Consider the following 57241-nt stretch of genomic DNA (forward strand, 5'->3'; position numbering starts at 1 on the left):
TGCAATGGCATAAGCTGGCTTGACTGCGAGCGTGACGGCGCGAGCAGGTGCGAAAGCAGGTCATAGTGATCCGGTGGTTCTGAATGGAAGGGCCATCGCTCAACGGATAAAAGGTACTCCGGGGATAACAGGCTGATACCGCCCAAGAGTTCATATCGACGGCGGTGTTTGGCACCTCGATGTCGGCTCATCACATCCTGGGGCTGAAGTAGGTCCCAAGGGTATGGCTGTTCGCCATTTAAAGTGGTACGCGAGCTGGGTTTAGAACGTCGTGAGACAGTTCGGTCCCTATCTGCCGTGGGCGCTGGAGAATTGAGGGGGGCTGCTCCTAGTACGAGAGGACCGGAGTGGACGCATCACTGGTGTTCGGGTTGTCATGCCAATGGCATTGCCCGGTAGCTAAATGCGGAAGAGATAAGTGCTGAAAGCATCTAAGCACGAAACTTGCCCCGAGATGAGTTCTCCCTGACCCTTTAAGGGTCCTGAAGGAACGTTGAAGACGACGACGTTGATAGGCCGGGTGTGTAAGCGCAGCGATGCGTTGAGCTAACCGGTACTAATGAACCGTGAGGCTTAACCTTACAACGCCGAAGATGTTTTGGCGGACTGAGAAGACAACAATTTCAGCTTAGATTCAGAGTTGAGTACGCGATAAAGAATTGCGTACTGAGCACAAAGAATTTGCCTGGCGGCACTAGCGCGGTGGTCCCACCTGACCCCATGCCGAACTCAGAAGTGAAACGCCGTAGCGCCGATGGTAGTGTGGGGTCTCCCCATGTGAGAGTAGGGAACTGCCAGGCATCAAACAAGTGAAGAGCCCATCCTGACGGATGGGCTTTTTGCTTTTTTGTCGTCTGAACCGACCGGACATCGGTTACCCTTATCCGGTCTTACTTCATTACTCATGTACCAAATTCAATAACGGATAGGGTTTTCCAAGATCGTCCGTCTCAGAACGGCCTGTCACCTTAAAGCCCATCTTCTTATAAAATCCGACCGCTTGTTCATTCTGCTCATTAACGTTGGTCGTCAGTTTGGGCGCTAACGTCAGCGCGTGTTCAATCAACAGCTTACCCACGCCGCAGCCGCGGACCGTAGGGTCAACGAATAGCGCATCCATATGTTCCCCCGTAAGCAGCATAAAGGCGACCGGCTCGTCTTTCTCCGTCACCGCGACCCACAGCGGCGCTTCGGGTAAAAACGCGCTCACCAGATCTTCCAGTTCCGCTCTATACTCTTTTGATAAAAAATCGTGCGTTGCATCGACCGACCGACGCCAGATCGCAATCAGTTTTTTCCCTTCATCATGCCGTGAACGGCGGATACTAATAACCATATTTGCTCCTTTTATTTGTTCTTATATTCTAACTCAAATGTCTCCGTGAAATTTTCTCACCCTGCACTTGCAGGCTCGACATTCACCTTATTCCTGGGTATCTTCAGCTGTCTGGATGTCTAAACGTTTATACGTATGCTATGAGGTAATAAAGTTATGCCAATTCGGGTGCAGGACGAGCTACCGGCCGTCAATTTCTTGCGTAATGAAAACGTCTTTGTGATGACGACAACTCGCGCGACGACTCAGGAAATCCGCCCGCTGAAGGTGCTCATCCTTAATCTGATGCCGAAGAAAATCGAGACTGAGAATCAGTTTTTGCGACTGCTTTCCAACTCTCCTCTGCAGCTTGATATCCAGCTGTTGCGCATCGATGCCCGCGAATCACGTAATACTCCGGCGGAACACCTGAACAACTTCTACTGCAACTTTGAAGATATTTGCGATCAGAACTTTGATGGCCTGATTGTTACCGGTGCACCTTTAGGTTTGGTTGAATTTAATGACGTTGCCTACTGGCCGCAGATAAAACAGGTGCTGGAATGGGCTAAAGATCATGTTACCTCAACGCTGTTTGTCTGTTGGGCGGTACAGGCAGCCCTCAATATCCTCTACGGTATCCCTAAACAGACCCGCTCTGAGAAGATTTCCGGGGTCTACGAACACCATATCCTGCAACCTCATGCCTTGTTAACCCGCGGCTTTGACGATAGCTTTCTGGCCCCGCACTCGCGCTATGCCGATTTCCCGGCGGCGCTGATACGCGACTACACCGACCTCGAGATCCTGGCGGAAACGGAAGAGGGCGACGCCTACCTGTTCGCCAGCAAAGATAAGCGCATCGCCTTCGTGACCGGTCACCCGGAATATGACGCGAACACCCTGGCCAGCGAGTTCTTCCGCGATGTGGAAGCGGGTCTCGATCCGCAGGTTCCACATAATTATTTCCCGCAGAACGATCCGCAGAACAAACCGCGCGCCACCTGGCGAAGCCATGGCAATTTGCTGTTTATCAACTGGCTGAATTATTACGTCTACCAGATCACGCCATACGATCTACGCCATATGAATCCGACTCTGGATTAATCTTCTACACAACGCGATCCTAAAGCGTTTCAGCATTTTGCCTCTGGCACCTTCGGGTGCCTTTTATATTTCCGAAACGCAGCTCATATTGTAATCAAACTTTATTTATATTGTTATCAATAGGTTAAACGATAATTAAATTAAAAATGGAAATTGTTTTTGATTTTGAAAAATAAATGCGTAGTCTTAATTGTGCTGAACGAAAACTACACAACGATCTTACGTTCGCGCCAACTGGATTAACCAAGAGGAGCAGCACATGACGCAGCAGGCGACAATCACTGACGAACTGGCTTTTAGCCAGCCATATGGCGACCAGGAGAAGCAAATCTTAACGCCTGAGGCCGTAGAATTTCTGACCGAGCTGGTGCGCCGCTTTACGCCTGAGCGCAATAAACTCCTGGCCGCGCGTATCCAGCAGCAGCAGGCAATTGATAACGGCAAGCTTCCCGATTTTATTTCGGAAACAGCTTCCATTCGTAACGGTGATTGGACGATCCGCGGCATTCCGGACGATTTGCAGGATCGGCGGGTAGAAATTACCGGTCCGGTAGAGCGCAAGATGGTCATCAATGCGCTCAATGCGAATGTAAAAGTCTTTATGGCGGATTTCGAAGACTCACTGGCGCCCGAATGGAGCAAAGTCATTGATGGGCAAATTAACCTGCGCGATGCGGTTAACGGCACCATCAGCTACACCAATGAAGCCGGCAAGATTTATCAGCTCAAGCCGAACCCGGCGCTGCTGATCTGCCGCGTGCGCGGTCTGCATCTGCCGGAAAAACACGTGACGTGGCGCAGGGAAGCGATTCCCGGCAGTCTGTTCGACTTCGCCCTCTATTTCTTCCACAACTACAAAGCGTTACTGGAAAAAGGCAGCGGCCCCTATTTCTATCTGCCGAAGACTCAGGCCTGGCAGGAAGCCGCGTGGTGGAGTGAAGTATTTAGCTTTACGGAAGACCGTTTTGAGCTGCCGCGCGGCACCATCAAAGCCACGCTGCTGATCGAAACGCTGCCCGCCGTATTCCAGATGGACGAAATTCTGCACGCCCTGCGCGACCATATTGTGGGTCTGAACTGCGGGCGCTGGGACTACATCTTCAGCTATATCAAAACGCTGAAGAATCATCCGGATCGCGTTCTGCCGGACCGCCAGGTGGTGACGATGGACAAGCCTTTCCTCAGCGCCTACTCGCGATTGTTGATTAAGACCTGCCACAGGCGCGGCGCGTTTGCGATGGGCGGCATGGCGGCCTTTATTCCGAGCAAAGATGCCGAGCGAAACAACCAGGTGCTGAACAAGGTAAAAGCGGACAAATCGCTGGAGGCGAATAACGGCCATGACGGTACCTGGATCGCGCATCCCGGGCTGGCTGACACCGCTATGGCCGTCTTTAACGGCGTACTGGGCGAGAACAAAAATCAGCTGTCCGTTACCCGCGAAGACGATGCGCCGATTACCGCTGAACAGCTGCTGGCCCCCTGCGAGGGCGAACGAACCGAAGAGGGCATGCGCGCCAACATTCGCGTGGCGGTGCAGTATATCGAGGCGTGGATTTCCGGCAACGGCTGCGTACCGATTTATGGCCTGATGGAAGATGCGGCGACGGCGGAAATTTCCCGTACCTCTATCTGGCAATGGATCCACCATGAGAAAACCCTCAGTAACGGCACACCGGTAACCAAAGCGCTGTTCCGCCAGTGGCTGGCCGAAGAGATGCGGGTGATTCAGGACGAACTGGGCGAGCACCGCTACCGCAGCGGGCGTTTTGATGAAGCCGCTCGCCTGATGGAACAGATCACCACCTCCGACGAGCTGATCGATTTCTTAACCCTGCCGGGCTACCGCCTTCTGGCCTAATTCACCACACAACAATATGGAGCATCTGCACATGAAAACCCGTACCCAACAAATCGAAGAATTAAACAAAGAGTGGACGAATCCGCGCTGGGAAGGCATTACTCGCCCATACAGCGCCGAAGATGTGGTGAAGCTGCGCGGCTCGGTCAACCCGGAATGTACTCTGGCGCAGCTGGGCGCGGCAAAGATGTGGCGACTGCTGCACGGGGAAGCGAAAAAAGGCTACGTCAACAGCCTGGGCGCGCTGACCGGCGGCCAGGCGCTGCAGCAGGCGAAAGCGGGCATTGAAGCGATTTATCTTTCCGGCTGGCAGGTCGCAGCGGACGCCAACCTGGCCTCCAGCATGTATCCGGATCAATCGCTCTATCCGGCGAACTCGGTACCGGCCGTGGTCGATCGGATCAACAACAGCTTCCGCCGCGCGGATCAGATCCAGTGGTCTGCGGGTATTGAGCCGAACGATCCGCGTTATACCGATTATTTCCTGCCGATCGTCGCCGACGCGGAAGCGGGGTTTGGCGGCGTGCTTAATGCGTTTGAGCTGATGAAATCGATGATTGAGGCCGGTGCAGCGGCCGTACACTTCGAAGACCAGCTGGCATCGGTGAAAAAATGCGGCCATATGGGCGGCAAAGTGCTGGTCCCCACGCAAGAGGCGATTCAGAAACTGGTCGCCGCGCGTCTGGCGGCGGACGTCATGGGCGTGCCGACGCTGGTGATCGCTCGCACTGACGCCGATGCGGCGGATTTAATTACCTCAGACTGCGATCCTTACGATCGCCAGTTCATTACCGGCGACCGTACCAGCGAAGGTTTCTTCCGTACCCATGCCGGTATCGAACAGGCCATCAGCCGCGGGCTGGCCTACGCGCCCTATGCCGACCTGGTGTGGTGTGAAACCTCTACCCCGGACCTTGAGCTGGCGAAGCGCTTTGCCGACGCGATCCACGCGAAATATCCGGGCAAACTGCTGGCCTACAACTGCTCGCCGTCGTTTAACTGGCAGAAAAAGCTGGATGATAAAACCATTGCCAGCTTCCAGCAGCAGCTGTCGGATATGGGCTACAAGTATCAGTTCATCACCCTGGCCGGTATTCACAGCATGTGGTTCAACATGTTCGACCTGGCCCACGCCTACGCCCAGGGCGAGGGGATGAAGCACTACGTTGAGAAGGTCCAGCAGCCGGAGTTCGCGGCGGCTAAAGATGGCTACACCTTTGTCTCTCATCAGCAGGAGGTCGGCACCGGCTACTTCGATAAGGTCACCACCATTATCCAGGGCGGAGCCTCATCAGTCACGGCGTTAACCGGCTCTACAGAAGAAGATCAGTTCTGATAATTTCCCCCTCTCCCTCTCTCCGGGGGAGAGGGATGGGTGAGGGGGAAGAGATGACGCGTGGCCTGGAATTATTGATTGCTCAAACTATTTTGCAGGGTTTTGACGCCCAGTACGGTCGTTTTCTTGAAGTGACTTCCGGCGCCCAGCAGCGCTTTGAACAGGCTGACTGGCATGCCGTCCAGCAGGCGATGAAGCAGCGTATTCATCTCTACGATCACCATGTCGGCCTGGTCGTCGAGCAGCTGCGCTGCATTACCGATGGTAAAAATACCGATACCGATTTTTTGCTGCAGGTAAAAGAACATGCTGCCGGATTACCCTCGTTTCGAAATTGCGGAGAGCTTTTTCAATTCCGTTTATTGCCGGTTGTTTGACCACCGCTCGCTGACTCCCGAGCGGCTTTTTATTTTCAGCTCTCAGCCAGAGCGGCGCTTACGCGCCATCCCGCGCCCGCTGGCCAAAGATTTCTTCCCCGAGCGCGGCTGGGACACGCTATTACGCAAAGTGTTATCCGATCTTCCTCTCCGTCTGCCGTGGCAAAACAGCGCGCGAGATATCGGTTATATCACCGCTTGCCTGCAGGAGGCGCTCGGCAGCGAGCTGCTTTCCCGGTCGCACCTGCAGGTGGCGAATGAACTGTTTTACCGCAATAAGGCGGCCTGGCTGGTAGGCAAACTGGTTACGCCGATGGCGACGCTGCCTTTTCTTCTGCCAATCCATCGCACCGATGAAGGCGAATTGTTTGTCGACGCCTGTCTGACGACGCATGCCGAAGCCAGCATCGTTTTTGGCTTCGCCCGCTCCTATTTTATGGTTTACGCGCCGCTACCCGGCGCGCTGGTCGAGTGGCTGCGCGAGATTCTCCCGGGGAAAACCACCGCTGAACTGTACATGGCGATTGGCTGCAAGAAGCATGCGAAAACCGAGAGCTATCGGGAATACCTGCACTATATTTCCCGCAGCGATGAGCAATTTATTGAAGCGCCGGGGATTCGCGGCATGGTGATGCTGGTGTTTACTTTGCCGGGATTTGACCGGGTATTTAAAGTCATTAAGGACCGCTTTGCGCCGCAGAAAGAGATGACCGCCGCCCACGTGCGCGCCTGCTATCAGCTGGTCAAAGAGCACGACCGCGTGGGAAGGATGGCCGATACCCAGGAGTTTGAGAACTTCGTCCTGGAGAAACGGCAAATTGCGCCCGAACTAATGGCCCTGTTACAAACCGAAGCCGGAGCGAAAATTACCGATCTCGGCGATCGGATTGCGATCAGCCATCTTTATATCGAGCGGCGGATGGTGCCGCTGAATATCTGGCTGGAGCAGGTGGACGGTCCGGCGCTGCGCGATGCGGTAGAGGAGTACGGCAACGCCATTCGTCAGCTGGCCGCCGCCAACATTTTCCCCGGCGATATGCTATTTAAAAACTTTGGCGTCACGCGTCACGGCCGGGTGGTGTTCTACGATTACGATGAAATTTGCTATATGACGGAGGTGAATTTCCGCGAGATCCCGCCGGCGCGCTACCCGGAGGATGAGCTTGCCAGCGAGCCCTGGTATAGCGTCTCGCCTGGCGATGTTTTTCCGGAAGAGTTTCGCCACTGGCTGTGCGCTGACCCGCGCATCGGACCGCTATTTGAAGAGATGCACGCCGACCTGCTGCGCGCCGACTACTGGCGGGAGCTGCAAACGCGTATCCGCAACGGCCACGTGGAAGACGTCTATGCCTATCGCCGCCGTCAGCGTTTTAGCGTGCGCTACGGCGACCTGAAGCAGGCGGGATAGCCGATGGCCTGCTTCAGGCTGCTTCGATAACGGCAAATTCTTCGTACACCAGCTCCATATCCGGCGCCCAGGTGCCTTCGCGTTCAAAGAATGCCTGATGCGCCGATTGCCAGTAAGCGAGGCTTAAATCACCTTCGCCCTCCAGCGCGGCGAGCTCAGGGCTCATTTCGTTAAAGCGAATGAGCCTGAGGGTCAGGGTGCGTATCACGCAGACGGCTTTCCCTTTGCCGTCCAGCACAATGTGATACGCCCCCGGCGTCACGGGCGGCTGCTCCTGCTGATAGCTGGCAAGCGAGCCGCAGGTGCCGCGTTTCTTCCCGGCGATAACCAGGGCAGCCAGCTCGTCGGCCAGCGCCGGTGAATCGCCGAAAGACCAGCAGAAAGCAGAAGGGTATTTATCCTGCCAGTAGGATTTCAGATCGCTCATTTAGCGCACTCCGCCGTAGGCCAGCGTCACTTCTTTCGCCGCCTTAATCACCATCGCGCCGAACTCGGTCACGCGGTCATCGGTAATGCGGGAAATGGGCCCGGAAATGGAGATGGCGGCGAACGGCTCACGATGTTCATCATAAATACACGACGCTACGCAGCGCAGGCCCAGCGCGTGTTCTTCGTCATCAAACGAGTAGCCGCGCTTACGCGTCTGGGCCAGGTCCTCTTTCAGATGTACCGGCGATACCAGGGTGGCATGGGTATAAGCGTGCAGACCTTGACGGTGCAGCAGGCCGGTAACCTGCTCTTCGCTTAGCTGCGACAGAAACGCCTTTCCGGCGCCGGAAGCGTGCATCGGCAGCTTACCGCCAATCGGTGCCGACATACGCATCAGCTGCGTACACTGCACCTGATCGATAATAATCGCCTGATGATCGCTCTGGTCAAGCACCGCGAGGTTAACCGTTTCACCGGAATCTTCCATCAGCTGACGCAAAATCGGATGGACGATCGCCAACAGATTACGGCTTTGCAGGAAGCTGCTGCCGACGACGAAAGCATGGGCGCCCACCGACCAGTGGCCCAGCTCACCGACCTGACGAACAAAACCCAGCTGCTGCATGGTCGTCAGCAGGCGGTGAGTCGTGGAGTTAGGCAGGCCGGCCTGCTGGGCCAGTTCGGTCAGCGCCACGCTGCCGTGGGATTCAGCAATCCATTCGAGCAGCTTCAGTCCGCGGGTCAGGGACTGAACTTGCCCGCCGGCCGGAGCGGCGGCGGGGGAGGCAGGTTTTCTGCCGCGTTTTGCGGGAGCGGGGGTCGCCATCGCGGACTCCTTTTTTCTGTATCGTGGAAATGATTTTCGTTTTATTTGGCGATAATGCAATCACTACCCGACTGATCGGATGAGTGAAGCTGAACATGTCTCATCTTGCCCGCTGTTCTCTTTTCCACCCCTTCGGTTTGTGCCAGTATGGTCTGTTGAGTTTTTTCGGTCTGGTTGAGCGTTGTCGGGAGCGAGTGTGAGCAGCAAAGTTGAGCAACTGCATCAGCAGTTAAAAGCACGTATTTTGGTTCTGGATGGGGGCATGGGCACCATGATCCAGAGCTACCGTCTGAGTGAGCAGGACTTTCGCGGCGAGCGCTTTGCCGACTGGCCGTGCGACCTGAAGGGCAACAACGACCTGCTGGTTCTCAGCAAGCCGGATGTGATAACCGCTATCCACGATGCCTATTTTGCGGCCGGGGCGGATATCATTGAAACCAACACCTTTAACTCGACGACCATCGCGATGGCGGATTACCAGATGGAATCCCTGTCGGCGGAAATCAACTTTGTGGCGGCGAAACTGGCCCGCGCCAGCGCCGATGCCTGGACCGCACGCACGCCGGAAAAACCGCGCTACGTCGCAGGGGTCCTCGGCCCGACTAACCGCACGGCGTCCATTTCTCCCGACGTCAACGACCCGGCCTTCCGCAACATCACCTTTGACGGGCTGGTGGAAGCCTATCGTGAATCCACCAAAGCGCTGGTGGAAGGCGGGGCGGATCTGATTCTGATTGAGACGGTGTTCGATACCCTCAACGCCAAAGCGGCGATCTTTGCGGTTAAAGAGGAGTTTGAAGCGCTGGGGGTCGATCTGCCGATTATGATCTCCGGCACCATCACCGACGCCTCCGGGCGCACGCTGTCCGGCCAGACCACCGAAGCCTTTTATAACTCGCTGCGCCACGCCGATGCGCTGACGTTTGGCCTCAACTGCGCCCTGGGGCCGGATGAGCTGCGCCAGTACGTGCAGGAGCTGTCGCGTATCGCCGAATGCTACGTTACCGCCCACCCGAACGCCGGTCTGCCGAACGCCTTTGGCGAATACGACCTGGACGCCGACACGATGGCGGCGCAAATTCGCGAATGGGCTGAAGCCGGATTCCTGAATATTGTCGGCGGCTGCTGCGGCACCACGCCGGAACATATCGCCGCCATGAGCCGCGCGGTCGCCGGCCTGCCGCCGCGCCAGCTGCCGGAAATCCCCGTCGCCTGTCGTCTTTCCGGCCTTGAGCCGCTGAATATCGGCGATGACAGCCTGTTTGTGAACGTCGGCGAACGCACCAACGTTACCGGCTCGGCGAAATTCAAGCGCCTGATTAAAGAAGAAAAATATAACGAAGCGCTGGATGTGGCGCGCCAGCAGGTGGAAAGCGGCGCGCAGATTATCGATATCAATATGGATGAGGGGATGCTCGACGCCGAAGCGGCGATGACGCGTTTCCTCAACCTGATCGCCGGTGAGCCGGATATCGCCCGCGTGCCGATTATGATCGACTCCTCCAAATGGGAGGTTATCGAAAAGGGGCTGAAGTGTATTCAGGGTAAAGGCATCGTTAACTCCATCTCGATGAAAGAGGGCGTTGAGCCGTTTATCCAGCATGCGAAAAAGGTGCGCCGCTACGGCGCCGCCGTCGTGGTTATGGCCTTTGATGAAGTGGGCCAGGCCGATACCCGCGAGCGGAAAATTGAAATTTGCCGCCGGGCGTACAAAATTCTCACCGAAGAGGTGGGCTTCCCGCCGGAAGACATCATCTTTGACCCGAATATTTTCGCCGTGGCGACCGGGATTGAAGAGCACAACAACTATGCCCAGGACTTTATCGGCGCCTGCGAAGATATCAAACGCGAACTGCCGCACGCGCTGATCTCCGGCGGCGTCTCTAACGTGTCGTTCTCCTTCCGCGGCAACGACCCGGTGCGCGAGGCGATTCACGCGGTATTCCTCTACTACGCCATCCGCAACGGCATGGACATGGGCATCGTTAACGCCGGCCAGCTGGCGATTTACGACGACCTTCCCGCCGAGCTGCGCGATGCGGTTGAAGATGTGATTCTGAACCGCCGCGATGACGGCACTGAACGTCTGCTCGATCTGGCGGAAAAGTATCGCGGCAGCAAAACCGACGATACCGCCAACGCTCAGCAGGCGGAATGGCGCAGCTGGGACGTCAAAAAGCGCCTCGAATACTCGCTGGTTAAAGGCATTACCGAATTTATCGAGCTCGATACCGAAGAAGCCCGCCAGCAGGCCGCGCGTCCGATTGAGGTTATCGAAGGGCCGCTGATGGATGGCATGAACGTGGTCGGCGATCTGTTCGGTGAAGGGAAAATGTTCCTGCCGCAGGTGGTGAAATCCGCCCGCGTCATGAAGCAGGCGGTGGCCTACCTCGAACCCTATATTGAGGCCAGCAAAGAGAAAGGTTCCAGCAACGGCAAGATGGTCATCGCCACCGTGAAGGGTGACGTTCACGACATCGGCAAGAATATTGTCGGCGTGGTGCTGCAGTGTAACAACTACGAAATCGTCGACCTTGGCGTGATGGTGCCTGCGGATAAAATCCTGAAAACCGCCCGCGAGGTTAACGCCGACCTGATTGGCCTCTCCGGGCTGATTACGCCGTCGCTGGATGAGATGGTCAACGTGGCGAAGGAGATGGAGCGTCAGGGCTTTACTATTCCGCTGCTGATCGGCGGCGCAACCACCTCGAAAGCGCATACGGCGGTGAAAATCGAGCAGAACTACAGCGGGCCGACGGTCTACGTGCAGAACGCCTCGCGCACCGTTGGCGTGGTCGCCGCGCTGCTGTCCGATAGCCAGCGCGATGATTTTGTCGCCCGTACCCGCAAAGAGTACGAAACGGTACGTATTCAGCACGGGCGTAAAAAGCCGCGCACCCCACCGGTCACGCTGGAGGCTGCGCGCGATAACGACCTGGCCTTTGACTGGGCAAGCTACACCCCGCCGGTGGCCCATCGTCTGGGCGTGCATGAGGTTGAGGCCAGTATCGAAACCCTGCGTAACTATATCGACTGGACGCCGTTCTTTATGACCTGGTCGCTGGCCGGTAAGTATCCGCGCATTTTGGAAGATGAAGTGGTCGGCGAAGAGGCGCAGCGCCTGTTTAAAGACGCCAACGAACTGCTGGATAAGCTCAGCGCCGGGAAGGCCCTGAATCCGCGCGGCGTGGTGGGGCTGTTCCCGGCTAACCGCGTCGGCGACGATGTTGAAATCTATCGCGATGAAACCCGGACTCACGTGCTGACGGTGGGGCATCATCTGCGCCAGCAGACGGAGAAAGTCGGCTTTGCCAACTACTGCCTGGCGGATTTTGTCGCGCCGAAGCTGTCGGGGAAGGCGGACTATATCGGCGCCTTTGCGGTGACCGGCGGCCTTGAGGAAGACGCGCTGGCCGACGCCTACGAAGCGCAGCACGATGACTACAACAAGATTATGGTGAAGGCGATTGCCGACCGCCTGGCGGAAGCCTTTGCCGAGTATCTGCATGAGCGGGTGCGTAAGGTTTACTGGGGCTATGCGGCGAACGAAAACCTCAGCAACGAGGAGCTGATCCGCGAGAACTACCAGGGAATTCGCCCGGCGCCGGGCTATCCGGCCTGCCCGGAGCACACCGAAAAGGCGACGATCTGGGAACTGCTGGAGGTGGAAAAACGCACCGGCATGAAGCTGACGGAATCTTTTGCCATGTGGCCCGGCGCATCGGTTTCCGGCTGGTACTTCAGCCATCCGGACAGCAAATACTTCGCGGTAGCGCAAATTCAGCGGGACCAGGTGGAAGACTATGCGTTGCGTAAGGGGATGAGCGTGGCGGAAGTGGAGCGCTGGCTGGCGCCGAACCTCGGTTACGATGCCGACTGATCCACCAAACCGTTATCTTTCCTTACAACTAACAGGGCGCTCAATGAGCGCCCTGTCTCTTTATTGTGCGTAAACCCTTATACTGAAGGAAGCTTGCGATCGTTGCCGTCGGATAAGCGAAGCGCTATCCGGCCTGTAACGGTTTATGAGTTTCGGGAACGAATAAATATAAGGAGAAGCTGATTCCGTGTTAACTCTGCTACACCTGTTGTCCGCCGTCGCCCTACTGGTGTGGGGCACCCATATCGTCCGTACCGGCGTGATGCGCGTCTACGGCGCTCGTCTGCGAAGCGTACTCAGCAGCAGCGTGGAGAAAAAACCGCTCGCCTTCTGCGCGGGGATCGGCGTTACCGCGCTGGTGCAGAGCAGCAACGCCACCACCATGCTGGTCACCTCTTTTGTCGCCCAGGATCTGGTGGCGCTGGCCCCTGCGCTGGTGATGGTGCTGGGCGCTGACGTCGGTACCGCGCTGATGGCGAGGGTGCTGACCTTCGATCTGTCCTGGCTTTCGCCGCTGCTGATTTTTATCGGCGTGATTTTCTTCCTTGGGCGCAAGCAAACGCGCGCGGGCCAGCTCGGGCGCGTGGGGATTGGTCTGGGCTTGATTCTGCTAGCGCTGGAGCTGATCGTGCAGGCGGTGCATCCCATCACCCAGGCTAACGGCGTACAGGTGATTTTCGCCTCGTTGACCGGCGATATTATGCTGGATGCGCTGATCGGCGCGGTGTTTGCCATCATCAGCTATTCAAGCCTGGCAGCGGTGCTGCTGACCGCAACGTTAACCGCCACCGGCGTGATTTCGTTTCCGGTGGCGCTGTGCCTGGTGATCGGCGCCAACCTCGGATCCGGGCTGCTGGCCATGCTAAACAACAGCGGCGCCAATGCCGCCGCGCGCCGCGTGGCGCTCGGCAGCCTGCTGTTTAAGCTGGTGGGTAGCCTGATTATCCTGCCGTTTGTGCATCTGTTGGCAAACGTCATGGATGAGCTTCCGCTGCAAAAATCCGAACTGGTTATCTATTTCCACGTCTTCTACAACCTGATCCGCTGTATCGCCATGGTGCCGTTTGCCGGCCCCATGGCTAACCTCTGTAAGCGTCTGATTCGCGATGAGCCCGAGCTGGACGCGCGGCTGAAGCCGAAGCATCTTGATACTTCGGCGCTGGATACGCCCGCCCTGGCGCTGGCCAATGCCGCCCGCGAAACCCTGCGTATTGGCGATGCCATGGAGCAGATGCTGGAAAGCCTGCATAAAGTGATGCACGGCGAGCCGCGTGAGGAGAAAGAGCTGCGGCGGATGGCGGACGATATCAACGTACTTTACACCGCCATTAAGCTCTATCTGGCGCGGATGCCGAAAGAGGAGCTGGCGGATGAGGAGTCCCGCCGCTGGGCGGAAATTATCGAAATGGCGCTTAACCTCGAGCAGGCTTCGGATATCGTCGAAAGAATGGGCAGCGAGATCGCCGATAAATCGCTGGCCGCGCGGCGCGCGTTCTCCATGGAGGGATTAAAAGAGCTGGATGCCCTCTACGAGCAGCTGCTCAGCAATCTGCAGCTGGCGATGTCGGTCTTCTTCTCCGGCGACGTGCCGAGCGCCCGCCGCCTGCGCCGCAGCAAGCATCGTTTTCGTATCATGAACCGTCGTTACTCGCATGCCCACGTTGACCGTCTGCATCAGCAAAACGTGCAGAGTATTGAGACCAGTACGCTGCACCTGGCGCTGCTGGGCGATATGAAGCGTCTGAATTCACTGTTCTGCTCGGTGGCCTATAGCGTGATGGAGCAGCCGGATGAGGATGATGAGCGCGATGAGTATTAAGCGCTGATGTGCCGCCAGACATCCCCGGCTCGCGCTGCGCTTAGCCGGGCTACAGGTATACCGCGGTCTGCGGGATGGTAGCCCGGACAGATGCGCAGCATCGCCTCCGGGGAATTATGCCACTCTGCGCTTTGCTCCCGGGGACGGCGCAGAGCGCCTTGCCCGGGCTACGAGATCTCCACCGTCTGCGGGATGGTAGCCCGGACAGATGCGCAGCATCGCCTCCGGGTAATTATGCCACTCTGCGCTTTGCTCCCGGGGGCGGCGCAGAGCGCCTTGCCCGGGCTACGAGTTCTCCACCGTCTGCGGGATGGTAGCCCGGACAGATGCGCAGCATCGCCTCCGGGGAATTATGCCTCTCTGCGCTTTGCTCCCGGGGCGGCGCAGAGCGCCTTGCCCGGGCTACGAGTTCTCCACCGTCTGTGGGATGGTAGCCCGGACAGATGCGCAGCGCCGCCTCCGGGAAACGTGCGCAAAGGGTTTAGAAACGATGACCGGCGTTGAGGGTCACCGCGTCTTCTCCGGCTCTGAATACCAGCGTTGGATTCGGGCCGCCAAGGGTAGCGTGGCCCTGCGTCACCTGTATCCAGTTGCCTTCCGGCAGGCCGATAATCGTCAGCTCTGGCGCAACCACCAGCAGCTCGCGGATCCGCTGTTCGCGGGTTTCCCCTTTGTGGCCTTCCGGCAGCGCGTTGGTGAAGTGCGGGTTAATTTGCAGCGGGAACAGCCCCAGCGCAGCAAAACCGTTAGGGTCGACAATCGGCATATCGTTAGTGGTGCGAATCGTCGGGCAGGCCAGGTTAGCGCCCGCGCTCCAGCCGATATACAGCGCCCCGCGCTTCACCACATCCACCATCGGCGCCAGCAGGCCGCGTTCGCGGCACTCTTTCAGCAGCTGAAAGGTATTGCCGCCGCCGACGATAACTATCTCCGCATTCTCAATCGCCGACACCGGGTCCGCGACGCTGTGAATACCGGTAACCGTAACGCCCATTGGGCTGAAGACGGCGACGGTTTTCGCGGTGTAATCATCCCAGGTTTGCGTCACCCCGGCAAAAGGGATAAATACCGCAGAACGACGCCCATTTAGCTGCCCGGCAATGGTCGGCAGCGCATGTTCCAGCCAGGCTTTGCCCGGCAGCGTTGAGTTACTCAATAGCAGCAGTTCCATTATTTCTCCATTTGACCAGATGATTATTCGGGCAGAGATGTTATCACAGGATATCTTACCGCTTGCTGACGTGGCTCACGCTGGGACGCGCTGAGCAAAGCGGAACGGTGATTATTGGCGCAGCGACTCTCTGAATTAATCTGGAAAGTGCCTCGCAGAGTGACTCTACCGGGCGTGACAGGTTAGCGGGAACCGCTTAGTTTTACGTTGATGATTCACAGGCAAAGGAGGGGCTGCGCTGCGCGATGCAATCGACTTTCTGATCAACGGTTATTAGAGCGCCCTCCCTGGCGCTCTCCGTTTTGCCCTTATCCTCTGGCAAAGGCCGCGGCTTCAGCGACCAGCGCCGCGTCCGGACGCTCGCCGGTGTAGAGCGCAAACTGCTCCACCGCCTGCAGGGCAATCACCTCCGCGCCGCTGATAACGCGCTTGTCCAGCCTCTGCGCCAGCTTGATGAGCGGGGTTTCCGGCGGCAGAGCGACCACGTCAAATATCACGTCGGCCCGTTCCACCATCGTCGGGCTAAAGGCCAGAGTTTCGCTTTCCGCGCCGCCCGCCATGCCGAGCGGCGTGACGTTAACCAGAATATCCGCCGCGATTCCCTCCGGCCTGGGCTGCCACTGAAAACCGTACTGCTTTGCCAGCGCCAGGCCGCGCTCGCGATGGCGGGCGGCGATAATCACATCGCGGAAACCGGCATCGCGGAAGGCGGCGATGACCGCTTTGCCCATTCCGCCGCTGCCCTGGATCATCACTTTGGCTGAGGAATCGAGCTGATAGCTGTCAATCAGGCTTTTCACCGCGATATAGTCGGTATTCAGCCCGGTCAGCCTGCCGTCGTCGTTGACGATGGTGTTGACCGAATCAATCGCCTTTGCCGAAGGGTCAAGCGCGTCAAGATACGCTATGCAGCTCTCTTTAAACGGCATTGAGACCGCGCAGCCGCGAATGCCTAATGCGCGCACGCCGTTTACCGCCGCGGCTATATCCTGGGTCGTAAACGCTTTATAGATATAGTTCAGCCCCAGCTTTTCATACAGGTAATTATGAAAGCGGGTGCCGAAGTTACCCGGGCGACCGGCCAGCGACATGCACAGCAGCGTATCGCGATCAATCATGAGCAATATCCTCCGCGTGGGCCAGCAGATACTCTTCCGCCTCTTTTGACCAGATACCGTGGTGACGTTCCATAATCGCCGCCAGCTGCGGGTCGCTAATGTTTCCCAGCGGCGTAAGCGGAATGTTTTTTCCGGTATAGACCAACTTCTTACCGCCGCCTACCGCCGGTAAATCCAGGGTGGTCGCGCCCGCCGCGTTCAGCCCCAGAATATGAGTCACCACTTTCGCGGTCTGCACCTTTTTCTCCTGCATCAGCGCTACGGCGGCGCGCATATCGTCGGTATTGCCGCCGGAGGTGCCCACGTAGTGGGTGAAGGCGTAATGCACATCGTAAAAATTGATCGGTGCGCTGAACTGCTTATCCTGCGGGCCGGCGAAAAAGTTCAGGCAGCCGTCCGGGGCCAGCAGCGAGGATGCCAGGGTGATGAGCTGTTCGTTAGGGACGAAGACGAAGATATCGTCAAAGCCGTGGCCGCCGGAGAGCGCCATCAGCGTTTCGCGGCTGGCGTCGCGCCCATCCAGATAGTGAATCAACGTTTGCGGCTCGGAGGGATAGTGCTGGCGCGCATAGCTGAGCTTTGGCTTATTGGTATCGGTGACCACCAGCAGCGCCGGGTTGATCGGGCCATGCAGCGCGTAGTCGATGGCCAGTAGCCCCATCGGGCCGGTGCCGCCGAGGATCAGCGTGCGGCCCTGCGGGCGAATGCCCATCACATGGTTATAGCTGCCTTCCTGCAGATGATAGTTGGCGTTGAAGGCGCCAATCACGCAGGAAAGCGGCTCCACCAGCGAGCCTTCAAACCAGGTATCGCCTTCCCAGGAAAGCAAACAATCCTGTTCCATCACCTCGTTGGGGATCACCACGTGGGTGGCTTCGCCGCCGATCCATGGAAAAGAATAACCGGGGCAGTCCGGGCGATCCGGCAGCTGCAGGTTGGCCTGAATCACATAGCGCTGGCCGGCGTGAAACTTGTGCTGCCACTTTTTGCCGACGGCGATAATCTCCCCGCAGAACTCATGGCCGATAATGATTGGGTTGGTCGCCACATCGTCAGGCACCTTTTTGTGGTCCTCGCCCTGATTCGCCTCTTTCCACGAGGAGAGGCACAGGCTGTCGGTGACCACCCGGGCGAGGATTTCATCATCCTGCATCGCCGGGAGTTCGAAGGTTTCCAGGCGCAGGTCGCGTTTGCCGTACAGGCGCAGGGCTGTTGTTGTTTGCATGTTTACCACCTCATCCCCTTCATCTTTCGCATGACGGCTGCGAAATCTTTTGGGTCTAACTTGTTGAAGTAGCCCCGGCATCGCCGGGGCGGAAAAATCAGGACAGGAAGCCCAGCGCGTTACCGATAATCCCCAAACCGAAGAGGGCGAAAATCAGCCATACCGGGTTCACTTTCTTATTGAGCAGGCGCACCATCAGCAGCGTCAGGCCCAGAGCCAGCAGGCCGGGGCAGAGCTGATCGAGGATGTCCTGTACGGTCATGGTGACGGTCGAGCCGTCGGCGCCCGGGGTTTGCGAGACCACCAGCGGGACGTTGATGGTGGTCCACTTGGTCACCAGCACGCCCATCACAAACAGGCCAAGAATGGAGGCGCCTTCGGTCAGTTTTTGCAGCAGGTTGCCGCCCATATCGCTGACGATATTGACCCCTTTACGGAAGCCGAGCTGCAGCCCGTACCACTTCATCGCCAGACGTACCGCATTGAAAATAAAGAAGAACAGCAGCGGTCCAAGAATATTGCCGGAGAGCGCCAGCGAGGCGCCGAGGGCGGCGGTAATCGGCCGCAGCGTGCCCCATACCAGCGGGTCGCCCACGCCTGCCAGCGGCCCAATCAGGCCAACTTTGATCCCGTTGATGGCGCCATCGTCGATAGCGGCGCCGTTGGCCCGCGCTTCCTCCATCGCGGCGGTGACGCCAATCACCGGCCCGCAGACTGCCGGAGTGGTGTTGAAGAACACCAGATGGCGTTTCAGCGCGGCGACCTGATCCTCCTTCAGCGGGTAGAGGCGCTTGATGGCCGGGATCATGTCGTAGCAGAAGCCAAGCCCGTGAATACGTTCGAAGTTGAATGACGCCTGCTGCAGGTTGGAGCGCAGAAACATGCTCACCAGGTCGCCTTGGGTAATTTTTCTCTGTTCCATGTTGGGCTCCATCAGTCGTCAAGCTGGTCAAGGGCAGTGGAAGAGGTGGCGGCGGCCTGCGGTTCGGGTTTACGCCACTGCGGATTAAGCTGGATATAAATCAGCGCGATGATGACCCCGACGCCGCCGAAGGCCAGCAGGCTAAAGTCGAGATAGCCGCCCGCGAGGAAGCCGAGGAAGAAGAAGGGCATCAGATACTTCACGCCCATCATGCGCAGCACCATGGCGTAGCCGACCACCACGATAAAACCGCCGGCGATTTGCAGACCGCGGGTGACGAATTCCGGAATGGCGTTGAGCATATTGCTGACCATATCCGCGCTGACAAACAGAGAAACGATGAGTGCGGGAATGGCGACGCGCAGCGCCTGAACGCCCAGCGCAGACACGTGCAGCAGATCGATTGTTCTGAAGCGCGCCTCTTCCGCGGCCTTATCCGCCGCGTGCTGGAACACCACGGTAATGGTGCGGGCGAACACGGTGAGCACCTGACCTGCGGCAGCGACCGGCAGCGCAATCGCTATTCCGGTAGCGATGCTTTGCTGGCCCACGATCACCAGGATGGCGGAGATAATGCTGGCTAACGCCGAATCCGGAGACTGCGCCGCGCCGACGTTCATCCAGCCGAGCGCGATCAGCTCCAGCGTCCCGCCGAGCATAATCCCGGTTTTTAGATCGCCGAGAATTAAGCCAATCACGGTACAGGCGATTAATGGCCGGTGCGTCTGGAATTCATCCAGCACGCTGCCCATCCCGGCAATACAGGAAAAAATAAATATGGCGATTATTTGTAGGGTACTTATTTCCATAATTTGTCACCTTGAGGGTATAGAAATCCCTGCCTTTTACGGCATTTACACGATGTTCTTCAGGCTGCCTCTTTGTTGACTGCATTCTCTCGCCCCAGTCACATAGTTAGCTATGCTGCTGGTGACTCGCTCATTTGCCGCCGCGATGCATCCAGAATGATAGTGTGTAATAAAAGGCGCGTTTTATTATTCTGTAACGGACTGCTCTGCTATTTTATCGAGAATATTAACCGACGGATCCGAAGCCACGACGCGTAAATCAAGCTTAACGCCCAGAGTATCTAACTGCTGAAAGGCATTAATATCCGCTGCGTCTAATGACACCGCTTTGGTTAACTGTTTTTTACCCGGTCGCCAGGCCATGCCGCCAATATTCAGCGTGGCTATTTTGACGCCCTGCTGCACCATGGTTAATACGTCCTGCGGATTAGTGAATAAATAAAAAACCGTTTCGTCCTGATATTGCGGGTTGTGATAAACGGCGACGGCTTTCTCGATATTCACCACATTGACCTTCATGCCCGGCGGCGCGGCCTGGCGAAGCAGCGTGCGGCGAACGTCGTCGTTATACACGTCGTCATTACAGATAATGATGCGCTGGGCGTTGGCCACTTTTGACCAAACGGTGGTGACCTGGCCGTGAATCAGGCGGTCATCAATGCGTGCGAGCGTAATGTTCATCAGAAATCCTCCTCAACGGTTTCCGGTTGCCGCCAGGTGACGCAGCACTGGCTGGCGATGGTCTCAAGATGTTGGCACAGGGCTTCTGCATTCATCGTTTGCTGGTTATCGACCAGCTCCAGAGCCAGCGGTAGCGACAGGCCGCTGATGACCCGAAGCTGTGGGTTGCGCATCGCCAGGCCGGCGGCGGCGTTCCACGGGCTGCCGCACTGTAGATCGACGGCGATGAGCCACTCCTCCTCTTTGTGAGTACTTACCAACTTTTCAAGCTTATCGGCGATATCGCCCGCGTTTTCCCCCGGTACAAACGCCACGGCGCTGACGTGGACATCGCCGTAAACCATGCGCACCGAGTCGAGCATGGCGCAGGCCAGCTGACCGTGAGCGCAGAAGATGACGTTAACCATGTTTCCCCCTTAGCCGCGCGTTTTGCCGCCCGCAATGTTAGTGGTTACTCCGGTAATGTAGCTGGCGCGCTCTGAGAGCAGATAGCAAACAAAATCAGCAACTTCGCTGAGACGGCCGGAGCGACCAACAGGAATCGCATTTTTGCTATAGCCTTCGCGCAGCTGTTCGACGGTGATATTGCGTGTCCAGGCCAGCGCTTCTTCATATTCCGGCGTACGCAGCCCGGTTTTTTCCAGAATGCCCGGCGCAACGCCTACGACGCGAATACCGTGCTTGCCCAGCTCTTTCGACCAGGAGCGGGTAAAGCTGTTCAGCGCGGCTTTGGTCGCGGCGTAGCAGCTCTGGCCTTCAGAGCCTTCGAGACCGCTTTCTGACGAGACGTTAACAATCACGCCGCTGCGCTGTTTAACCATCTGGCGCGCCACCGCCTGCGACATCAGGAACACGCCTTTCTGGTTGATATTGACCATTTTTTCGAAAGCCGCTTCATTTAATTCATAGCGACCGGACGGCGCTTTCTCATCGACTAATAAACGCGGGAAGTTGACGCCGGCGTTATTGACTAAACCATCAATGCGGCCAAAGCGCTGAATAATACTGTCGACGGTTTTATTCACTTCGCTGGCGCTGGAAATATCGGTTGGCCAGAAATTATAATTATCGCGATCCTGATGTTTGTCGCCGCCGTGAATATCGCTCATCTGCACGTTTGCGCCCTGGGCTAATAACTCATCGACAATCGCCAGGCCGATTCCTGATGCGCCGCCGGTCACGATAATTATTTTGTCTTTCAAATTTAACCATGTATTCATTATCGACTCCTGTTTCTTTAGATAAAGGGATCCCCCGCAGCAGCGCTGCGTGAAATCATATTCTTGACATTTACTTCAGTAATGACTCAGCGGTTTCTCGATTCGTCACCAGACAATTAATGTAATGACCGTTTAAGGCGCCAAGAATCCCGGCGTATTTCTCCTCGCCCATGGCGATACCCACCGAGTAGCGCGCCTGCTTGAGTTTCACCATCTCGATAGAGAGCGTTTTTTCGCTCATGGCGGTTTCGACCAGCGCGCCATCAATGTTGTAAAAACGCGAACAGATATCGCCGGCGACCTGGCGAGCGTTGAGATCGTCGCTCTCTTCACTGCCGTAAAATGCATGCCAGTTGGCGCCGTCGCGGATCGCCGGAGAACCAATGCCCACCAGCGCGACGTCCAGGTTATCCCAGTAGGAGGCAATCGTTTTAAAATGCCGGGACTGCATAATACCGTTGCGAATTAATGTGTTATCCAGCAGTGCCGGGAAATCAGCGAGATGAGATTCCGCTTTCAGCTTCGCCGCTGCGCCGTAGGTCAGCGTATTCACGTGGTAGCGACTTTCCAGTTTTCCGGAGGGGCCGCCGATAATCGGCACGCAGATAACCTGACGGGACTGGCTGGCCTGCGGCAGATTCTCCACCAGCGCGCGCACCGCCCGACCCCAGGAGAAGCCGACGATATCGCCCGGCTCCAGCAGCCTGTCGACCAATTGCGCGCCATGCAGGCCGATAAGATTGAGCTGATCCTCCTCCAGCAGTGAGTCGCAGGCCGCCACCACCGCCTCTTTGAGACCGAATTTTTGTTTTAGCTGCTGCTCAAGCCACAGATTTTCGTTGTAGTCGTAGTTGATGGCGATAGTGACGATGCCCTGCTCGCGGCCGCGCTTCAGCAGACGGCTGATAGTGGTGCGGTATATCCCCAGCTCGCGGGCAATCTGCGCCTGGGTCATATCCTGCTCATAGTAGAGCTGGGCGATTTTCACGATCAGACGAATATCGTCGCTGTTTTCCATCGTCACTGTCGGCTCCTGCACATTTGTGCAAATGGGAGAGTTGCTGTCATGATCTGATATAACCCCATCAGCGACCCGCTTCAAAGAAATTTTCATCTATTTCATGATGATGTTCCGACCGTTTCTGTTGCACATTTGCGTTGCTTACCGGTGGTTTATGGCACCTTTGTGCCGGACGTGATAAGAGCCTGATTCTGCTTTGTTTCGCCGGGCAAAGTTGCCGGGCTTTCATGGGCACACTTTTGTGTTGAAAGGCGTGGCAGATCACATTTAGCGGCAGGCGACGAGAGCGCGATTCTTTTTTATCGCCCGCAAGGTAGGGTATATTTCGCTTTTACAGGAGATTTTATGCTGCCCGACTCATCAACCCGACTCAATAAATACATCAGCGAAAGCGGAATTTGCTCGCGTCGTGAAGCCGATCGCTTTATCGAACAAGGCAACGTTTTTATCAACGGCAAGCGCGCTACCATCGGCGACCAGGTTAAAGCGGGCGACGTGGTAAAGGTCAATGGCCGGTTGATTGAGCCGCGCGAAGCGGACGATCTGGTCCTGATTGCGCTGAATAAACCGGTTGGCATCGTCAGCACTACCGAAGACGGCGAACGCGACAACATCGTTGATTTCGTAAACCACAGCAAACGCGTTTTCCCCATCGGTCGCCTGGATAAAGACTCCCAGGGGCTGATCTTTCTGACCAACCATGGCGATCTGGTGAATAAAATCCTGCGCGCCGGTAACGATCACGAAAAAGAGTATCTGGTCACCGTTGATAAGCCGGTGACCGATGAGTTTATCCGCGGCATGGGGGCGGGCGTACCGATTCTCGGCACGGTGACGAAGAAGTGCAAAGTGAAAAAAGAAGCGCCGTTTGTGTTCCGCATTACCCTGGTGCAGGGGCTGAATCGCCAGATCCGCCGGATGTGCGAACACTTTGGCTATGAAGTGACGAAGCTTGAGCGGACGCGGATCATGAACGTCAGCCTGACGGGGATCCCGCTGGGAGAGTGGCGCGATCTGACCGACGATGAGCTGATCGATCTTTTCAAACTGATTGAAAACTCGTCTTCAGAAGCGAAACCGAAGGCAAAAGCGAAGCCGAAAACGGCCGGCATCAAGCGTCCCGTCGTGGCGATTGAAAAAACCAGCGACAAGTCCTCCCGCCCGGCGTCGAACGGCAAACGCTTTACCGCGCCGGGGCGCAAGAAGAAAGGGCGTTAACGTCTGCCGCGCGTCGGGGTATTTGCCGACCAGGAAAACGAGGCCTCTGCGTCCGGTTTATAAGCCTGCTTTTTCTTCAGCTGGCGGGCTTTCTTAGCCTCGGCCTCGCGCAGGGCCATCAGTTTATCGATGTACTCTTTTTTCACGCTGTTGGTTTCCGCGTTGGTCAGCGGACGGCCATGGGCGATGCGCGCGCGGTCGAGCAGGGTTTTCAGTTCGCGCTGTTCGCGCTCGGTCATCTCTTTTTGCGTGATGCGGGGGAGTGCCATAGTGGTGCCCTCAATTAGCCTGTGGTTTCAGTGTACGGTATTGGGGCTGACGTCTCACGGTAAATTGTTGTGCCTCGCAGAAAATCCCGGAGGCGGCGCTGCGCACCTGTCCGGCTACAAAACCCGCAAGCTGCACGGACCGTAGCCCGGCTAAGCGCAGCGCAAGCCGGGAAAATTACGGGTTATTCGCGCTCTTTTACCGTTTACGCGGTTTGTCGGCGATAGGCTTCCCTGACCAGTAGCCGGCCAGCAGCGAGCCGGACAGGTTGTGCCAGACCGAGAACAGCGCGCCGGGCAGCGCGGCCAGCGGGCCAAAGTAGATTTTCCCCAGCGCGGCGGCAAGGCCGGAGTTCTGCATTCCTACCTCGATCGCCAGCGTGCGGCAGGTGGACTCGTCAAAGCCAAACAGTCGCCCGCCCCAGTAGCCGCCGAGCAGACCGATAGTGTTATGCAGGATAACGGCGATAATCACCACAAAACCAACGGAAGCGATATGCGACGCGGAGCCTGCCACCACGGCGCAGATAATCGCCAGAATACAGACCATCGAAAAGGCCGGCAGGAACGGCTCCACCGCCTTCACCACTTTCGGCAGCAGATGGTGCACGACAAGCCCCAGCGCAATCGGGATCACCACGATTTGCAGAATGCTGAGCAGCATCCCCATCACGTCCACCTGAATATGCGCATCCACGTACAGACGCGTCAGCAACGGGGTGGCGACCACGCCAACCAGCGTGGAAACCGATGAGATGGTGACTGAGAGCGCGACGTCGCCTTTTGCCAGAAAGATCATCACGTTGGATGCCGTACCGCTGGCGACGCTGCCGACCAGCACCATCCCGGCGGAGAGCTCGGGCGGCATGTGAAAAATCAGCGCCAGCAGCCAGGCGGCGAGCGGCATCACCAGGTAGTGGAGAAAAATGCCTGCGGCGACCGGCGCGGGGCGAGAAAGCACGCGCTTAAAATCGTCGACTTTCAGATGTACGCCCATGCCGAACATAATCAGCATCAGCAGCGTCGGGACCCACGGGCCAACGGGGGTAAAAGTGGATGGCGTGTAATAGGCGATAACCGAGAGCAGCAGCGCCCATAATGGGAACAGCCGCGTAAGCGTGGCGAGCATGTTGTTTTCCTTGCACGTAAGTTGTGTTTGCTTGTTATAGACCGGCCGGGATCGAGCCCGGCCATCGCTATTGTTTATCGTGCTAAGACATATTATTCAAACAAATTATGCTCATGTTCCGCTGCGGATAAGCTCCCAGCTGAGTCCGAAGCGCGCTAAATATTTGCGCAAGCGGTCGGCATCGTTAGGGTTGGCCTTTTTTTGCCGGGAGACGGCGAACAGCTCGCGTCCGGCTTCGGAGAGCGAAGCGCTGCGCTGGCAGACCTCCAGCACCGTTTCCAGCTGGCGGCGATCGAACAGATCGATTTCCAGCGCAATATCAGGAGAAGATGTCGTGAGCTGCCAGCTCTCTTTCAGCAGCATTATCTCCTCTTCCGCAACGGCCAGCGTAATGCGCCCCTGCTCGGCCAGGGTCGCCATACGCGCCACGGAGGAGCCTAGCTCGCGGAAATTGCCGCGCCATTGCGCCTGCGGCGAGCAGGCAAAGGCCAGATAGCGTTCGCGGGCGTCTTTATCGAAGCGGATCTGCGTCTGCCGCTCGTTGGCCAGTCGCCGTAATTCATACTCCACGTTCGGCGCAATATCTTCCCGCCGCTGCGCCAGGCCGGGGAGGGCAAAGCGCCACATATTGATGCGCGCATAAAGATCTTCGCGAAAGCGCCCCTCCGCCACCCACTGCTGCATATCGCGATGCGTGCCGGCGATTAGCTGGAAGTCGCTGTGCACCTCTTTATCCGAGCCAAACGGGAAAAAGGTTTTTTCTTCGATGGCCTTCAGCAGCATAGCCTGCTCATCCAGCCCCAGCTCGGCGATTTCATCGAGAAACAGCACGCCGCCGTCGGCTTCGCGTAATAGCCCGGCGCGAGGCGTAACCGCGCCGGTAAACGCGCCTTTGACATGTCCAAACAGCGTGGACATGGCGTTATCACCGCGCAGCGTGGCGCAGTTTACCGCCATGAATTTTCCCGCCACCCGATGGCGCGACTGACGAAGCTGAAAAATACGTTTGGCGAGGACGGACTTCCCGGCGCCCGTTGGGCCGGTCAGCAGGATCGGATCGGTCGATCGGATCGCCACGCGCTCAATACGATCGATAAGCGCGTTGAACGTCGCATTACGCGTCTCGATACCCGACTTCAGGAAGGAGACGGACTGCTGCTGCTCGCGCTGAAAGCGGCTGGTGAGCGCGGCGTAGCGGCTTAAGTCCAGATCGATCACCGAGTAAATACCGGCGGCGACGGCGTCATCCGCTGCGCCTTTCGGCGCAGGGCTGGTCTGCAGCAGGCTGGCGGGGAGATAGCGCGCTTCGGTCAGCAGGAACCAGCAGATCTGCGCCACGTGGGTCCCGGTGGTGATATGCACCAGATACTCTTCGTTTTCGGTATCAAAGCGATAGCGGTTGGCGAAGTCGAGAAACGCCGCGTAGACCTCTTCAAAATCCCACGGATCGTTTATCTCAATCGTATGCGGGCGCACTTCGGTATGCGGTGAAAGCTGGGCGACATCGTCAATCAGCTTTTGCGCCATATTTTCATCACGCGGCTGGTGGAGAAGCTCCAGCCTGTCGACAGGAAAATCGGTCTGCTGGCATAGCCCAACGGTAGGCCGCCATTTTTTAAAGCGATTCGCCCGCTTGCCGCGTTTGTCCAGCACCGTTCCGAGGACGCCAATGACCACTCGCCGCTTTTTCATGTTTATCCCAAAAGATAAGTTTCGATATTTAAAGATAAAAAAACCTGCTGCCGGCGGCAAGCGTTACCGTTTGAATTAAAAACAAAAGCGTTATTAATCAATTGATTGAAAAATAACTCTCGCATTTTTTATTGTTGGCACGCAACTGGCAATATCCCTTCCGTCACGACGCTGAAAACGCAGGGGGTTAAACCTCGCCGGCACGCCAGGAACGGTACAGGCCGTTTTTCGGGCGCGTTCCGTCAGCCGATGACCACCAATGGGTTCGATTCCCGATTTCATCTCCAATGAAAACTGGTCGTTAATCATAGAAATAACGCGGGGTGATGCGCAGTCAGCACGCCCCACAGCAGGCCGCCGGTAAAGGCGCCGTGCCGCAGGCAAAAGGGAGTTCCCCTGCGGCTTCGCCCCTGCACCCGCGCCTGATTTTGCTAAGGAACAAAAAATGACGAAGAAAATCACGATACGTAAAGGTCAGCTTGGCCTTTTATCCCGTCAGGGTGACTACTATCAGGTTCTGGAAGCGGGCGAGCATCGCCTGCCGTGGTTCAACGTCCCCGAAGTGCTGATCGTTAACCGGGACGGCAGCGAAGTGCCGGAGGCGCTGGCGGAGTATTTACGACGCTTTCAGCCGGAATGGATTGAACGCTACTGCCTGGCGGCGGATTTGACGGATGTCGAGGCCGGGGCGCTGTATGCCAACGGTGTGCTGCAGGAAATTTTACCGCCTTCGACGCGCCGACTGTACTGGTCCGCCGGTGATGAAATTCAGCTGCTACGTATCGATACCCGGCAGGTTGCGGTTCCGGCTGACATTATGAATGCGGTGCTGCAGCCGCGACGTCACGGGGCGGTAAAAGGTCGCGAAGCGATCCTCACCGTATCGGTGCCGGCGTGGCACGTCGGGGTGCTGAAAATCGACGGCGAGACACAATCGCTGCTGCAGCCTGGCCTGAGCGCGTACTGGAAGGTCAATCATCTGGTGGAAGCGGAAGTGGTCGATACCCGCCTGCAGGTGCTGGAGGTTGGCGGCCAGGAGATTCTGACCAAAGATAAAGTGAACCTGCGTTTAAATCTGGCGGCGAACTGGCGCTACAGCGATGTACTGCAGGCGTTTGGACAGCTGACGAAGCCGCTGGACCATCTGTATCGCGAGCTGCAGTTTGCGCTGCGTGAAGCCGTCGGAACGCGAACGCTGGATGAGCTGCTGGAAGATAAGAAAATCATTGATGAGGTCGTGAGCGCGCAGGTCACCGAGCGCATGGCGGCATTTGGTATCGACGTCGCGTCGCTGGGCGTGAAGGATATTGTGCTGCCCGGCGACATGAAAGCCATTTTGTCGCAGCTGGTGGAGGCGGAGAAATCGGCGCAGGCGAACGTGATCCGCCGGCGTGAAGAGACCGCGGCGACGCGCTCGCTGCTCAACACCGCGAAGGTGATGGAGAATAACCCGGTCGCGCTGCGCTTAAAAGAGCTGGAAACGCTGGAAAGAGTGGCGGAGCGCATCGATAAAATCTCGGTCTTTGGCGGCCTGGACCAGGTGCTGCATGGCCTGGTGAATCTAAAAGGATAATGAAAATGACGTATCACGCTGTAAGCGCCGCCATGCGCCATAAGGTGCGGCGGCAGTTAAAAGACGTGGAGCAGCGCTACGGCGTCAGAGTGCTCTACGCCTGCGAATCCGGCAGCCGGGGCTGGGGCTTTGCCTCGCCGGACAGCGATTATGATGTGCGGTTTCTCTACGTTCACCCGCTGGAGTGGTACCTGCGGGTGGATCCCCCGCGCGATGTTATTGAGCTGCCCATCGACGATGAGCTGGACGTCTGCGGCTGGGAGTGGCGCAAGGCGCTGGGTCTGCTGAAAGGGGCGAACCCGACGCTGATCGAATGGCTGGATTCACCGGTGGTGTATCAGCAGGATGACGCGACGGTTCAGGCGCTGAAGAAAGTGATACCGCATTGGTTTTCTCCGGTTCGCGCCCGCTGGCATTACTATTCGATGGCCCGTAAAAATTTTCGCGGCTATCTGCAAGGCGAACGGGTGCGGCTGAAAAAGTACTTTTACGTACTGCGCCCGCTGCTGGCCGTCCGCTGGGTTGAAGCGGGAAAAGGCGTGCCGCCGATGCGCTTTGATGAACTGCTGGCAGGAAGCGAGCTGGCAGCGGGTCTACGTGCGGAAATAGACGAGCTGCTGGAACGTATACAGCGCGCAGGAGAGGCGGAAAACGGCCCGCGTCGACCGCTGCTGCATGCGTTTATTCAGTCCGAGCTGCTCAGAGGCGCAATCCCGCCAGCGCTGCCTGAGAGCCGGAGCGGTGATGTCAGGGAGTTGGACAGATTGCTGATGACCACGGTGATGGGAAACTAAAAATGGCCCGGCAGAAATGGCGGGCCATTTTATTCGCTATTACTCGAACAGATTATGATGCAGCTTCTGCACCACTTTTTCGGCATCCGCACCCGGGACCAGGAAGCACAGGTTATGGCTGGATGCGCCGTAGCAAATCATACGAATATTAAACGGGTCCAGTACGCCAAACACCTCTTTACCGACGCCGCACGCCTTCGACAGTTCATTACCAATGATGGCGACCAGCGCCAGATCCTGCTCGACCTCAACGCGGCACAGAGAGGAAAGTTCGGTCAACAGTCCCTGGGTGAGCAGGGTATCGCCAGCCGACGTCGAACCGGTGGTATCCATGGTCAGCGCCACGCTCACTTCCGACGTGGTGATCAGATCGACGGAGATACTGTGGCGGGCCAGAATACTGAATACCTCGGCCAGAAAACCGCGTGAGTGCAGCATATTCAGGCTGTGCAGGGTTAGCAGCGTCTGCTTGCGGCGCAGCGCCAGCGCGCGGAACAGCGGCGGGTTTTCGGTGTTTTTGCACACCAGCGTGCCGCCGGCTTTCGGCTCTTTGCTGGAGCCGACGAATACCGGAATATCGCTGCGCACGGCGGGGAGCAGGGTAGCCGGATGCAGGACCTTCGCGCCAAAGGTCGCCATTTCCGCCGCTTCTTCAAAAGCGATAACGTCAATGCGTTTGGCCGCCGGGGCGACGCGCGGGTCGGTGGTATAGATACCCGGAACATCGGTCCAGATGTCGACGCGGGTGGCGTTTAGCGCTTCGCCGAGTAGCGCGGCGGTATAGTCGCTGCCGCCGCGGCCAAGCGTGGTGGTGCGGCCTTTGGCTTCGCTGCCAATAAAGCCCTGGGTGATCACCACGCCTTCCGCAAGACGCGGGGCCAGCAGTTGCTGGGTTAATTCGGATAAGGCGGCAATATCCGGTTCCGCGCGGCCAAAGCGGTCGTTGGTGCGCATAATTTTGCGCACGTCGAACCACTGGGCGGCGATACCGCGCTCGCGCAGGATCTCGACAAACAGCAGAGTAGACATCAGTTCGCCGTGGCTGACCAGTTCGTCGGTTAACGCGGTTGAACTGGCCAGGGAGGCGGCTTCCGCCAGGGTGGTGATGTTTTCCAGCAGGCGCTCAATTTCATCGCGAATAACGTTGGGATAGCGCAAACGCTCCAGAATATTGAACTGGATTTGACGCATGGCATCGAGCTTCGCGAAACGTTCGCCGGGTTCCAGCCCTTCCGCTAAGGCGACCAGCAGGTTGGTCACCCCCGCTGAGGCGGAAAGCACCACCACGCGGGTATTGGCGTCCAGCAGCGCGACGTCCACGCTGCGGTTCATGGCATCAAAATCGGCAACGCTGGTGCCGCCGAACTTGGCTACAACTAAGTCTGTCATAACAACCTCGTGTCAGGGGGCCTGACTTATTAAAACGATTCCAGAAAACCAATCCTGGCGGGGCTGGACGCAACCGGATTGCAATAAAATGTCTTAATAAGCCAGGCCAAATTATTCAGCCATGGCACAAGGGAAGAGCGAAAAACAGGGTGGGCGCAGAGCGATAAACAAACTACGATGTCACCCAGAAGTGCTCCACCTTGTAGACCCGCTTGCCGATGCTGTGCATCAGACGGCGAGTATGAAACGCCCGACTGCGAACGTTTCTGGTGACAACCCAGGGGATTCAGCCCCTGTGGCCGGTGATGAGCGTAACCAGACGCTTATTCACCTCGGCGTTGCTCCCCCTCACGTATTTTCCCCGGACTGGCTCCTCCAATACGGTTACCTGGGCAACGCACCTCTTCTGGCAATTACCGACGTCTTTCACTTTGCCAGGGGGACGCGGGACATTATACCCCCCTGCAATACCCTTTCGCTGTAGCGTGAAATGCGCGATCCATACCTACCTACGTATATGTAGGTACTGCCGTTATATAAAGGCTTCAGGCGAAGTATGTCAACGTCAGGGTTATGCGGATTTTTCATGCGCGAGTCGCTGACAGAAAAAAGCCTTATGATGTCTATACTATGAGGGGCGATTTGCGCCAAATTGGCTCTAATCCTGACGCGTATCATCGGCATAACACAAAAATCATCACAATTTTTCGTCACCGGCGCTACAATCGACCGCAGTCACAATTCTCAAATCAGAAGAGTATTGCTAATGAAAAACATCAACCCAACGCAGACCTCTGCCTGGCAGGCATTACAGAAACACTTTGATGAAATGAAAGACGTTACCATCGCGGATCTGTTCGCGAAGGATAGCGATCGTTTCTCTAAATTCTCCGCCACGTTCGACGATCTGATGCTGGTGGATTTTTCCAAAAACCGCATCACCGAAGAGACGCTGGCAAAACTGCAGGACCTGGCCAAAGAGACCTTCCTGGCAGACGCCATTAAATCCATGTTCTCCGGCGAGAAGATTAACCGCACGGAAGACCGCGCGGTGCTGCACGTTGCGCTGCGTAACCGCAGCAATACTCCGATTCTGGTTGATGGCAAAGACGTGATGCCGGAAGTGAACGCCGTGCTTGAGAAGATGAAAACCTTCTCCGAAGCCATTATCTCCGGCAGCTGGAAAGGCTACACCGGTAAAGCGATTACCGACGTCGTCAACATCGGTATCGGCGGCTCCGACCTCGGCCCGTTCATGGTGACCGAAGCGCTGCGCCCGTACAAAAATCACCTGAATATGCATTTTGTTTCTAACGTCGATGGTACCCACATTGCCGAAGTGCTGAAAACGGTGAACCCGGAAACTACCCTGTTCCTGGTCGCGTCGAAAACCTTTACTACTCAGGAAACCATGACCAACGCTCACAGCGCGCGCGACTGGTTCCTGGCGACCGCTGGCGATGAGAAGCACGTCGCGAAACACTTCGCCGCGCTCTCGACCAACGGTAAAGCGGTTGGCGAGTTCGGTATTGATACCGCCAATATGTTTGAGTTCTGGGACTGGGTTGGCGGCCGTTACTCTCTGTGGTCAGCCATCGGCCTGTCCATCATCCTGTCCGTGGGCTTCGACAACTTTGTTGAGCTGCTCTCCGGCGCGCACGCGATGGACAAACACTTCTCCACCACGCCGGCTGAGAAAAACCTGCCGGTGCTGCTGGCGCTGATCGGTATCTGGTACAACAACTTCTTCGGCGCTGAAACCGAAGCGATTCTGCCGTACGACCAGTATATGCACCGTTTTGCCGCCTACTTCCAGCAGGGCAACATGGAATCCAACGGTAAATACGTTGACCGTAACGGCAACGCCGTGGATTACCAGACTGGCCCAATCATCTGGGGCGAGCCGGGGACCAACGGTCAGCACGCGTTCTACCAGCTGATTCACCAGGGGACCAAAATGGTGCCTTGCGACTTTATCGCGCCGGCGATTACGCATAACCCGCTGTCCGATCACCATCCGAAGCTGCTGTCCAACTTCTTTGCGCAGACCGAAGCGCTGGCGTTTGGTAAATCCCGCGAAGTGGTTGAGCAGGAATATCGCGATCAGGGTAAAGATCCGGCGACCCTGGAACACGTGGTGCCGTTCAAAGTGTTTGAAGGCAACCGCCCCACCAACTCCATCCTGCTGCGTGAAATTACGCCGTTCAGCCTGGGCGTGCTGATTGCCCTGTATGAGCACAAAATCTTCACCCAGGGCGTGATTATGAACATCTTCACCTTCGACCAGTGGGGCGTTGAGCTGGGCAAACAGCTGGCTAACCGCATCCTGCCGGAGCTGAAAGATGGTTCCGAAGTGAGCAGCCACGACAGCTCCACTAACGGTCTGATTAACCGCTATAAATCCTGGCGCGCATAATCGCTAAAACGTTCGCAATGCCGGCCCATGTGGCCGGCATTTTTGTTATAGCCGCCGCAGCAGCTTTGCCGGGTTCCCGGCCCACACGCCTTTCTCCGTAATGGATTTGGTCACCACGCTGCCCGCGCCAATCACGACCCCATCGCAGATGCTGACCGCCAGAATGGTTGCGCCGCTGCCGATAGACACATCGTTGCCAATCACAATTCTTCCCCAGCTCTCGCGGTCGGCGTTGGGCTTTCCCTCGCGGAACATATCGTTGGCGAACATCACGCCGTGGCCGATAAAACAGCGCTCGCCGATGGTCACGTACTCGCAGATAAAGGTGTGGGACTGAATTTTGCTGTCGTTGCCGATACGGGTATGGCCCTGAATCTCTACAAACGGCCCGACGAAGACGTTATCGCCAAGCGTGCAGTCGTAAAGGTTGGCGGGCTGGTAAATCACCACGTTTTCGCCGCTGGCGACGTTGCGAATGGCGGTTTCACGAAGGGTATGCATGCTGCCTCTCAGATTGGTTTAGCCAGAATATGGAGTGTGCTTTCCTGGGTTGCAGAATGAAATGCCACATCCTTCACGTGCTGCATCCCCTGACGTTCATAAAAACGGCGGGCACCGGTATTCGCGGCGAGCACTTCCAGCCATAGCCAGCTTTCACCGGTCTCTTTCGCTCGCTTCTCGACGGCGCGAAAAATTTGCTCGCCGTAGCGATGCCCGGTAGCGTCAGGTAATAGATAGAGTTTATGCAATAGCGTACCCGTAGGGCCTTCGGGGTTGATGTCCTGGCGGCAGGCATATTTAGCAAAGCCAATTGGCTCCTCTGCCTCAGCAATCAACCAGCAGCACTGCGGATCGGCCAGGCTGTGCGCCAGCGCGGCCATGGAATACTCTTGCTGCAGGTAGTGCTCCATTTCATCGGCGTTGTGCCAGAGGTGGGCAAAGTGGTGGCGATAGCTGGCATTGGCCATCTGGTTGAGTAAAGCCGCATCTTCCGGACGTGCAAGACGAATCTTTAGCATTCTGCGTTCCTCGCAAAGAAGTGGCGATATTTTGCCCGTAAAGTTCGCTGCGGGTAAACCTCAAAAGTGGGGGGGATAAGAAGTGGCCGGAGGATGGCCTCCGGCCGGGGATCAGGCGACGGCGATGGCTTCGATCTCAATGCCCGCATCTTTAGGCAGTCTGGCGACTTCGACGCAGGAACGGGCCGGAAAGGCCGCGTTGTGTTCGGTGAAGAACGCTTCATACACCGCGTTGATGGTGGCGAAGTCATTCAGATCCTTGACGAAGACCATCGTCTTAACGATGTTTTTCACCTGCAAACCCGCCGCTTCAACGATAGCCTTAACGTTGTCCAGCGACTGTCGCGTCTGCTGAGCGATGTCGTCAGACATGGTGCCGTCCTGCGGATTGACCGGGAGCTGCCCTGAGGTCATCGTCATGGTACCCAGATTTACTCCCTGAACATACGGGCCAATGGCGGCAGGCGCAGCGGCGGTGGTAATTATCATTCTGTTGATTCCTTCTGATAGGTGATTACATGAAATAGTTGAGCAAAACCAGTGAACCGACGCCGCTGACGACGACCCAGACCAGGCCCAGGCGGAAGCTGGCGAGCGTGCAGATAATCGCGGCGATCACCTTCGGGTTTTTCAAATCGAACTCCATGCTGGAGTTCACGCTCAGGATCTGAATCGTGATGATGGCCGGCAGCACGGTCACCGGCACAAAACGCAGCGTTTTGCTGACCCGGCTCGACATCTGAATCTTCCCGGCGAGGCCAATGAACGAGAAGCGAATAAGAAAGGTCACGGCGGCCATGCCCAGCGTCAGGGCGATAAAAAAGCTATTACTCATTTTCCAGCGCTCCTTCGAGAGAGAGTTTGTCAGCGGCCTGCGCCTGTTTACGCTCTTCGGCGAGATCGACGCTCAGGCCCGCCATTACGCCCAGTACGGACGCGACGACGATACCTAACGAGTAGGGCAGTACGACCAAAAGTACCCCGGATACGGCAGCAACAACGGCGGCGACGGTGCAGGCCTGGCTTTTGATTTGTGGGACCACGATGGCGATAAATGCGGCGACCATCGCGAAGTCCAGACCATATTTTTCAATGTGCGGAAAAGAGGCGCCAACCAGAGCGCCAAGGAAATCGGCTAGCACCCAGGCGAACCAAAACGTCAGCATTGCTGAAAAATAGAAAAGATATTTATCTTTTTTATTCTCCTCCATCTCTTTCACCGTCGTGGCGTACACTTCATCGGTCAGGGCATACGCCATAAAGCATTTTTTAAAGAAGGAGGCTTCGCGTACCGTACTGGAAATAGAGGCGCTATAAAGCACATGGCGAAGATTAATAATCAGCGTGGTGAATATAATCACCCCAAGGCTCGCTCCGGTTTTTAGCATATTTAACGCCAGCATTTGTGCCGAACCGGCGATGACAATCGTCGACCATGCCGTACTTTGCCAGATACTCATCCCGGCGCTAACGCTTAGCGCGCCGACAATAAATGAAAACGGAAAGTCGCCGATGCACAGGGGAAGTATGGCGCTCATACCCCGTAGAATCACTTTTTTGTTCATAAACAATACCTGTTGTATTCAGGAGATTAATTATTTGTGTAAGGTACATTAAAACGCTAATTAATGATTACTTTGCTACCATAATGTTGATGATTTCTTTATCGGTATAGGCCATAGGCTTAATTACCAGACGGCAGAGATTATTAATAGTCTGCTCAACGTCAGCGCAAACAATGCCGTCATTAGAGCCAGCGCAGCTATTTTGCATCGCCATCAGTACGGCCTTAAAGGCGCTGGAAACCACGGACGACACTTTCATTGCGCAGCTATTAGAGGCGCCATCACAAATCATGCCGGTAATATCGCTGATCATATTAATAATAGCGGTATTAATTGTTTGCAGGTCACGGGTAAATAACCACGCCATGCCAGCCGCGGCGCCCATCGCTGCCGTGGACGCCGCGCATAGCGCGGAGAGACGCGTATAGCGGGAGTGGATCGATATGGCGGTCAGGTGGGAGAGCGCCAGCGCCCGCGCGAGGGTCTCTTCATCGGCGTTAAGATGCTCCGCGACCGTCACTACCGGCATGGTGGCGGCGATACCCTGGTTACCGGAACCAAAGTTAGACATCGCGACGACGGGGGCTCCGCCCATTCGTGCGTCGGATGCGGCGACGGTATTGATGATGACTTTACTCAGCAGGTCGTTGCTGAGCAGGCCATTTTTTACCGCATCAGAGAAGGTGCCGTTGATGTTCAAGCCGTATTTTTTGCTTTTACCTTCCTCCGCCAGCGCCGAATTGAGCCGGGCGGCTTCGAGAATAAATGCGATGTCGGCGAATTCGACCTCGTTAATAAAATTAAAGGCTTCCGCAAGCGAGAAGGTTGCTAATGTTTCCTGCTGCGTTACCGTACTCTGTTTGTCCGCCAGCACCTGCGCTTCGCCATTAATATACAGCTCAACGATATTGGTATGCGTGCCCTTGACCACCACGCGGCAGCTCTTTTCGCCACCCGTTAGCGTCAGATCCAGATGAATAAAGTCAGGAGTATCTTTCACGCTAATATTGACCTGGCCATCGGCAATTAACATCTGGGCTAATTCAACATGCCGTTCGGTAATTCCCTCCAGCGTTTTTAAACCTTTATCCGCATCGCCACCAAATGCGCCAATTGCGGCTGCGAGCGCCACCCCGCTGACGGAAGTGCCCGGAATAGTTACGCCCATCGCATTCTTGTACAGGTTCGCAGAAATAAAGCCGCTAATGTTTTGACAAGCCGTATCTAAATGTTTCGCAGCGTAAGCGGCGGTAAAAGAAATAGCAACGGGTTCCGTACAGCCTAATGCCGGAGCCACTTCTTTTTTTAGCCAGTTTATAAACAGGGATGAGTGTTCAGTAGTCATGTTTTATATCGTTCCGCTAACGAGGGTTTATTAATCTGCGAGTATGCTAAGTCAATTTCTAAGGAAAAACTTACTCTAATGCGGGCGTAATTTATGCCTGAAAGAGAAAAATATTCGCTTATTACAATATTGTAAAATTGTGATCTTATTATGGTTAATTAACTGATTTGACGGGTATTTATATTCTGTTTTTTGAACATAAAAAGGGATTTAGTTAACTACCTCACAGCGTTGCCGAAAGTAAAAATTTCTCTTTTTACGTATTTCATCGGAGATGAGAAAGGCAAGCAGTGGAAAGAAGGGACTCACAAATGTAGATCTGGATCACATTTTTGCGTTATACAGGTCACAGGAAATCATGATGATGAGGTGTACCTATGCCGCCGGTTTATCGTCCGTTGGTGAGTTTTATTGCAACCGCAATGCAAACCGTTTTGAATCTTGGCCTGCTGTGCCTGGGGGTCATTCTGATCGTATTTCTGGGAAAGGAGACGCTGCATCTGGCGCACGTCCTGTTCACCCCGGAGCCTGTCAGCAAGTACAAGCTGGTGGAAGGGCTGGTGGTCTACTTCCTCTATTTCGAGTTTATCGCGCTGATAGTGAAGTACTTTGAGTCGGGATTTCACTTCCCGCTGCGCTACTTTGTCTATATCGGCATCACCGCAATCGTCCGCCTGATCATTATCGATCATGAGTCGCCTATGGCGGTGCTGATTTACTCCGCGGCGATCCTGATTCTGGTGATAACGCTCTGGCTGTGTAACTCCAACCGTCTGAAGCGCGAATAAAAAAAGCGGCCTCCAGGGCCGCTGACCAACAGTCACAAATAGAATTTATGTAGGGTCCAGTTGAGGATAGCAGTGGCATTTGCCTTACTTTTTCAGCTGAGGGCGACGGCGGTAATACCCGGTTGGGGTCGCGCATTACCGCTAAACCGTCGGCCCTCATCTGAAATTTGGGGCGGGTGTTACAAAAAAATTAACCTTTCACTCCGCCAGCCGTCAGGCCGTTAACCAACCAGCGCTGGGCCAGCAGGAACACCACGGTAATCGGAATGGCGGAAAGCACCGCCGCGGCGGCAAAGTCGCCCCACAGATAGTTCTGCGGGTTGAGATACTGTTGCATTCCGACCGCAAGGGTATAGCTGTTCACATCGCGCAGCAGCAGGGAGGCCACCGGCACTTCGGTGATCGCCGCGATGAACGACAGAATAAACACCACCGCCAGAATCGGTACCGACAGCGGGAGCAGCACGAGGCGGAAAGCCTGCCATGGGGTCGCACCGTCCAGCGCCGCCGCTTCTTCCAGCGAGCCGTCGATGGTTTCGAAGTAACCTTTGATTGTCCAGACGTGCAGCGCGATACCGCCCATATAGGCGAAGATGACGCCGCCGTGGGTATTCAGGCCGACGAACGGCACGTACTGGCCGAGACGGTCAAACAGGGCGTACAGCGCGACCAGCGACAGCACCGCGGGGAACATCTGGAAAATCAGCATCCCTTTCAGCAGCGTTGCTTTACCCGGGAAGCGCATGCGGGCAAAAGCGTAAGCGCAGGTGGTAGAAAGCGCGACGATGCCAATGGCGGTAATGCCTGCCACCTTGATGGAGTTCCACAGCCACAGCAGCACCGGGAAGGGGGGCGGCGTGACGCGACCATCAGCGTGTTCGACGCTGAAGCCGAGCGCCAGCCGCCAGTGCTCCCAGGAGATACTTTCGGGGATCAGGCTACCGGTGGCGAAGTTCCCTTCGCGCAGAGAGATAGCGATGACCATCAGCAGCGGGAACATAATCGCCGCGATAAAAATCAGCAGCAGGAGGTGCGTCGTGAACAGGCGCAGCTTCTGAGATTTGGGTTGAACCATAGCCATAATCGTTATCTCCCTTAATCAAACTTCATACGTGTGGCTTTCAGGTTAACAATCGCCAGGGCGCCTACCAGCAGGAAGATCAGCGTGGCGATAGCCGCCGCAAGGCCGAAGTCCTGACCGCCGCCGCCTTCAAAGGCGATACGGTAGGTATAGCTCACCAGCAGGTCGGTGTAGCCCGCCGGCGTGGTGGTGCCGAGCCGGTCCGGCCCGCCGTTGGTCAACAGCTGAATCAGCACGAAGTTGTTAAAGTTAAAGGCGAAGCTGGCGATCATCAGCGGCGTCAGCGGCTTGATCAGCAGCGGCAGCGTAATTTTGAAGAAGTTCTGGAACGGCGTAGCGCCATCCATTGCCGAGGCTTCATATAAATCGTCAGGAATCGCTTTCAGCAGGCCCATGCACAGGATCATCATGTACGGATAGCCCAGCCAGGTGTTGACGATGATAATCATGGTACGCGCGGTGGTCGGGTCGCTAAACCAGGCCGGCTTGATGCCGAACAGCGCGCTGAGCATCATGTTGATCTCACCAAAGCTCTGGTTGAACAACCCTTTGAAAATCAGAATCGAGATAAACGACGGTACGGCGTAAGGCAGAATCAGCAGTACGCGGTAAATCGCTTTACCTTTCAGGGCTTCCCACTGGACGAGACAGGCGAGCACCATGCCGACCGCAACGGTGAGAATCACGGTCAGAACGGAGAACACCACCGTCCAGACGAAAATCGCGAAGAACGGTTTCTGGATGCCTTCATCCTGGAACACGCGAGTGAAGTTATCCCAGCCGATGGTCACGGTGTAGCCCGGGCTGAGCTTTTCGCTGCCCCAGCTACCGTCGGCGTTCATCGCCTGATAGAAACCGACCTCGGCGTTCGGACGGTATTTCACGCCGCTCTGGTTGTTGGTCAGCGTGCCGTCACTGGCCAGCGCGTACAGCGGCTGGGTACCGGAGAACTGACGCAGGGAGCTCATAATGACTTTGCTTTCATCCGGCAACACGGCGGTCAGCTGGTTCAGGGCGGTACGGTTTTGCGTAATCACGCGCAGCGTGGCGCGCTCGCCTTCCGGCAGGGCGTCTGCCTCTTTTAAGGCCAGCTTCTGTTCGCCGCCGAATTTAAAGGCGTCGGAAAGATAGTTTTTGCCGCTTTCGCCGTCGGTCAGCGCCAGCTTCCACTCATCTCCCGCCGGATAAAGCGCGAAGTTGTAGGATTTGCCCGCCTGGAAGGAGCGGTCCATCAGCACCTGTTGGGCGCGTTCGAAGGTCAGCTGGTTAGTGCTGCTGTAGTTGGTGAAAGCGATAGCGATAGTGCAGATCAGCGGGAACAGGACGAACAGCCCCATCCCGGCGAGACCCGGATAAACATAGCGCCAGGCGTAGGCCTTGCGATTGGAAAAAATATACAGGCCAACCGAGCTCAAAATCAGCGTCATGATGGCAAACAGGTACTCCCCCTGGGCGTACATCAAAACAACAAGGTAACCCACCAGCAGGCACAGCAAGCCGATCACAGACCATGTGAGCTGCGGGCTTTGCCACCAGTGCTTCTTTTTCACGACATCCATGGGGATCATCCTCTTTACACTTTATCCTTCGCGCTACCTCTTTGTTGGCTGCGGATGCGTACCCCAGTCACTTACTGATGTAAGCTCCTGGGATTTGCATCCTTGCCGCCTCGATGTAGCGCGAATGATTTCGCGTAACAACGTATTCAACAAACCTTATTCCCTAAGAAATAAGGGAAACCGTATTACTTGGTGATACGAGCCTGTGCGTCTTTCAGCGCCGCATCGACGGTCTGGCGACCGCTAGCGGCGTTGATCACTGCGGTACGAACGGCATACCAGAAGGCGGACATCTGCGGAATATTCGGCATGATTTCACCTTTCTGGGCGTTAGCCATGGTGGCGGCGATACGCGGATCTTTTTCCAGTTTTTCCTGGAAGGATTTCAGCGCGACCGCGCCCAGCGGTTTGTCCTTGTTCACTTCATCCAGACCCTGATCGGTCATCAGGTAGTTTTCGAGGAACTCTTTCGCCAGTTCTTTGTTCGGGCTGGCGGCGTTAATACCGGCGCTCAGTACGCCAACGAACGGTTTAGAAGGGTTGCCTTTGAAGGTCGGCAGCAGGGTAACGCCGTAGTTAACCTTGCTCTTATCGATGTTAGACCACGCTCACGGACCGTTGATGGTCATCGCGGTTTCGCCTTTGTTGAATGCCGCTTCCGCGATGGAGTAGTCGGTGTCGGCGTTCATATGCTTGTTCTTGATAAGGTCGACCAGGAAGGTCAGGCCCGCTTTCGCGCCAGCGCTATCCACGCCTACGTCTTTCACGTCGTACTTGCCGTTTTCAAACTTGAACGCATAACCGCCGTCGGCGGCGATCAGCGGCCAGGTGAAGTACGGTTCTTGCAGGTTGAACATCAGCGCGCTCTTACCTTTCGCTTTCAGTTCTTTATCCAGCGCCGGGATCTCTTCCCAGGTTTTCGGCGGGTTTGGCACCAGGTCTTTGTTATAGATCAGCGACAGCGCTTCAACGGCAACCGGGTAGGCAATCAGCTTGCCGTTATAGCGAACCGCATCCCAGGTGAACGGATAGAGTTTGTCCTGGAACGCTTTATCCGGGGTGATTTCCGCCAGCAGGCCGGACTGCGCGTAGCCGCCAAAACGGTCGTGAGCCCAGAAGATGATGTCAGGGCCGTCGCCGGTCGCGGCAACCTGCGGGAATTTCTCTTCCAGCTTATCCGGATGCTCTACGGATACTTTAATGCCGGTGTCTTTTTCAAACTTTTTACCCACTTCAGCGAGGCCGTTGTAGCCTTTGTCGCCGTTAATCCAGATAACCAGCTTACCTTCTTCGATTTTTGCGAGGGCAGAGGCGGAAAACATCATCGTGGTCAATGCAGACAGCGCGAGGATGCGAGCGCCAGTTTTGATTTTCATATACCCGTCCTATTTGGTGATGTGCTCGTGGATACACTTGAGTGGCTTAACGGTGATGAGTTTCCTTTTTTAACAACCTCTTTCCATCCTCCCCATGTCTACGCCCCATCCCCCGATAGTGTGATCTCCATTGCAGAAATGCCGGTTATGAGTCCTGGAGCACATAAAAAGGCGGCCAATTTTGCAGGCTACATCACGAAATCGACGTCCGTCCGTCCCCCCCGGCGGCGAGACGCAATCTCTCATCCTCCCGCCTCCTCCCCCATAAAAAAGCCGGGGGTGGAGGATTTACCCTATTTATGAATGCCGCATAGTCAGCCCATCTTGAATGTGTCGTTAAGTGACAGGTTGTAACGAAGGGAGAAGGGCATGGCGAGCGTACAGCTGCGAAATGTAACGAAAGCCTGGGGTGACGTAGTGGTATCGAAAGATATCAATCTCGAGATCCAGGATGGGGAGTTCGTCGTGTTTGTTGGGCCATCAGGCTGCGGCAAATCCACCCTGCTGCGTATGATTGCCGGGCTGGAAACGGTGACCAGCGGCGATCTGCTGATTGGCGATACCCGAATGAATGATGTCCCGCCCGCCGAGCGCGGTATCGGGATGGTGTTTCAGTCTTATGCGCTTTACCCCCACCTTTCCGTCGCGGAAAACATGTCTTTTGGCCTGAAGCTGGCCGGCGCCAAAAAAGAGCTGATTAACCAGCGCGTGACTCAGGTGGCGGAGGTTCTTCAGCTGGCCCATCTGCTGGAGCGCAAACCGAAAGCGCTTTCCGGCGGTCAGCGTCAGCGCGTGGCGATTGGCCGTACCCTGGTGGCTGAACCGCGCGTGTTCCTGCTGGATGAACCGCTCTCTAACCTCGATGCCGCGCTGCGCGTGCAGATGCGCATTGAGATTTCCCGTCTGCATAAGCGTCTTGGCCGCACGATGATTTACGTGACCCACGACCAGGTCGAAGCGATGACCCTGGCCGACAAGATTGTGGTGCTGGACGCCGGTCGCGTCGCGCAGGTCGGGAAGCCTCTCGAACTCTATCACTACCCGGCGGATCGTTTCGTCGCGGGCTTTATTGGCTCGCCGAAGATGAACTTCCTGCCGGTGAAAGTCACCGCTACCGCCATTGAGCAGGTGCAGGTGGAGCTGCCAAACCGTCAGCAGGTCTGGCTGCCGGTGGACAGCGCCCGCGTTCAGGTCGGCGCCAACATGTCCTTAGGGATTCGCCCGGAACATCTGCTGCCCAGCGATATCGCCGACGTCACCCTTGAAGGTGAAGTTCAGGTGGTCGAACAGCTCGGCCACGAAACGCAAATTCATATCCAGATCCCATCCATCCGTCAAAACCTGGTTTACCGCCAGAACGACGTGGTGCTGGTAGAAGAGGGAGCCACATTCGCCATCGGTTTGCCGCCGGAGCGCTGCCATTTATTCCGTGAGGATGGCACCGCTTGTCGTCGGCTGCATAAAGAGCCGGGCGTGTAAGGCTTCTAACTAAAAAAAAACACAAAACCATTCGCGCTGCATCGAGGCGGCAAGGGAATGAATCCCTGGGAGCGTACAAAAGTACGTGACCAGGGTGAGTGAGCGCAGCCAACAAAGAGGCAGCCCGAAGGGTGAAGTGTTCAAAGAAAAGCAATGATCTCAGGAGATAGAATGATGATTACTCTGCGCAAACTTCCACTGGCGGTCGCCGTTGCGGCAGGCGTTATGTCTGCTCAGGCGCTGGCCGTTGATTTCCACGGCTACGCTCGTTCTGGTATCGGCTGGACCGGCAGCGGCGGTGAGCAACAGTGCTTCAAAGCCACGGGTGCTCAAAGCAAATACCGTCTTGGCAACGAATGTGAAACCTATGCGGAACTGAAGCTGGGCCAGGAGTTGTGGAAAGAAGGTGATAAGAGTTTTTATTTCGATACTAACGTCGCTTATTCCGTAAATCAGGAAGATGACTGGGAAAGTACCTCTCCGGCGTTTCGTGAAGCTAACATCCAGGGTAAAAACCTGATTGACTGGCTGCCGGGTTCTACCCTGTGGGCCGGTAAGCGCTTCTACCAGCGTCATGACGTTCACATGATCGACTTCTACTACTGGGATATCTCCGGCCCGGGTGCGGGTCTGGAAAACGTTGACCTCGGCTTCGGTAAACTCTCTCTGGCGGCCACGCGTAACTCAGAAAGCGGCGGTTCTTACACTTTCTCCAGCGATGACACCAAGAAATTTGCTGCTAAAACCGCAAACGACGTCTTTGACGTGCGTCTGGCCGGTATGGAAATCAACCCGGGCGGCGTACTGGAGTTAGGCGTGGATTATGGCCGCGCTAACCCGCAGGACGATTACCGTCTGGTTGATGGCGCATCAAAAGACGGCTGGATGTTCACCGGTGAACATACTCAGTCTATCTGGGGCGGCTTCAACAAGTTTGTTGTTCAGTATGCGACCGACTCGATGACCTCCTGGAACAGCGGTCACTCCCAGGGAACCAGCATCGATAACAACGGCAGCATGATCCGCGTTCTGGATCACGGCGCGATGGACTTCAACGATGACTGGGGCCTGATGTACGTTGCGATGTACCAGGACGTGGACCTGGACAGCAACAACGGTTCTACCTGGTACACCGTCGGTGTTCGTCCGATGTACAAATGGACGCCGATCATGAGCACCCAGCTGGAAGTCGGTTACGACAACGTGAAATCTCAGCGCACCAGCGAAAACAACAACCAGTACAAAATTACCCTGGCCCAGCAATGGCAGGCGGGTAACAGCGTCTGGTCTCGCCCGGCAATCCGTATTTTCGCGACCTACGCAAAATGGGATGAGAACTGGGGCTACAGCAACACCTCCGGTCTGCAGACTAAAGACGGCAGCGGTAACGGGGTTTACACCTCCAGCCGCGGTAACGATAGCGAAGTGACCTTCGGTGCGCAGATGGAAGTTTGGTGGTAACACCGCCGTAATCATGTAGTGACACGGAGGGGCTCTGCCCCTCCTGATTCTTCAGGATTAGCGCGCTATTGCCTGGCCACCGCTAAACCTACGCTATCCGAGGTGAGAACAATGAAAATGAAGAAAACTCTCGTCGCCCTGTGTTTATCCGCAGGAATGTTGGCATGCGCGCCGGGAATGAGCCTTGCCGACGTCAACTTTGTCCCGCAAAACACCAGCGCAGCGCCCGCCATCCCCGGCGCTGCCCTGCAGCAGCTCGTCTGGACGCCAGTCGATCAATCTAAAACGCAGACCGTTGATTTACTCACGGGCGGCCAGCGCCTGGATGTTGCCGGCATCTCCGGCCCGGTTGCGGCCTGGAGCGTTCCGGCGAATATTGGCGAACTGACCCTGACGCTCACGAGCGAAGTGAATAAGCAAAAACAGATTTTTGCGCCGAACGTGCTGATTCTCGATCAGAATATGACGCCATCCGCGTTCTTCCCCAGCAGCTATTTTACCTATCAGCAGCCCGGCGTAATGACCGCGGATCGGCTTGAAGGCGTCATGCGCCTGACCCCGGCGCTGGGGCAGCAGAAGCTTTACGTGCTGGTCTTTACGACGGAAAAAGATCTACAACAAACCACGACTCTGCTTGATCCGGCGAAAGCTTACGCTAAAGGCGCGGGCAATGCCGTGCCGGATATTCCAGACCCGATTGCCCGCCACACCACCGATGGCGTGCTGAAGCTAAAAGTCAAAACCAATAGCGGCTCCAGCGTGCTGGTTGGTCCGCTGTTTGGCTCTTCCGGCAATGGCCCGGTGACCGTTGGCAATACCGCAGCGCCGGTTGTCGCGCCGGCCCCGGCTCCGGCGGCGAAAAGCGAACCGATGCTTGATGACACCGAAACCTATTTCAACAACGGCATTAAGCAGGCGGTTGCGAAAGGCGATATCGATAAAGCCCTGAAATTGATGAACGAAGCTGAACGTCTTGGCTCGAAATCTGCTCGTTCCACCTTTATCAGCAGTGTAAAAGGCAAGGGGTGACCGTCTCCCCGCAATGCTGATGTTTAGGCACAGCCTTTAGGTGCGTCCGTCAGGGCGCACTTTTTTTTAGCGCGCCGCAGCCTCTGTTGCACGGCTGTTGCGCGGATGATCGTATATTGACGTTTGCCCGCCCCCGATGCCCCATTCTGCGATACAATACCTTTACGTTATGTACCGGAGATTCAGGCATGCCACATCCTGCGCTTACGCAACTGCGTGCGCTGCATTATTTTGCCGCTATGCCCCCGCTGGATGCGCATCTGCGCGACTGGCTATTGCTGGAAGACTCAATGACCAAACGCTTTGAGCAGCAGGGGAAGAAAGTCAGCGTCATCATGGTTAACGAAGGTTTTGTTGGACGCGACGCGCTGGCCGGTGAGGCGCCCCTGTTACCGAGCGAACCCCGCTACTGGCTGCGGGAAATCATTCTTTGCGCCAACGGTGAACCCTGGCTGGCCGGGCGCACGATAGTGCCCGAATCAACGCTGAGCGGCCCCGAACTGGCGCTGCAACAGCTGGGGCAAACGCCGTTGGGCCGCTATCTCTTCACGTCATCGACGCTAACCCGTGATTTTATTGAAATTGGTCGTCATGCAGAGCTGTGGGGGCGTCGTTCCCGCCTCCGGTTGAGCGGCAAACCGCTGCTGCTGACGGAACTGTTTTTGCCTGCATCGCCGTTGTATTAAGAGGAAAATGAAATGGAGTGGAGTCTGACGCAGAACAAGCTGCTGGCGTTTCACCGCCTGATGCGTACTGACAAACCGATTGGCGCGCTGCTGCTGCTGTGGCCGACGCTATGGGCGCTGTGGGTGGCGACGCCGGGGATACCGCCGCTATGGATCCTCGCCGTTTTTGTCGCCGGCGTCTGGCTGATGCGCGCCGCAGGCTGCGTGGTCAACGACTATGCCGATCGCAAGTTTGACGGCCACGTCAAACGGACGGCCCGCCGCCCGTTGCCGAGCGGCGACGTTAGCGAAAAGGAGGCGCGGACGCTGTTTGTCGTGCTGGTGCTGCTTTCGTTTCTGCTGGTGTTGACCCTGAACACCATGACCATTCTGCTGTCGGTAGCGGCGCTGGCGCTGGCATGGGTATATCCGTTTATGAAGCGCTATACCCACCTGCCTCAGGTCGTGCTGGGCGCGGCGTTCGGCTGGTCGATCCCGATGGCCTTTTCGGCGGTCAGCGAATCGCTGCCGCTGAGCTGCTGGCTGATGTTCCTCGCCAATATCCTGTGGGCGGTGGCCTACGATACCCAATATGCGATGGTCGATCGTGATGATGACGTCAAAATCGGTATCAAATCGACGGCGATTCTCTTTGGCGACAACGATCGCTTAATCATCGGTATTTTACAGGTGGCGGTACTGGGTCTGATGGCCGCGGTAGGCTGGCTGAGCGGGCTGGGCTGGGAGTATTACTGGTCGTTGTTTATCGCCGCGGCGCTGTTTGCCTGGCAGCAGAAGCTGATATTTAAACGCGAACGCGATGCCTGCTTTAAGGCGTTTATGAACAATAACTACGTGGGGCTGGTGCTGTTTCTCGGCCTGGCGATGGGATATATGCAGTAGCGCTGTGGGTTTCCCGGCTTGCGGCGTAAACGCCTTAGCCGGGCTACAAAACCGCAGGGTCCGGTAGCCCGGCGCAGGCCGGGACATTTCTTTAAACGTTACGCTTCATCCTGGGTAACGCTTTCAATCGTTAATCGCACATCCGAAGTAATCAGATCCGCCAGCATGCGGTAGATCTTCAACGTCTCTTCCGGCTCGGCGTCCCCGGTATCGCTGATATAGCCTTCGTCACGCAGGGTCAACACCAGCGTGCTGAACACCGCCTTATCGAAGAACTCCGGCGCGTTGATGCCGTGCAGAACGGACAGGCGCTGCGCCACGGTGCGGCTCTCTTTCTCCAGCGAACTGCGGTTGATTGACGGGTTAGCGCTCAGCAGCCAGAAGGTAATGGCGTAGCGCTGCAGCGTTTCGCGCGCGCCTGCGGCCAGCAGTTGCAGAGAACGGGCATGAGACGGATTGACGCTCACCTCATCGTCGTTCAGGGCGATGAGGCCCTGACGCTGCATCTCAGCGAGCAGCGCATCGACGACGCCCGCCAGCTCCGCTTTTTCCCAGCGCAGGAACAGCTCGGCCTTCAGGAACGGATAGAACATCTCGACGTGACGCAGGATTTCGGCACGGGTAATACGACGATGCTGAGTGACGATGGCGGCTAACAGCGACGGCATCACCAGCATATGGGCGATGTTGTTGCGGTAGTAGGTCATCAGGACGGCCTGCTCGCGCGGCAGAATGATGATATCGCCAATGGTATCTTTCTCAACTTCGAACTTGTTCATCTGCAGCGCGTGGTCAATCAGCTCGCTGGCCGAAGCCGCAGGCGTAGTCGCATCCGCTGAATATGGCACGTTGCGCAGCAGGGCGAGATAGCACTCCAGCTGCTCGGTGAGCTGCTCGCGGGTCAGTGAACGCTGACGCGATGCCAGAAGCGCGGTACAGCACAGGTTCATGGCGTTAGCCGCGCCGGCATTATTGATGCGCACCATCAGATCCGAGGCGATATTATTCACCGTCGGGGTCAGCCAGGAAGGGCGAACCGCTTCGATAGGGTCGATAGACTCGCGCCAGTCCGGCACATGCTGGTTCAGATAGGCCATCAGCGGCAGGGGTTCGCCGAAGTTAACGTAGCCCTGGCCGAGATTTCGCAGCTTGCTCAAGCCGCGCAGCATCTGCGGCAGGCTCTCTTTCTCTTTCGTCGCACCGCGTAGCTCTTTGGCGTAGGTACCGACCTCCATCACGTGCTCGTAGCCGATGTAAATCGGCACCAGGGTGATGGGGCGATTACCGCCGCGCAGCATCGCCTGAATGGTCATCGACAGGGTGCCGGTTTTCGGATCCAGCAGGCGTCCGGTACGCGAACGCCCGCCTTCAACGAAATACTCCACCGAATAGCCGCGGCTGAACAGCTCGCCGAGATATTCGCGGAATACGGTTGAGTAAAGCTTATTGCCCTTGAACGTGCGGCGAATAAAGAACGCGCCGCCGCGACGGAAGATCGGACCGGCGGGCCAGAAGTTCAGGTTGATACCGGCGGCGATATGCGGCGGCACCAGGCCCTGATGATAAATGACGTAAGAGAGCAGCAGATAGTCCATATGGCTGCGGTGGCACGGGACATAAACGATCTCGTGGCCTTCATGCGCCAGCTGGCGCACGCGCTCGGCGTTATGCACGTTAATGCCCTGATACAGCCGGTTCCAGGTAAAGCCCAGCACGCGGTCGGTCAGGCGAATCATCTCATAGGAGAAGTTTGCGGCGATCTCTTCCATCAGGGCGATAGCGTTTTGCTGCGCCTTTTCATGAGAAATTTTCTTGCTGCGTGCTTCGTCTTCTACCGCACGGGCAATGGCTTTCGACGCCAGCAGTTTATTAAACAGATCCTGGCGCGCGGGCAGGCGCGGGCCGACCGCCGCCAGACGCTGACGGGCGAAGTGCATGCGCGCCACGCGGGCCAGCTTCTGGGCGATGGTTTTATCGGTACCGTGTTCGTCCGCCATCTTACGCAGCGAGACCGAAGGCGAGAAACGGACAAAGCTGTCGCGGCCCAGCCACAGGACGGCGAAGAATTTCTGAATGCCGTTGAGCATGCGCAGCGGCGGGTTCACCTCGCCTTTTTCACGCCCCGGCGCGCGACCGAACATCACCGAAACCGGCACCATCTGCACGTCAAGATCGGGATGGTTGCGGTGCAAATCCAGGTAGTCGTGAAAGAGCTTGATAGACTCTTCTTTCGGCGTGTAATAGGTAAACACGCGCGGTCCGCCGTGGATAAATACGTAGCGCGGAAGCAGGCCGCCGTCGATCTCGAGCGGCTCCAGCGGGTCCGGTAACTCATGTTCCAGACATTGCGCGCGCAGCGTCAGCAGGTCCGCCTTCGAATTGTAGGGCAGGACATACATAATGGGACGCGAGGTATCCAGGCCTAATTCCTGAGCAGGTTGTGCCGGAATCGACTTGCTTTTTACCAGCGCCCTTAATGGTAAATTCAGTAATTTATAGTAAATTCGTTGCCAGCCAGACATAGACGATGTGAAGCCTCTGGTTAATCATGCAAATGCGCCGCAAGAATAACAGAAAGTGCGCAAAATTTCCGTTGTAACGCGGCAAACGCGTACACTCATTGACGTCATTTACATAAAAAGGTTTGTTTGATGGCCAATAATACCACTGGGTTAACCCGAATTATTAAAGCGGCAGGGTATTCCTGGAAAGGATTCCGGGCGGCGTGGGTCAACGAGGCCGCCTTTCGTCAGGAAGGCATCGCGGCCGTTGTTGCCGTGGCGATCGCCTGCTGGTTAGACGTCGATGCCATCACCCGGGTGCTGTTGATTAGCTCGGTCCTGCTAGTGATGATAGTTGAAATTATCAATAGCGCGATTGAGGCGGTTGTTGACCGTATTGGCCCTGAACATCACGAGCTGTCGGGGCGAGCGAAAGACATGGGATCGGCGGCGGTATTGCTGGCGATCATCATCGCGCTGATCGCGTGGGGAACGCTTTTATGGGCAAACTACCGCTAACGCCTGGCGTAGCGGCTCGCAAAACGGAAAGAAACTCCTGATTTTTGTGTGAAATGTGGTTCCAAAATCACCGTTAGCTGTATATACTCACAGCATAACTGTATATACACCCAGGGGGCGGAATGAAAGCGTTAACGACCAGGCAGCAAGAGGTGTTTGATCTCATTCGGGATCATATCAGCCAGACGGGCATGCCGCCGACGCGTGCGGAGATTGCTCAGCGCTTGGGGTTCCGTTCCCCAAACGCGGCGGAAGAACACCTGAAAGCGCTGGCGCGTAAAGGCGCAATCGAGATCGTTTCCGGCGCCTCCCGCGGTATTCGTCTGCTGACGGAAGAAGAAACGGGTCTGCCGCTTATTGGCCGCGTCGCGGCGGGTGAGCCGCTGCTGGCCCAGCAGCATATCGAAGGTCACTATCAGGTCGATCCGGCTATGTTTAAGCCGAATGCCGATTTTCTGCTGCGCGTTAGCGGGATGTCGATGAAAGACATCGGTATTCTTGATGGCGACCTGCTGGCCGTCCATAAAACGCAGGATGTGCGCAATGGCCAGGTGGTTGTGGCGCGCATCGACGAAGAAGTTACCGTGAAGCGACTGAAAAAGCAGGGTAACGTCGTTGAACTGCTGCCGGAAAACAGCGAATTCTCGCCGATCGTGGTGGATCTTCGCGAGCAAAGCTTCACTATTGAAGGCCTGGCCGTCGGCGTTATCCGCAACGGCAACTGGCAGTAATCTCTTCACCTCGCGGCATCATCACCTGATGCATGATGCTGCGCCGTTTTTCCTCATTTGGGCTCTTTCTCCATGCTTTTTAACGCCGCCGACAAAGCCCTGTGGCGCTTAGCGCTGCCCATGATCTTCTCCAATATCACCGTTCCGCTGCTGGGGCTGGTGGATACCGCCGTTATTGGCCACCTCGACAGCCCGGTTTATCTGGGGGGCGTGGCGGTTGGCGCAACGGCGACCAGCTTCCTCTTTATGCTACTGTTGTTCCTGCGAATGAGTACCACCGGACTGACGGCGCAGGCGTTTGGCGCAAAAGATCCGCAGCGGCTGGCGCGTGCGCTGGTACAGCCGCTGGGCCTGGCTCTGACCGCCGGGGCGGCGATTGTGCTCTTACGGATGCCGTTAATCGACCTGGCGCTGCATATCGTCGGCGGTAGCGAAGCCGTGCTCGAACAGGCCAGACGCTTCCTGGAACTCCGCTGGCTAAGCGCGCCGGCATCGCTGGCGAATCTGGTCCTGCTGGGCTGGCTGCTGGGCGTGCAGTACGCCAGAGCGCCGGTGATCCTGCTGGTAGTCGGCAACGTCCTCAACATTGTGCTCGATTTATGGCTGGTGATGGGCCTGCATATGAACGTGCAGGGGGCGGCGCTGGCGACGGTCACCGCAGAATACGTCACTTTCTTTATTGGCCTGCTGATGGCGAGACGCGTGCTGGCGCTGCGCGGCGTTTCCCTGTCGATGCTGAAAAACGCCTGGCGCGGCGATATACGCCGCCTGCTGGCGCTGAATCGCGACATCATGCTGCGCTCGCTGCTGCTACAGCTCTGCTTCGGGGCGGTGACGGTATTTGGCGCCCGCCTTGGCGCCGATATCGTCGCGGTCAATGCGGTCCTCATGACGATGCTGACCTTTACCGCCTATGCGCTGGACGGTTTTGCCTACGCCGTGGAGGCGCACTCCGGGCAGGCCTACGGCGCGCGCGACGACAGCCAGCTGCTTGCCGTCTGGCACGCGGCCTGCCGCCAGTCAGGGATGGTGGCGCTGGCGTTTGCGCTGATTTACGGCCTTGCCGGTGAGCAGATTATCGCTTTGCTGACCTCGCTGCCTTCGCTGCAGCAGCTGGCCGACCGCTATCTGGTCTGGCAGATGATACTGCCGGTCATTGGCGTCTGGTGCTACCTGCTGGACGGCATGTTTATCGGCGCGACGCGGGGGGCGGAGATGCGCAACAGCATGGCGGTAGCGGCGGCGGGGTTTGCCCTGACGCTGCTGACGGTACCGACGCTCGGTAACCACGGACTGTGGCTGGCGCTGACGGTCTTTCTCGCTCTGCGCGGCGTTTCTCTGGCGGTTATCTGGCAGCGCCACTGGCAGCGCGGAACCTGGTTTTCGTAATGCATTTGGCGCATCTGATGGTTAAAGATTCCGAATAATAAATCTTACTCAGGATACTCATCTATAGTTAAGTCATGTCCGGCACACAGCGGGCTGTTCATTCACCGAACGATAACCGAACGATGAGGAATGCATGATGAATAAAGACGAAATCGGCGGTAACTGGAAACAGTTCAAAGGTAAAGCGAAAGAAAAATGGGGCAAGCTGACCGACGATGACATGACCGTCATTGAAGGCAAACGCGACCAGCTGGTGGGCAGAATTCAGGAACGTTACGGTTACGCCAAAGACCAGGCAGAGAAAGAAGTGACCGACTGGGAAACCAAAAACGACTATCGCTGGTAGCGAAAACGGCGTGTTTTAACCCCTTACTATTGCCTGCTCTAACGATTTATACCCTAAATAATTCGAGTTGCAGGACAAGGCACTCGTGCTTTGAACAGCGCTTGCGCTGGCCCCGGAGGGGCGAGGCCGCAGGCCGAGTAACGCGGCAACGCAGAGAATCCCCAGGAGCTTACTCCAGTAAGTGACTGGGGTGAGCGACAAATCTGTCTGGAACAGATTTGAACGCCGTATCCCGGCGGCCCGAAGGGCGAGGCTCATGGATGAGCCGAGTAACAAAGCCAACGCACATGCAACTTGAAGTATGACGGGTATACACCCTTGATTCCCGCTGCGGCTAACGCCTCAGCGGGCTTTCTTTTTGATCTGGATGGTATGGTCGTGGTGGCAGTGGCCCGGCGTACTGCAGGATTCAACCTCGACGCAGGCGGCGCACAGGCCGTGAGCCTCAATGACGTTGTGGCGCAGGGCGAATCCCATTCTTGCCGCCAGCGTATGCATAATATCTTCGACGCCTTCCGCACACTCTTCTTTGACGCCGCCGCAGCGGTCGCAGATAAACATCGCCGAGCTGTGGGTCGGCTGATCGAAAAGGTGACACAGCACGTAGCTATTGGTGGATTCCACCTTATGCACGAACCCTTGCTCGAGTAAAAACTCCAGCGCCCGGTACACCGTCGGCGGTTTCGCCTGAGGCTCTTTTTCACGAAGGAGATCGAGCAGGTCGTAGGCGCTGATTGCCCCTTGCTGCAGGCTCATCAAACGCAATACTTCAAGGCGCTGCGGGGTCAGGCGCACGCCACGCTGCGCGCACAGCTTTTCAGCATGCGCTAACATTTGTTGCGAAGTGGTCTTATCCATGAGCGTCCTCTGGTTGCGTGAATCTGAAACTGTTACTTTATCACGATACCGGTAAAACGCCGAGACCCGGCGGGCTATACCCGTCACACTTCACGTTACCTGCGCGCTGGCTGCGCCAATTCGTCCCAGCCGCGCTCCTGGGGTCGCTCAACCTTGCCACCTTATGCTATACCTGATGCATCTCATTTTCGGGAGAAAACGATGAAACGACCTGACTGCATTCGACACTGGCGTGAACTGGAAGGCGTGGATGATTCCACCTATCCCGACAGTACTGAGCTTTTCTCCATCGGCGCGCCGCTGGCGCGGGGCCTGCGGCTGAATCGCCTGGGGATCCACCATGAGCGTCTACCGCCCGGACGCCGAACCTCTTATCCGCATGCGGAGAGCGACGAAGAAGAGTTTATCTACGTGCTGGAAGGTTATCCGGAAGTGTGGATTAACGGCTATCTCTGGAAGCTGGAGCCGGGGGATAGCGTCGGCTTTCCTGCCGGAACCGGCATTTGCCACACCTTCCTCAATAACACCGAGCAGGAGGTTCGCCTGTTAGTCGTTGGCGAGGCAAATAAGAAATTTAATCGCATCTACTACCCGCTTAACCCCGGCTATGCCGCCACGCGACAGGATCGCTGGGTTGACCATCCGCCGCAGTTTTTTGGCCCTCACGACGGCAAACCACGGAAAATATAGCGTTTATTGCGGGATAAAAAAGGTGAGCGCTGACGCTATGCGTCAGTGGTTTATCTTTGTGCTATAGTAGCGCCCCTTTTTACCCGGATGCTTATTTATTCGCCATGATGTCAGATTCAACGCCTACTGCTTTCGCCGCTCACCGTTTTTCCATCGCGCCGATGCTCGACTGGACCGACAGACACTGCCGTTATTTTCTGCGTCAGCTGTCGCGCCACACGCTGCTGTACACCGAAATGGTGACCACCGGTGCGATTATTCACGGCAAGGGCGACTATCTGGCCTACAGCGAAGAAGAGCATCCGGTCGCCCTGCAGCTCGGCGGCAGCGATCCGGCTGCGCTGGCGCACTGCGCGAAGCTGGCGCAGGCGCGCGGCTACGATGAAATTAACCTGAACGTTGGCTGCCCGTCCGATCGCGTGCAGAACGGTATGTTCGGCGCCTGCCTGATGGGGAACGCGCAGCTGGTGGCAGACTGTATTAAAGCCATGCGCGACGTCGTGTCGATCCCGGTCACGGTGAAAACCCGTATCGGCATTGACGACCAGGACAGCTACGGGTTTCTGTGTGATTTTATCGAAACGGTATCCGGGAAAGGCGAGTGCGAGATGTTTATTATCCACGCGCGCAAAGCGTGGCTTTCGGGGCTGAGCCCTAAAGAGAACCGCGAGATCCCGCCGCTTGACTATCCGCGCGTTTACCAGCTGAAGCATGATTTTCCGCATCTGACGATGGCGATTAACGGCGGCATTAAGTCGCTGGAAGAAGCAAAACAACATCTTGCGCATATGGACGGCGTGATGGTGGGCCGTGAGGCCTATCAGAATCCAGGCATTCTGGCGTCGGTGGATCGGGAAATTTTCGGCGTGGAAGGCGTCGATGCTGACCCGGTTTCCGTGGTCCGGGCGATGTATCCCTATATCGAACGCGAGCTTAGCAACGGTACTTATCTGGGGCACGTAACGCGCCATATGCTCGGGCTGTTTCAGGGGATCCCCGGGGCGCGCCAGTGGCGTCGCTATCTGAGCGAAAATGCGCATAAAGCCGGGGCGGACATCAACGTGCTGGAACAGGCGCTGAAACTGGTTGCCGACAAGCGTTAGTTTTTCACTAAAACCTGGTCAAATTCACCACGCCCTGCACGTATCGTGCCGGGCGTTTTTGTTATTATTCAATAGGTTATATTTGGCACGATTTTTGTAATATCCGGCAAGGTAGATAAAATTTCTTTAGGGGAAAGACGATGCTGGAACTCATATTCGTTATTGGCTTTTTTGTCATGTTATTGGTCACCGGCATTTCACTGCTGGGTATTATTGCCGCGATTGTGGTCGCGACCGCGCTGATGTTTGTCGGCGGTCTGTTTGCGTTAATGATTAAACTGCTGCCGTGGCTGCTGCTGGCCGTTGTTGTGGTTTGGGTGATTCGGGCGATAAAATCACCAACCGACAACCGTTATCGCGCTAATAACCGCTGGCGCTACTAAGGTATTGAGCGGTATGTCACAACCTGAAGATTTTTGCATAAAACAGCGTAGGCTTTGCTTATTAAATCTGTCACTATTAGCGGGTTAACGAATTCATCGTGCTGTACCCTACATACAGCCGAACAAAAAAAGTAAGGGCTTCCCATGTGGAAGCCCTAAACTTTAGTGCTCCGGCCATTACGGCAAGAGCAAACTTGAACCCTGCGTCGCCCGGCTTTCCAGCACCTCATGTGCGCGTCTGGCGTCGGTTAACGCATATTTTTGGCTCTCCGCGACATCCACTTTTATCACGCCGCTGGCGATCAGCGAAAACAGCTCGTTGCTGGCTTCCGTCAGCTCTTCACGCGTGGTGATATAGCCCTGCAGAGAAGGGCGGGTGACGTACAGCGAACCTTTTTGATTGAGGATCCCGAGATTGACGCCGGTCACCGGGCCGGAGGAGTTGCCGAAGCTCACCATCAGCCCCCGACGCTGCAGGCAGTCAAGGGAGGCTTCCCAGGTATCTTTCCCGACGGAATCATAAACCACGTGGACTTTCTTACCGTCGGTGATCTCTTTCAGGCGCTCGACGATAGTCTCTTCGCGATAGTTAATGATCTGCCAGGCGCCGGCCTGTTTGGCGCGTTCAGCTTTTTGCGCGCTGCCGACGGTACCGATCAGCTTCGCGCCCAGCGCTTTGGCCCACTGACAGGCGATGAGCCCGACGCCGCCGGCCGCCGCATGAAATAAGAACGGCTCGCCCGCTTTGATCTCGTAGGTTTTCCGCAGCAGGTAATAGACCGTGAGCCCTTTCAGGAATGAGGCCGCCGCCTGCTCGAAAGAGATCGCGTCCGGCAAAATGGCGGCCTTATCCGCGGGCACGTTGTGGACGGTGCTATAGGCTCCCAGCGCCGATTGCGCGTAGACCACCCGATCGCCGGCTTTGATATGTTTCACGCCGCTGCCGACTTTGCTTACTACGCCAGCGGCTTCGGTACCCAGACCGCTCGGCAATGACGGGGGCGGGTAGAGGCCGCTGCGGATATAGGTATCAATGTAGTTGATGCCGATGGCCTTATTCTCTACCTGAATTTCGTGCTCTGCGGGATCTTTCGGCGTGAACTCCAGCGCTTGCAGAACATCAGGCCCTCCGTGCTGGTGAAATTCAATTCGTGTTGCCATGCTTCCTCCAGAAATGTGGTAATCTTTCGACCCATTCACTATCTCGGTAACTCCATTCACTATGGCAGGAAATAAACCCTTCAACAAACCACAGACTGAACCCCGCGAGCGTGATTATCAGCTCGATGGGTTGAAGGTCCCGCCGCACTCGATTGAAGCGGAACAGTCGGTGTTGGGCGGTTTAATGCTGGATAACGAACGCTGGGACGATGTTGCCGAGCGGGTTGTTTCGGAAGATTTTTATACCCGTCCGCATCGCCATATTTTCACCGAAATGGCGCGCCTGCA

51 protein-coding genes, 2 rRNA genes, 2 pseudogenes and 1 riboswitch (2 of these 56 only partly in view) are annotated in these 57241 nt (G+C 56.5%); of the genes and pseudogenes, 26 read left to right on the top strand and 29 right to left on the bottom strand.

The features are described 5' to 3' along the window. Window positions 1-581 (top strand): 23S ribosomal RNA (locus tag MKleb_RS01590); it begins 2438 nt to the left of the window's first position. Window positions 582-684: 103 nt separating this feature from the next. Continuing rightward, a 5S ribosomal RNA gene (gene rrf / locus MKleb_RS01595) occupies window positions 685-800 on the top strand. A 98-nt stretch (window positions 801-898) separates the two neighbouring features. Here the strand turns inward: rrf and MKleb_RS01600 are convergent. After that, window positions 899-1336, bottom strand: a complete 438-nt coding sequence (locus tag MKleb_RS01600) for an acetyltransferase (protein WP_009651731.1) — start codon at window positions 1334-1336, stop codon at window positions 899-901. 156 nt (window positions 1337-1492) lie between these two features. On the opposite strand from MKleb_RS01600, the gene metA reads away from it, so the two are divergent. The 4 genes and pseudogenes from metA (at window position 1493) to aceK (ending at window position 7404) form a co-directional block, all read left to right on the top strand. Further along, window positions 1493-2422, top strand: a complete 930-nt coding sequence (metA, locus tag MKleb_RS01605) for a homoserine O-acetyltransferase MetA (RefSeq protein ID WP_004109666.1) — start codon at window positions 1493-1495, stop codon at window positions 2420-2422. 259 nt (window positions 2423-2681) lie between these two features. Next, window positions 2682-4283 (top strand): malate synthase A, encoded by a 1602-nt coding sequence (gene aceB, locus MKleb_RS01610; protein ID WP_163586452.1) that lies wholly within the window; start codon window positions 2682-2684, stop codon window positions 4281-4283. Window positions 4284-4314: 31 nt separating this feature from the next. Beyond that, window positions 4315-5619 (top strand): isocitrate lyase, encoded by a 1305-nt coding sequence (gene aceA, locus MKleb_RS01615; RefSeq protein ID WP_004097699.1) that lies wholly within the window; start codon window positions 4315-4317, stop codon window positions 5617-5619. 53 nt (window positions 5620-5672) lie between these two features. Then, window positions 5673-7404, top strand: a pseudogene (gene aceK / locus MKleb_RS01620) (bifunctional isocitrate dehydrogenase kinase/phosphatase). 13 nt (window positions 7405-7417) lie between these two features. Here the strand turns inward: aceK and MKleb_RS01625 are convergent. Together MKleb_RS01625 and iclR are read right to left on the bottom strand one after the other, a co-directional pair. Then, window positions 7418-7822, bottom strand: a complete 405-nt coding sequence (locus tag MKleb_RS01625) for an ASCH domain-containing protein (RefSeq protein ID WP_086074014.1) — start codon at window positions 7820-7822, stop codon at window positions 7418-7420. A 9-nt stretch (window positions 7823-7831) separates the two neighbouring features. Then, window positions 7832-8659, bottom strand: a complete 828-nt coding sequence (iclR, locus tag MKleb_RS01630) for a glyoxylate bypass operon transcriptional repressor IclR (RefSeq protein WP_004097706.1) — start codon at window positions 8657-8659, stop codon at window positions 7832-7834. 196 nt (window positions 8660-8855) lie between these two features. On the opposite strand from iclR, the gene metH reads away from it, so the two are divergent. Both metH and MKleb_RS01640 read left to right on the top strand, forming a co-directional pair. Next, the gene (gene metH, locus MKleb_RS01635) at window positions 8856-12539 is read left to right on the top strand and encodes a methionine synthase (RefSeq protein WP_025107717.1); all 3684 of its coding nucleotides are present in this window, start codon (window positions 8856-8858) and stop codon (window positions 12537-12539) included. 187 nt (window positions 12540-12726) lie between these two features. Continuing rightward, window positions 12727-14358 carry a Na/Pi cotransporter family protein gene (locus tag MKleb_RS01640; protein ID WP_014837116.1) on the top strand — a complete coding sequence of 544 codons (1632 nt, stop codon included), beginning with the start codon at window positions 12727-12729 and terminating at the stop codon, window positions 14356-14358. A gap of 481 nt (window positions 14359-14839) precedes the next feature. Here the strand turns inward: MKleb_RS01640 and pepE are convergent, their stop codons facing one another. From pepE to MKleb_RS01685, 9 genes are all read right to left on the bottom strand, one after another. Continuing rightward, window positions 14840-15529 (bottom strand): dipeptidase PepE, encoded by a 690-nt coding sequence (pepE, locus tag MKleb_RS01645; RefSeq protein WP_025107716.1) that lies wholly within the window; start codon window positions 15527-15529, stop codon window positions 14840-14842. Between the two features lie 308 nt (window positions 15530-15837). Beyond that, window positions 15838-16647: a shikimate 5-dehydrogenase gene (locus MKleb_RS01650; RefSeq protein ID WP_025107715.1), complete on the bottom strand. Its 810-nt coding sequence runs from the start codon at window positions 16645-16647 to the stop codon at window positions 15838-15840. Beyond that, window positions 16640-17872: an L-sorbose 1-phosphate reductase gene (gene sorE, locus MKleb_RS01655; protein ID WP_025107714.1), complete on the bottom strand. Its 1233-nt coding sequence runs from the start codon at window positions 17870-17872 to the stop codon at window positions 16640-16642. The genes MKleb_RS01650 and sorE overlap by 8 nt, the downstream gene beginning before the upstream one ends. Window positions 17873-17969: 97 nt before the next feature. Next, window positions 17970-18794, bottom strand: coding sequence for a PTS system mannose/fructose/sorbose family transporter subunit IID (locus MKleb_RS01660; RefSeq protein ID WP_217076408.1), 825 nt, complete (start codon window positions 18792-18794; stop codon window positions 17970-17972). Between the two features lie 11 nt (window positions 18795-18805). Then, window positions 18806-19603 (bottom strand): PTS mannose/fructose/sorbose transporter subunit IIC, encoded by a 798-nt coding sequence (locus MKleb_RS01665; RefSeq protein ID WP_025107713.1) that lies wholly within the window; start codon window positions 19601-19603, stop codon window positions 18806-18808. A gap of 186 nt (window positions 19604-19789) precedes the next feature. Further along, window positions 19790-20284, bottom strand: coding sequence for a mannose/fructose/sorbose PTS transporter subunit IIB (locus tag MKleb_RS01670; protein WP_025107712.1), 495 nt, complete (start codon window positions 20282-20284; stop codon window positions 19790-19792). Then, the gene (locus MKleb_RS01675) at window positions 20284-20691 is read right to left on the bottom strand and encodes a mannose/fructose/sorbose PTS transporter subunit IIA (RefSeq protein WP_014227521.1); all 408 of its coding nucleotides are present in this window, start codon (window positions 20689-20691) and stop codon (window positions 20284-20286) included. Before MKleb_RS01675 ends, MKleb_RS01670 begins: the two co-directional genes overlap by 1 nt. 9 nt (window positions 20692-20700) lie before the next feature. Continuing rightward, entirely contained in the window at window positions 20701-21504 is an 804-nt protein-coding gene (locus MKleb_RS01680; protein ID WP_025107711.1) for an SDR family oxidoreductase, read from the bottom strand. A 70-nt stretch (window positions 21505-21574) separates the two neighbouring features. After that, window positions 21575-22522, bottom strand: a complete 948-nt coding sequence (locus tag MKleb_RS01685; RefSeq protein WP_025107710.1) for a sugar-binding transcriptional regulator — start codon at window positions 22520-22522, stop codon at window positions 21575-21577. 348 nt (window positions 22523-22870) lie between these two features. Here MKleb_RS01685 and rluF point away from each other — a divergent pair, with 348 nt between their 5' ends. After that, a complete protein-coding gene (gene rluF, locus MKleb_RS01690) occupies window positions 22871-23743 on the top strand; it encodes a 23S rRNA pseudouridine(2604) synthase RluF (protein ID WP_014227524.1) in 873 nt (290 codons plus the stop codon). On the opposite strand, the gene MKleb_RS01695 is transcribed toward rluF, so the two are convergent. The 4 genes from MKleb_RS01695 to MKleb_RS01710 form a co-directional block, all read right to left on the bottom strand. Further along, window positions 23740-24012: a YjbD family protein gene (locus tag MKleb_RS01695; RefSeq protein ID WP_009653910.1), complete on the bottom strand. Its 273-nt coding sequence runs from the start codon at window positions 24010-24012 to the stop codon at window positions 23740-23742. The genes rluF and MKleb_RS01695 overlap by 4 nt on opposite strands. A gap of 196 nt (window positions 24013-24208) precedes the next feature. After that, window positions 24209-25138 (bottom strand): ketopantoate/pantoate/pantothenate transporter PanS, encoded by a 930-nt coding sequence (gene panS, locus MKleb_RS01700; RefSeq protein ID WP_025107709.1) that lies wholly within the window; start codon window positions 25136-25138, stop codon window positions 24209-24211. 111 nt (window positions 25139-25249) lie between these two features. Then, on the bottom strand, window positions 25250-26830 hold the full coding sequence (gene rtcR, locus MKleb_RS01705; protein WP_025107708.1) for an RNA repair transcriptional activator RtcR: 1581 nt from the start codon (window positions 26828-26830) through the stop codon (window positions 25250-25252). A gap of 93 nt (window positions 26831-26923) precedes the next feature. Continuing rightward, window positions 26924-27139: a hypothetical protein gene (locus MKleb_RS01710; RefSeq protein ID WP_071846154.1), complete on the bottom strand. Its 216-nt coding sequence runs from the start codon at window positions 27137-27139 to the stop codon at window positions 26924-26926. A gap of 136 nt (window positions 27140-27275) precedes the next feature. Here MKleb_RS01710 and MKleb_RS01715 point away from each other — a divergent pair, with 136 nt between their 5' ends. Next, the gene (locus MKleb_RS01715; protein ID WP_014227527.1) at window positions 27276-28403 is read left to right on the top strand and encodes a slipin family protein; all 1128 of its coding nucleotides are present in this window, start codon (window positions 27276-27278) and stop codon (window positions 28401-28403) included. 5 nt (window positions 28404-28408) lie between these two features. Beyond that, window positions 28409-29197 (top strand): nucleotidyltransferase domain-containing protein, encoded by a 789-nt coding sequence (locus MKleb_RS01720; protein ID WP_217076409.1) that lies wholly within the window; start codon window positions 28409-28411, stop codon window positions 29195-29197. A gap of 39 nt (window positions 29198-29236) precedes the next feature. Here the strand turns inward: MKleb_RS01720 and lysC are convergent, their stop codons facing one another. Continuing rightward, window positions 29237-30586 (bottom strand): lysine-sensitive aspartokinase 3, encoded by a 1350-nt coding sequence (gene lysC / locus MKleb_RS01725; protein WP_004097732.1) that lies wholly within the window; start codon window positions 30584-30586, stop codon window positions 29237-29239. Between the two features lie 180 nt (window positions 30587-30766). Beyond that, window positions 30767-31000: riboswitch (Lysine riboswitch) on the bottom strand. A gap of 352 nt (window positions 31001-31352) precedes the next feature. Between lysC and pgi the strand changes: the two genes are divergently transcribed. Then, window positions 31353-33002 carry a glucose-6-phosphate isomerase gene (gene pgi / locus MKleb_RS01730; RefSeq protein WP_163586350.1) on the top strand — a complete coding sequence of 550 codons (1650 nt, stop codon included), beginning with the start codon at window positions 31353-31355 and terminating at the stop codon, window positions 33000-33002. 45 nt (window positions 33003-33047) lie between these two features. Here pgi and MKleb_RS01735 read toward each other — a convergent pair whose 3' ends face one another. From MKleb_RS01735 to MKleb_RS01760, 6 genes are all read right to left on the bottom strand, one after another. Next, window positions 33048-33503 (bottom strand): acyltransferase, encoded by a 456-nt coding sequence (locus MKleb_RS01735; protein ID WP_004097740.1) that lies wholly within the window; start codon window positions 33501-33503, stop codon window positions 33048-33050. A gap of 8 nt (window positions 33504-33511) precedes the next feature. Beyond that, window positions 33512-34021 carry a GNAT family N-acetyltransferase gene (locus tag MKleb_RS01740; protein WP_014227531.1) on the bottom strand — a complete coding sequence of 170 codons (510 nt, stop codon included), beginning with the start codon at window positions 34019-34021 and terminating at the stop codon, window positions 33512-33514. A 111-nt stretch (window positions 34022-34132) separates the two neighbouring features. Beyond that, window positions 34133-34510: a Rid family detoxifying hydrolase gene (locus MKleb_RS01745; protein ID WP_004097745.1), complete on the bottom strand. Its 378-nt coding sequence runs from the start codon at window positions 34508-34510 to the stop codon at window positions 34133-34135. A gap of 25 nt (window positions 34511-34535) precedes the next feature. Next, entirely contained in the window at window positions 34536-34856 is a 321-nt protein-coding gene (locus MKleb_RS01750) for an AzlD domain-containing protein (protein WP_004097748.1), read from the bottom strand. Continuing rightward, window positions 34849-35586, bottom strand: coding sequence for an AzlC family ABC transporter permease (locus tag MKleb_RS01755; protein WP_004097750.1), 738 nt, complete (start codon window positions 35584-35586; stop codon window positions 34849-34851). The genes MKleb_RS01750 and MKleb_RS01755 overlap by 8 nt, the downstream gene beginning before the upstream one ends. Window positions 35587-35653: 67 nt before the next feature. Beyond that, a complete protein-coding gene (locus tag MKleb_RS01760; protein ID WP_025107706.1) occupies window positions 35654-36931 on the bottom strand; it encodes an L-cysteine desulfidase family protein in 1278 nt (425 codons plus the stop codon). A 377-nt stretch (window positions 36932-37308) separates the two neighbouring features. Here MKleb_RS01760 and psiE point away from each other — a divergent pair, with 377 nt between their 5' ends. Next, on the top strand, window positions 37309-37719 hold the full coding sequence (gene psiE, locus MKleb_RS01765; protein WP_004097754.1) for a phosphate-starvation-inducible protein PsiE: 411 nt from the start codon (window positions 37309-37311) through the stop codon (window positions 37717-37719). Between the two features lie 190 nt (window positions 37720-37909). Here psiE and malG read toward each other — a convergent pair whose 3' ends face one another. From malG to malE, 3 genes and pseudogenes are all read right to left on the bottom strand, one after another. Then, window positions 37910-38800 (bottom strand): maltose ABC transporter permease MalG, encoded by an 891-nt coding sequence (gene malG, locus MKleb_RS01770; protein WP_004097756.1) that lies wholly within the window; start codon window positions 38798-38800, stop codon window positions 37910-37912. 14 nt (window positions 38801-38814) lie between these two features. Further along, window positions 38815-40359, bottom strand: coding sequence for a maltose ABC transporter permease MalF (gene malF / locus MKleb_RS01775; protein ID WP_025107705.1), 1545 nt, complete (start codon window positions 40357-40359; stop codon window positions 38815-38817). A gap of 185 nt (window positions 40360-40544) precedes the next feature. Continuing rightward, window positions 40545-41735: pseudogene (gene malE, locus MKleb_RS01780) on the bottom strand (maltose/maltodextrin ABC transporter substrate-binding protein MalE). A 369-nt stretch (window positions 41736-42104) separates the two neighbouring features. Here malE and malK point away from each other — a divergent pair. The 5 genes from malK (at window position 42105) to ubiA (ending at window position 47272) form a co-directional block, all read left to right on the top strand. Then, on the top strand, window positions 42105-43214 hold the full coding sequence (malK, locus tag MKleb_RS01785; protein ID WP_004097762.1) for a maltose/maltodextrin ABC transporter ATP-binding protein MalK: 1110 nt from the start codon (window positions 42105-42107) through the stop codon (window positions 43212-43214). A 171-nt stretch (window positions 43215-43385) separates the two neighbouring features. Then, window positions 43386-44675, top strand: coding sequence for a maltoporin (locus MKleb_RS01790; RefSeq protein WP_014227535.1), 1290 nt, complete (start codon window positions 43386-43388; stop codon window positions 44673-44675). Window positions 44676-44786: 111 nt separating this feature from the next. Beyond that, on the top strand, window positions 44787-45704 hold the full coding sequence (gene malM, locus MKleb_RS01795) for a maltose operon protein MalM (RefSeq protein ID WP_014837132.1): 918 nt from the start codon (window positions 44787-44789) through the stop codon (window positions 45702-45704). A 188-nt stretch (window positions 45705-45892) separates the two neighbouring features. Beyond that, window positions 45893-46390 carry a chorismate lyase gene (gene ubiC / locus MKleb_RS01800; protein ID WP_014227537.1) on the top strand — a complete coding sequence of 166 codons (498 nt, stop codon included), beginning with the start codon at window positions 45893-45895 and terminating at the stop codon, window positions 46388-46390. A 12-nt stretch (window positions 46391-46402) separates the two neighbouring features. Continuing rightward, complete coding sequence (gene ubiA / locus MKleb_RS01805) at window positions 46403-47272, top strand: 4-hydroxybenzoate octaprenyltransferase (RefSeq protein WP_004097768.1); 870 nt, start codon at window positions 46403-46405, stop codon at window positions 47270-47272. Window positions 47273-47370: 98 nt separating this feature from the next. On the opposite strand, the gene plsB is transcribed toward ubiA, so the two are convergent. After that, a complete protein-coding gene (gene plsB, locus MKleb_RS01810; protein WP_025107704.1) occupies window positions 47371-49794 on the bottom strand; it encodes a glycerol-3-phosphate 1-O-acyltransferase PlsB in 2424 nt (807 codons plus the stop codon). Window positions 49795-49923: 129 nt separating this feature from the next. Here plsB and MKleb_RS01815 point away from each other — a divergent pair, with 129 nt between their 5' ends. From MKleb_RS01815 to MKleb_RS01830, 4 genes are all read left to right on the top strand, one after another. After that, window positions 49924-50292: a diacylglycerol kinase gene (locus MKleb_RS01815; RefSeq protein ID WP_014227539.1), complete on the top strand. Its 369-nt coding sequence runs from the start codon at window positions 49924-49926 to the stop codon at window positions 50290-50292. A gap of 122 nt (window positions 50293-50414) precedes the next feature. Beyond that, the gene (gene lexA / locus MKleb_RS01820; protein ID WP_004097774.1) at window positions 50415-51023 is read left to right on the top strand and encodes a transcriptional repressor LexA; all 609 of its coding nucleotides are present in this window, start codon (window positions 50415-50417) and stop codon (window positions 51021-51023) included. A gap of 72 nt (window positions 51024-51095) precedes the next feature. Next, entirely contained in the window at window positions 51096-52412 is a 1317-nt protein-coding gene (gene dinF, locus MKleb_RS01825; protein WP_025107703.1) for an MATE family efflux transporter DinF, read from the top strand. A gap of 136 nt (window positions 52413-52548) precedes the next feature. Further along, window positions 52549-52758 (top strand): CsbD family protein, encoded by a 210-nt coding sequence (locus tag MKleb_RS01830; RefSeq protein ID WP_004137568.1) that lies wholly within the window; start codon window positions 52549-52551, stop codon window positions 52756-52758. Window positions 52759-53100: 342 nt separating this feature from the next. On the opposite strand, the gene zur is transcribed toward MKleb_RS01830, so the two are convergent. Next, complete coding sequence (zur, locus tag MKleb_RS01835) at window positions 53101-53616, bottom strand: zinc uptake transcriptional repressor Zur (protein ID WP_004097781.1); 516 nt, start codon at window positions 53614-53616, stop codon at window positions 53101-53103. A gap of 201 nt (window positions 53617-53817) precedes the next feature. Here zur and MKleb_RS01840 point away from each other — a divergent pair, with 201 nt between their 5' ends. The 3 genes from MKleb_RS01840 (at window position 53818) to pspG (ending at window position 55792) form a co-directional block, all read left to right on the top strand. Continuing rightward, complete coding sequence (locus MKleb_RS01840) at window positions 53818-54306, top strand: cupin domain-containing protein (RefSeq protein WP_014227541.1); 489 nt, start codon at window positions 53818-53820, stop codon at window positions 54304-54306. Between the two features lie 107 nt (window positions 54307-54413). Next, the gene (gene dusA, locus MKleb_RS01845; protein WP_033837145.1) at window positions 54414-55409 is read left to right on the top strand and encodes a tRNA dihydrouridine(20/20a) synthase DusA; all 996 of its coding nucleotides are present in this window, start codon (window positions 54414-54416) and stop codon (window positions 55407-55409) included. Window positions 55410-55549: 140 nt separating this feature from the next. After that, the gene (gene pspG, locus MKleb_RS01850) at window positions 55550-55792 is read left to right on the top strand and encodes an envelope stress response protein PspG (RefSeq protein ID WP_217076410.1); all 243 of its coding nucleotides are present in this window, start codon (window positions 55550-55552) and stop codon (window positions 55790-55792) included. Between the two features lie 177 nt (window positions 55793-55969). Here the strand turns inward: pspG and MKleb_RS01855 are convergent, their stop codons facing one another. Beyond that, window positions 55970-56953: a quinone oxidoreductase gene (locus MKleb_RS01855; protein ID WP_025107701.1), complete on the bottom strand. Its 984-nt coding sequence runs from the start codon at window positions 56951-56953 to the stop codon at window positions 55970-55972. A gap of 61 nt (window positions 56954-57014) precedes the next feature. Here MKleb_RS01855 and dnaB point away from each other — a divergent pair, with 61 nt between their 5' ends. Continuing rightward, window positions 57015-57241, top strand: partial view of a replicative DNA helicase gene (gene dnaB / locus MKleb_RS01860; protein ID WP_004097788.1) — the beginning only. It continues 1189 nt past the right edge of the window; the window shows 227 of its 1416 coding nt (coding positions 1-227); the start codon lies at window positions 57015-57017; its stop codon lies beyond the right edge, outside the window.

The sequence above is a fragment of the Klebsiella sp. PL-2018 genome, from assembly GCF_019048985.1.
Taxonomy (GTDB): Bacteria; Pseudomonadota; Gammaproteobacteria; order Enterobacterales; family Enterobacteriaceae; genus Klebsiella; species Klebsiella michiganensis.

Excerpts from the sequence above, each read along its gene's own strand:
- MKleb_RS01600 (WP_009651731.1), bottom strand. The coding sequence starts at position 1,336 with ATGGTTATTAGTATCCGCCGTTCACGGCATGATGAAGGGAAAAAACTG.
- metA (WP_004109666.1), top strand. The coding sequence starts at position 1,493 with ATGCCAATTCGGGTGCAGGACGAGCTACCGGCCGTCAATTTCTTGCGT.
- aceB (WP_163586452.1), top strand. The coding sequence starts at position 2,682 with ATGACGCAGCAGGCGACAATCACTGACGAACTGGCTTTTAGCCAGCCA.
- aceA (WP_004097699.1), top strand. The coding sequence starts at position 4,315 with ATGAAAACCCGTACCCAACAAATCGAAGAATTAAACAAAGAGTGGACG.
- iclR (WP_004097706.1), bottom strand. The coding sequence starts at position 8,659 with ATGGCGACCCCCGCTCCCGCAAAACGCGGCAGAAAACCTGCCTCCCCC.
- pepE (WP_025107716.1), bottom strand. The coding sequence starts at position 15,529 with ATGGAACTGCTGCTATTGAGTAACTCAACGCTGCCGGGCAAAGCCTGG.
- MKleb_RS01650 (WP_025107715.1), bottom strand. The coding sequence starts at position 16,647 with ATGATTGATCGCGATACGCTGCTGTGCATGTCGCTGGCCGGTCGCCCG.
- sorE (WP_025107714.1), bottom strand. The coding sequence starts at position 17,872 with ATGCAAACAACAACAGCCCTGCGCCTGTACGGCAAACGCGACCTGCGC.
- MKleb_RS01660 (WP_217076408.1), bottom strand. The coding sequence starts at position 18,794 with ATGGAACAGAGAAAAATTACCCAAGGCGACCTGGTGAGCATGTTTCTG.
- MKleb_RS01665 (WP_025107713.1), bottom strand. The coding sequence starts at position 19,603 with ATGGAAATAAGTACCCTACAAATAATCGCCATATTTATTTTTTCCTGT.
- MKleb_RS01670 (WP_025107712.1), bottom strand. The coding sequence starts at position 20,284 with ATGAACATTACGCTCGCACGCATTGATGACCGCCTGATTCACGGCCAG.
- MKleb_RS01675 (WP_014227521.1), bottom strand. The coding sequence starts at position 20,691 with ATGGTTAACGTCATCTTCTGCGCTCACGGTCAGCTGGCCTGCGCCATG.
- MKleb_RS01680 (WP_025107711.1), bottom strand. The coding sequence starts at position 21,504 with ATGAATACATGGTTAAATTTGAAAGACAAAATAATTATCGTGACCGGC.
- MKleb_RS01685 (WP_025107710.1), bottom strand. The coding sequence starts at position 22,522 with ATGGAAAACAGCGACGATATTCGTCTGATCGTGAAAATCGCCCAGCTC.
- rluF (WP_014227524.1), top strand. The coding sequence starts at position 22,871 with ATGCTGCCCGACTCATCAACCCGACTCAATAAATACATCAGCGAAAGC.
- MKleb_RS01695 (WP_009653910.1), bottom strand. The coding sequence starts at position 24,012 with ATGGCACTCCCCCGCATCACGCAAAAAGAGATGACCGAGCGCGAACAG.
- panS (WP_025107709.1), bottom strand. The coding sequence starts at position 25,138 with ATGCTCGCCACGCTTACGCGGCTGTTCCCATTATGGGCGCTGCTGCTC.
- rtcR (WP_025107708.1), bottom strand. The coding sequence starts at position 26,830 with ATGAAAAAGCGGCGAGTGGTCATTGGCGTCCTCGGAACGGTGCTGGAC.
- MKleb_RS01710 (WP_071846154.1), bottom strand. The coding sequence starts at position 27,139 with ATGATTAACGACCAGTTTTCATTGGAGATGAAATCGGGAATCGAACCC.
- MKleb_RS01715 (WP_014227527.1), top strand. The coding sequence starts at position 27,276 with ATGACGAAGAAAATCACGATACGTAAAGGTCAGCTTGGCCTTTTATCC.
- MKleb_RS01720 (WP_217076409.1), top strand. The coding sequence starts at position 28,409 with ATGACGTATCACGCTGTAAGCGCCGCCATGCGCCATAAGGTGCGGCGG.
- lysC (WP_004097732.1), bottom strand. The coding sequence starts at position 30,586 with ATGACAGACTTAGTTGTAGCCAAGTTCGGCGGCACCAGCGTTGCCGAT.
- pgi (WP_163586350.1), top strand. The coding sequence starts at position 31,353 with ATGAAAAACATCAACCCAACGCAGACCTCTGCCTGGCAGGCATTACAG.
- MKleb_RS01735 (WP_004097740.1), bottom strand. The coding sequence starts at position 33,503 with ATGCATACCCTTCGTGAAACCGCCATTCGCAACGTCGCCAGCGGCGAA.
- MKleb_RS01740 (WP_014227531.1), bottom strand. The coding sequence starts at position 34,021 with ATGCTAAAGATTCGTCTTGCACGTCCGGAAGATGCGGCTTTACTCAAC.
- MKleb_RS01745 (WP_004097745.1), bottom strand. The coding sequence starts at position 34,510 with ATGATAATTACCACCGCCGCTGCGCCTGCCGCCATTGGCCCGTATGTT.
- MKleb_RS01750 (WP_004097748.1), bottom strand. The coding sequence starts at position 34,856 with ATGAGTAATAGCTTTTTTATCGCCCTGACGCTGGGCATGGCCGCCGTG.
- MKleb_RS01755 (WP_004097750.1), bottom strand. The coding sequence starts at position 35,586 with ATGAACAAAAAAGTGATTCTACGGGGTATGAGCGCCATACTTCCCCTG.
- MKleb_RS01760 (WP_025107706.1), bottom strand. The coding sequence starts at position 36,931 with ATGACTACTGAACACTCATCCCTGTTTATAAACTGGCTAAAAAAAGAA.
- psiE (WP_004097754.1), top strand. The coding sequence starts at position 37,309 with ATGCCGCCGGTTTATCGTCCGTTGGTGAGTTTTATTGCAACCGCAATG.
- malG (WP_004097756.1), bottom strand. The coding sequence starts at position 38,800 with ATGGCTATGGTTCAACCCAAATCTCAGAAGCTGCGCCTGTTCACGACG.
- malF (WP_025107705.1), bottom strand. The coding sequence starts at position 40,359 with ATGGATGTCGTGAAAAAGAAGCACTGGTGGCAAAGCCCGCAGCTCACA.
- malK (WP_004097762.1), top strand. The coding sequence starts at position 42,105 with ATGGCGAGCGTACAGCTGCGAAATGTAACGAAAGCCTGGGGTGACGTA.
- MKleb_RS01790 (WP_014227535.1), top strand. The coding sequence starts at position 43,386 with ATGATGATTACTCTGCGCAAACTTCCACTGGCGGTCGCCGTTGCGGCA.
- malM (WP_014837132.1), top strand. The coding sequence starts at position 44,787 with ATGAAAATGAAGAAAACTCTCGTCGCCCTGTGTTTATCCGCAGGAATG.
- ubiC (WP_014227537.1), top strand. The coding sequence starts at position 45,893 with ATGCCACATCCTGCGCTTACGCAACTGCGTGCGCTGCATTATTTTGCC.
- ubiA (WP_004097768.1), top strand. The coding sequence starts at position 46,403 with ATGGAGTGGAGTCTGACGCAGAACAAGCTGCTGGCGTTTCACCGCCTG.
- plsB (WP_025107704.1), bottom strand. The coding sequence starts at position 49,794 with ATGTCTGGCTGGCAACGAATTTACTATAAATTACTGAATTTACCATTA.
- MKleb_RS01815 (WP_014227539.1), top strand. The coding sequence starts at position 49,924 with ATGGCCAATAATACCACTGGGTTAACCCGAATTATTAAAGCGGCAGGG.
- lexA (WP_004097774.1), top strand. The coding sequence starts at position 50,415 with ATGAAAGCGTTAACGACCAGGCAGCAAGAGGTGTTTGATCTCATTCGG.
- dinF (WP_025107703.1), top strand. The coding sequence starts at position 51,096 with ATGCTTTTTAACGCCGCCGACAAAGCCCTGTGGCGCTTAGCGCTGCCC.
- MKleb_RS01830 (WP_004137568.1), top strand. The coding sequence starts at position 52,549 with ATGAATAAAGACGAAATCGGCGGTAACTGGAAACAGTTCAAAGGTAAA.
- zur (WP_004097781.1), bottom strand. The coding sequence starts at position 53,616 with ATGGATAAGACCACTTCGCAACAAATGTTAGCGCATGCTGAAAAGCTG.
- MKleb_RS01840 (WP_014227541.1), top strand. The coding sequence starts at position 53,818 with ATGAAACGACCTGACTGCATTCGACACTGGCGTGAACTGGAAGGCGTG.
- dusA (WP_033837145.1), top strand. The coding sequence starts at position 54,414 with ATGTCAGATTCAACGCCTACTGCTTTCGCCGCTCACCGTTTTTCCATC.
- pspG (WP_217076410.1), top strand. The coding sequence starts at position 55,550 with ATGCTGGAACTCATATTCGTTATTGGCTTTTTTGTCATGTTATTGGTC.
- MKleb_RS01855 (WP_025107701.1), bottom strand. The coding sequence starts at position 56,953 with ATGGCAACACGAATTGAATTTCACCAGCACGGAGGGCCTGATGTTCTG.